This window comes from Rhodococcus sp. T2V, from assembly GCF_029269925.1.
Taxonomy (GTDB): domain Bacteria; phylum Actinomycetota; class Actinomycetes; order Mycobacteriales; family Mycobacteriaceae; genus Rhodococcus_F; species Rhodococcus_F koreensis.
The window spans coordinates 1-57,671 of the sequence record NZ_JARJBD010000055.1; the positions used below are offsets into that span (position 1 = coordinate 1).

A 57,671-nucleotide genomic window follows, 5' to 3' on the forward strand; every position below is an offset into this window, starting at 1 on the left:
AGCGACCGGAAGGTGTTCAGGTCCAGGCCCGCGGCGGGACCGGCGTCGGTGTCGCCGGGACGTCCGCCGCCGCCCTCCGCGAACAGGACGACCGGAACCTGTTTGCGGCCCGCGAGTTCGATCACCCGGTCCGTCTTGGCGTGGTTCCGCATGCCCTGGGTTCCGGCGAGCACCGTGTAGTCGTACGACAGCACCACCGCCTGCGACTTTTGCGGACCGAACACGTCCCCGTTGATTGCGGCGAGGCCGGCGATCAGGCCGTCGGCGGGGGTGTTCTCGATCAGGTCCTGCTCGGAGCGGCGACTAAGCTGCGCAGCGAGAACGAGAGGCCCGTACTCGACGAAGCTGCCGGGGTCGACCAGGTCCTCGATGTTGGCACGCGCGCTCCGCCGCCCGAGCTTCGCCCGCTTCGCGATCGCGGCGGGCCGGGCGGCGTCGAGGGTGTAGTCGTGCCGCTGCCGGATCTCCGCCAGATCGGTACGCTCACGATCGAGATCGGTTGCGCTGTCGGCCACGTCGCCGGCCTCCGATCCGGTGCGGCGGATCACGACCAATGGATCGCCGGCGTTGACCGTCTGCCCGGGCGACACCAGACTCCGCTCGACCACAGCGGCGGTGGGGGCGACGATCACGTGCTGCATCTTCATGGCCTCGAGCACCACGAGGTGCGCACCCGGTGTCACGGCGGCCCCCTCGGTGGCCGAGTCCACGACCGTCCCGGCCAGGTGCGCGCGCAGCACGTCCTCGCCTGCCCGCAACTCGAGCGTGTCCGCCGCGGCCTCCGCCGGATGATGCACGTGCGCGGCGTCGACGAGGGCACCCATCCGCTCCGCCAGGTAGTCGGTGCCGACGACGCCGTCGGCGAAGCCGGGATCCGTGAGAATCGCCCGGAGAAAGCCGATGTTGGTGGGGACGCCCTCGACGACGAACTCGGCGAGCGCCGCATTCGCCTTGCGTGCCGCCGCCGCGAACGACTGCCCTCGGGAATGAACGATCACCTTCGCGAGGAGCGAGTCGTACCGCGGGCTCGGCGACAGCCCCGGCCGCCCGTAGGTGTCGACGCGCACCCCCGGTCCCGTCGGCGGGGAGAACACGGACAGCGTGCCCGAGGCGGGAACGGCCTGACCGTCGGCGCGCATCGTTTCCGTGTTCACCCGGGACTGGACGGCGATGCCGCGCGCGACGGCCGGTGTGCCCGACGTGTCGAGCCCGACGGCACTGATCCCGTCCGGCAGCACCAGTTCCGCGAAATCCGCTCCCCGCGCGATGGCGATCTGCACGGCGACGAGGTCGATCCCCGTCACCTCCTCGGTGACCGTGTGTTCCACCTGGATTCGGGGATTGACCTCCAGGAACACGAATCCGTTCGGGGACACCAGGAATTCGACGGTGGCGAGGCCCCGGTAGCCGACACTGGCGCACAGCCGGGTCGCGGCCTCGTGCAGTTCGCTGCGCAGTCCGGGGTCGAGCCCCTGCGCGGGTGCGATCTCGACGAGTTTCTGGTGGCGGCGCTGCACGCTGCAGTCGCGGTCGCCGACGGCGAGTGCCCGCGTCACGCCCGCCTGCGGCGCCGCCACCACCTGCACCTCGATGTGCCGGGCGCCCTCGAGAAGCGCCTCGGCGAACACCGCGGGATTGCCGAACCCGAGTTCCGCCTCCGACGCGCACGACCGGTACGCCTCCTCGATCCGGTCCGCGCTGCGGACGGCACGGATGCCGCGGCCGCCGCCGCCCGCGAGTGCCTTGATCATGATGCCGCGCGGCTGCTCCGCGAAGAACGCGCGGACGCCGTCCAGGTCGGTGGGGCCGTTCGTCGCGGCGAGCACCGGAACCTTCGCGGCGACGGCGGCCTCGCGTGCCGACGACTTGTCGCCGAAGATGTCGAGCACCTCGGGGCTCGGGCCCACGAACGTGAGTCCGGCCTCGCCGCAGGCGCGGGCGAAATCGGCGTTCTCGCTGAGGAACCCGTAACCGGGATGCACCGCCGTCGCGCCGAACTCGGCGGCCGCGTCGAGGAGGGCGCGAGCGTCCAGGTACGCGGACGGTCCCGAGCCGCGCAGCGCGACCGCCTCGGTCGCCGCGCGCACGTGGGGGCTGTCCGCGTCGTCCTCCGCGTAGACGGCGACCGTGTCGACCGACATCTCCTCGGCCGAGCGGATGATGCGCAGCGCGATCTCGCCGCGATTGGCGACCAGCAGGGTCACTTGTACTCCTCGGCCAGGGCGAACAGGTCGGCCTTGCGGACCTTCCCCGTCGCCGTCATGGGTAGTGCATCGAGCACCTCGACGGTGGGCACCTTGTAGGTGGCCATGTTCTGGGCGGCCCACTCCCGCAGTTCCTCACCCGACACCTGACGGTCGGGCAGGAGCTGGACGAACGCGAACGGCACCTGCCCCTTGCCCGGATCGGGTTTCGGGACCACCGCGGCCGACTGAATCGCCGGATGCAGCATGAGCAGTGCCTCCACCTCCGAGGGGAACACGCTCATCCCGTTGGTCTTGATCATCTCCTTGTTGCGGGCCAGATAGTGCAGTGCGCCTTTGCTGTTCAGCTTTCCGACGTCACCGGTCCGGAGCCATCCGCCGCTAAGTGCGGCGGCGGTGGCGTCGGGTTTGCCGTAGTAGCCGGTGAGCAGCGACGGACTGCGGACGATGATCTGCCCGGGTTGCCCCACCGGCACCGGAACCCCGGCGTCGTCGACGATCAGCATGTCGGTACCCGGAACCGGCAGCCCGCAGAACACGGGTTCGCTGAGCAGATCCTCGTCGTCGGTCTGGAAACCGAGCGTGATGGTGTCGGCGGTGTGCGTCTCCGTCATGCCGTAGCTGGCCTCCCGGAGCACGTGCCCGGTGGCTGCGCGCCAGCGGCCGCGGATCTCGGGGTCGAGTTTGAGCACGAACGACACGGCCATCGCGTTGCCGAGGGTGGAGAAGTCCCGCTCGGCAAAGCCCGGCAGATCCATCAGTTCCACGTAGTTGTCGACGGTGCCGACCATCGCCGTCACACCACGGCGTTCGACGAGGGTCGCCGCGGCTTCCGGGTCCCAGCGGGTGAGCAGCACGACGGTGCCGCCGTTGATCAGCGGATACAGGATGCCGAAGTCCTCGCCGGCGATCCAGAAGATGGGCAGGAACCCGAGGACGACCAGGGGAGCCTCGCCCACCTGCCTGCCGGCGGCCAGGGTCGCGGTGGCGGCGGTGTACACCATGTGGGCCTGAGTGTGTTTGCAGCCCTTCGGCATCCCGGTGGTGCCGCCGGTGTAGTTCAGTGCCGCGAGCGCGTCGGGATCCATCGGGATCGGATCGGCGCGAGGGGATTCCATGATCGACGCCCAGTCGGTGGGCCCGGACTCGGTGGGGAACGGCGGTGCGACGCCGGGTTCGGCGGGCAGTAGGTCCGACAGGGCGGTGACCGCGACGTGCCGCAGCGCCGACTCGCCGCGCAGGGATTCGATCATGTCCGCGAAGGAATCCTGGGTCAGCAGGATCTCCACGCCGGCGTCACCGAGTTCGTACGCGAGTTCGTGCTCACGGAACAACGGGTTGATCGGGACGTGGACCGCACCGATCTTCAGGATCCCCAGCATGGCGATGTGGAATTGAGGGCAGTTGGCCAGGTGGACGCCGACGCGGTCGCCTGCCGAGGCTCCCCGCCGCAGCAGCCAGCCGGCGAAGCGGTCCGACAGGTCGTCGAGTTCGGCGTACGTGATCTCACGGCCGTAGAAGTCGATCGCGACCGTGTGCGGCCGCTGCGTTGCCCAGTGCCGCAGATAGTCGATCACGGTGCGGCCCTCGATCGGGTACTCGACGGACCGCGGAACCTCCGGTGGCCACGCGGCGTCCTGGAGTTCGCGTATCTCGGCGAGGGCAGATTCCAGTGCCGTGGGGTCACTCGAAGGCGAAGTGGGCATATCGAACTCCCGATTCTGTGCGGATTGTCCTTAGCTAGGCGAAGCCGATGAGTCTTTCGGAGATGGCGGTCAGGTCTGCGGTGTACCGGCGTTGTTCGCGGGCGCTCGCATCGACCAGCCGGGCCGCGCCCGCGAGTTGGGCGTCGGCGAGGGTCTGCGCGATGCGGGCGGGTGGTGCACACGGCGTGACGTCGCAGGTGGCGTTGATGCGCTCGATGAACCGGGTGTAGCGGCGGATGAGCCGCGTCTGCACGGTGGTCCAGCTTCGGCCGACCTCGGGGTCGAGCCCGGCACGGTGCCTGATCAGTTCGAGGACCCGTCCGTTGGTGTAGACGGCCTCGACGAAGGCTTTCGTGGTGGTGCGCAGCACCTCTCGCAGGTCCTCGCTCGCCGGTCCCTCGACGTGCTGCGACTCGAGGAACTCCTCGCAGACGCCGGCCGCGACGGCGTGGAACACCTCGTCCTTCGAGGAGAAGTACGCGTAGAACGTCGCCCGCGACACTTCCGCCCGGGTGGTGATCGCCTCGACGGTCGTCCGGTCGTACCCGAGTTCGGCGAAGCAGGCGCTCGCGGCGCGGAGGAGTTCGCGGCGGCGGGGACCGTCGTTGTCCTTACGCGCCGACCGTGCCCGCTCCTGAGCCTCGCTTGTGGTCACGGTCACAGTATGGGTTGATATTGACGTCAATGTCAATCGAGGCTCGATGACGACCTGATCCGCAGCGGGAGTGCACTGTGGCGGCGCACGAGAACGCTGGGAAGCCACCGTGTCTCGGCGTCGTCGGCGAGGGAGAACCGGTCGGTGCGCGCGAGCAGTGTGGTGGTGGCGGCGAGTGCCTCCATGCGGGCGAGTGCCGATCCGACGCAGAAGTGGACGCCCCTGCCGAACGCGAGATGGGAGCGGATGTGCGGCCGGTCGAGCACGATCTCGTCCGGCCTCTCGAACGCGGCCGGATCCCGGTTGGCCGCGCCCCACAGCAGGAGCAGGTGGCTACCCGCGGGCACGTCGACGCCGCCGAGTGTGGTGTCGGCGACCACGTGCCGGTGATGCCCGCGGAACGGGGATTCGAGTCGCAGCGCCTCGTCGAGGAACGCGTCGACGAGCGCGGGTTCCTGCCGGAGTCGAGTCTGTACTCCGGGATGGGTGGCCAGGAGGCGGGCGGCGTTCGCGATCAGGCCCGCGGTCGATTCGCCGCCGGCGCCGACCAGCTGGAGCAGGACGAGTGTCGCGACGTCCTCGGACAGTTCTCCGTCATTGCAGGCGTGTGCGAGGACGCCCAGCAGATCCTCCGACGGTTGCGATCGTGCCCGCACGAGTTCGGCCCGCAGGTACGCGGCCAGTTCGGTCACCGAGACCACCAGCCGGCCGAGGCGACCCGCGTCGACGATCCCGCCCAGCATCTCCGTGCTGTCGTACGCCCAGGCGAGCAGTCGGGGAACGTCCTGCTCCGGCAGCCCGAGGAGATGCGCGACCATCGTCAGCGGCAGGCGGTCGGCCATGTCGGCCGCCCAGTCGATCCGCCCGTCCCGCAGCCCCTCGTCCCACAGGGTGTCGACGAGCGACTGCACGGTGGGGGTCAGCGCGCGGATGCGGCGGCCGAGCGTGGGCAGCACGAGCTTTCGGTGGTGCAGGTGCGTCGGGTCGTCGGCGGTGGCCAGCACGTGAATCGCCTGACCGCCGCCGTCCATGTCGAACGTCGTGGGCGGTCCCTCCGGCTGCTGGACCAGTACGCCGGTGAGGTGCGAGGAGAAGTCGTCGGTGCGGCTCGCCGCCTCGGTCACGAGGTCCCACGTGGACACGAGGAAGAAGTCGGTGCCTGCGACGCGATGGACGGGGGAGTGCTCGCGGAGGATCCGGTACAGCTCGTTCGGGTCGTCGAGGTGGGCCGGATCGAAGATATCGATTCCGTGGGTCGGCGAGTGGGTCATCGAGGACTCCTTGTCGGCGAGAACGTGTTGCACATCATCACAGTTCGCGCCGGAGCCGAGTGCTGTCAAGTGCGGCGAGCAAGGTGAGAGTCTGCTGATCAGCGCGCTGTTCTTGCGGCGTCTCAGTGCGCGATGACCCGGCTTCGTCGATGCTGATCAGGACCGCAATAATGAGGAACGTGTTCTAGAATTTGGAGGGTAATCGTCTCACTGTGAGACAACATGGTGATCACGTTTCTGGAGGTGGCGTGGGCACGGAACAGTCGGACTGGTTGGCCGGAGGCAGCAGGCGGGTGCTTGCGGTCGAGAGGATTCGCGCCGCCGCTGCCGACCTCATTCGGGAACGTGGCATCGACGGGGTGAGCGTGGACGAGGTCGCGGCCCGTGCCGGGTGTTCACGCGCCACGCTCTACCGGTACGCCGGCGGCAAGCGCACGCTCGTCGCGGCCGTGATGTCGCGTGCCGCCGACTCCGTGGCCGACCACGTCGAGCAGGCGCTGGAACCGTTCGAGGACTCGGAGCGGATCGTGGAGGCGATCCTCGCGTCACTGGTGGCGATCCGTGCGGAGCCGGCCCTGGCGCGGTGGTTCACCGGGGCACATCCGAGGAGTACGGACGAGTATCTGGCCCGCGCACCCGAACTCGGCCGGGTGGCGATCTCGCTCACCCGCATCGCGCCCGACGAGGAGGCCGCGGGATGGATCGTGCGCGTCGTCCTGGCGCTGTTGACGTGGCCGCTGCCCGACGCGGCCGCCGAGCGGCGGACCGTCGAACGCTTCGTGGAGCCGATCTTCAGGATTCGCGCGACGTCGTAGCCGATCGGGTGGGCTCGAGCACGAAGAGCCGGAACTCGCGTCCCCCGGACCGCCGGTGCTCCATGCGGTAGCCGGGCCAGTAGTCGACGACGAATTTCCACAGGTTCTCGCGTTCGTCGCCGGTCACCATGCGGACGCGCATCCGGGACTCGCGTGCCCCGGCCTTCACGAGCGCCTCGTCGGCGGCGCGCAGATTCGCCGACCATACCGGGTGCTCGGGGCGACCCCAATTGGAACCGGTGACGACGTATCCGTCGCCGTACGGAATGCACAGCAGCGCCGTCGTCCGCGGGGTGCCGCTCTTGCGTCCCGGGACCGTCAGCTGCACGGACTGCAGGCCGGCGATGCCGATGAGGCTCACGCGGTTCCCGGTCCACGCGCGCAGGTGTGACTCCAGCCAGATGATCACCGGCGCCATCCGCATCACCCATTCCCGGGTGCCCAGCCACCGCGCAAGGATGCGGAGCGGGTTGCGGAGCGCGCGCGATCGGTCAGGGGGTGTGGGGACGGCGTTCATGGTCGCCATTTTCCCTCAGGTGGGCGGTTCGGGCCGATCGCGATGAGTTTTGCGCATCTCGCGGGTCTAATGGTCAGGTCCCACCGAAAAGACCTCGATTTCACGCCTTGACCCGAACAATGGTTGAGGTTGCAGGATCGGTCAGTAGCAATTCGAGCCACTCGACAGGGGAGTACAGATCATGTCCGACACCGGAGCCACGATTTCTGCAACCACGACCTCACGGATCAACCCGGCGACGCTCGAACTGAGCAGGCCCTGGGCGGTCGCCGCGACCGTCATCGGCGCGCTCGTCCCGAACCTGGCCATCTGGCTGCTCGGCCTCGCCGCCGGCGGGTCGTTCGAGATGACCGATGCGGGCACGACCAGCAGTGTCGCCCCCGGAGGCGTCGTCATCCTGACCGTGGTTCCGACGTTGATCGGGATGACGCTGGCCGCGCTCATCTCACTGAAATGGGTGGCCGTCATCCGGCCCGCGGAAGTGATCGGCGCGCTGCTGCCGCTGGCGACGATCGCGCTCACCGTTCAGGCGGACTTCGACACCGCCAGCACCATCGCACTGGCCGCCATGCACGTGGTGATCGCCGTGGTGATCGTCGTCGGCCTCGAGGCGATGCGGCGGCCCCTGGTCCGCGCGCAGGTCTAGGGGGTGCTGTTCACCGGCACGTGCGCCTCGATGGTGAGTGCGATGTGCTCGACGATCCGCTTCTGTGAGATCTTCGGGCTGCCGGTGAGCCAGCGCTGATACAGGAAGGCGATCGCCCCGAACAAGGCAATCGCGTTCAGCTGGGTGTTGACGGCGTCGCGGGGTGCGCCGTCGGCACCCAGCATTTTCAGTGCCGCGGCCATGGGGGTGGTGAACTCGGCAACGAGTTGTTCGCCGCGCTGCGCCAGTTCCGGCACGGACTGCGACTCGACGAACATGATCCGTCCCCGCCGCCGGTCCTCGGCGATGTAGCCGGTGAACGCCTTCACGACGTGGCGGACGAGTCGGCCCGGATCTTCCGGGGCCGTCTCGAGTGCCCCGAGCAGGGTGTCCCTCGCGCCCAGGACGACGTGGTCGAGGAGGGCGACGAGTAGCGCCTCCCGATTGTCGAAACTCTCGTAGAAGTAGCGCTCGGTGAGGCTCGCCTGACGGCAGGTCGCGCGCATCGTCGTGGCCGCTGTGCCCTCGGTTCCCATGATCTGGAGGCCGGCCTCGATCAGCGCCGCGCGCCTCGCCGCGCGGCGGTCGTCCGGCTCCTGGCCGCGCCATCTGCGCGGTGCTCCACGAGGGTTCTCGCTGTCGCTCATCCCGTCATCGTCTCACCGATCCCGGTGTCGATCGGGGTGCCCTCGCGCACCGACTGTTGACATCATGTGATGTCAACAGTCATCCTGAATGCAACACGTTCCACATCCAGCGGCATCAGGAGATCGCCATGACCACCACCGAGCTTCCGCCCCACCGTCGTTCGACTGCGCCTGCGCTCGGACCCGATTCGCTGACGTGGCACCGGTTCGGCGACTGGCGAACCGCGCTGCTCATCTCGTGGTCGGGCACGCTGCAGGTGATGCACCCCGTCATCGACACCGCCCTCGTGCAGCACTCGACCGTCTTCGACAACGAACTCGCCCGGCTCGCCCGTTCCGCGGGGCCGATCATCCGGGCGCTCTACGATCCGACGGGCGCGGAGGCCCAGAAGATCCGCGACATGCACACGGACATCAAGGGCACCACGGACGACGGCCGGCGGTACCACGCACTGAACCCGGGTCCGTACTTCTGGGCACACGCCACGTTCCTCGGCACCCAGTACGTGGTCGCCGAATACTTCGGTGAACCGCTCACCGCAGGCGAGAAGGAACAGCTCTATCAGGAGTCGAAGCAGTGGTACGCGCTCTACGGGGTGTCGGCCACCCACTTGCCCGAGACGTACGCCGATTTCGTGGACTACTGGAACGAGATGGTCGGCACCGTCCTGGAGAAAACCGAGACGGTGCGCAGGTCCCGGCTTCTGAATGGACTGTCGATGCCACGCCCCGACGATCGCATCCCCGAGGTCGTGTGGCGTCTCGTCGGTCCCGCGCTCGGACGGCTGCTCGTCTGGATCGCCCGGGGAACGTTGCCGCCCGTCGCCCGCGACAAGCTCGGCTGGGACTGGTCCGCCGCCGACGAGCGCAGGCTCCGCCGATTCGGAGCAGCCGTGCGGTTCGGTTTCCGGATCCTGCCCGAGCGGTGGAGGCTGACTCCCATCGCCCGAAGAGCGTGCGACGGAACGGCATCAGGGTTTCGGGGCGCCCGGGTCGGCTGACAGTTCCGTGACCCAGGCCGCGATCTGAGCCCGGGAGGAGAATCCGAGTTTCGAGAGGACGTGCTCGACGTGACCCTGCGCGGTGCGTTGAGAGATCACGAGGCGGGCGGCGATCGCCTTGTTGGTCAGGCCCTGCGCGACCAGGTCGGCGACCTGGCGTTCGCGTTTGGTCAGTGCCGCCGCGGGATCGCCGCGCCGGGGCGCTGCCGGGAGAGGTTCGCCCAGGGCATACGAGGCGGCGGCGGTGAAACCCAGTGCCTCGCCCTCGCGGGACGCAGTGTCGAACGCCCGTGCACCGAGCGAGCGCCGGGCGACGAGCTCGCATTCCTTGTGGGATTCGGTCAAGTCGGGGATCTGAACGATGGACGTGCCGACCCTCCGTCGAAGCATCTCGGCCGCTGCCAGCAGGACGGCGGCGCGGTGGAAATCGTTCTCGCGGCACGAGATCCAGGCGAGAATTTCGAGGCACCAGGTGGCTCCGAACGGATCGTCGACCACGCGGGCCAGCTCGAGTCCCCGCCGCAGAAGCAGCACCGCGCGATCGCGGTCGCCCTCCCGCCACATCACCAGCCCGAGGGTCAGGGACGAGCGGCCCAGATACACCGATTCACCGTGTGATTCGGTAATCCGGATCGCCTCGTCGAGACAGCGGGTGGCGGCCTCGGCGTGCCCGAGGATCTCATGAGCCAATCCGAGCGCATGCAACGACGCGACGTGTGCGAAAAGGTCGCCCTCGCCGCGTAACACCTGGAGAGCTTCGGTGAACGAGTTCACGGCGTGCTGCGGGTTGCCGGCGTGCACGGCGTGCGCTCCGTCGGCGTGAAGCATCAGTGCGCGATCCAATGCACTGCCCCGGGTCTCGGCGAGAACACGCCCTTCGTCGATCAGTTCGGCTGCCCGCTCGAGGTCTTCGTGCCGGCCGGCGAGGATGGCGGCCGAATGCAATGCCTTGACCCGGAGTGCGGTGTCGTGTTCGCCCTCCACCGCCAGTGCACGGTCGAGCCAGCGGCGTCCCTCTCGCAGCAGCCCTCGGGAAACCCAGAACGGATACAGTGCGGTCGCGATCTCCAGCCCCGCATCGGCCGAGTCGGCAGCCGTGGACAGGCCGTACTCCATCGCTTCGCGCAGGTTGGGTTGTTCACGCTCGAGCCGGGCGAGCCAGGCGACCTGCCGGGGGCCGATCCATTCGGATTCGGCCTGGAGGGCGAATTGCCGGTACCAGCTGTGATGCCGCCGCCGGAGGTCCGGGAGGGTGCCGTCCTGTTCGAGCTTCTCCCGGCCGTACTCGCGCAGCGTTTCGAGCATCCGGAATCGCACCACCGCCCCCGATCCCTCGCGGATGAGGATCGACTTGTCCACGAGCGACGCGACGAGATCGATGAGACCGGCCGGTTCGGCGTCGTACATGGACACCACCTCGGCGGCGTCCAGTTCGAAGCTGCCGGCGAAGACCGACAGCCGCGACCACAGCTGCTGCTCGGCGGGGAGACACAGGTCGTAGCTCCAGTCGATGCTCCACCGCAACGTCTGCTGCCTGGTCGGTGCACTCCGGCTTCCGCGGGTCAGCAGCTCGTACCGGTTGGTCAACCGCTGCAGGATCTGTTCCGGCGACATCGAACGCAGCCTCGCCGCCGCCAACTCGATGGCCAGGGGCAGGCCGTCCAGCCGGATGCAGATCCGGGCGACGGTGGCGGCATTGTCGTCGGCGACCTCGAAGCCGGGTACGGCCGTGGTGGCCCGTTCGGCGAACAACGTCACCGCGTCGTATCCGGGCAGATTCTTCGGCGACGGTTCCGCGTCCGAATCCGGGAGCGCCAGTGGGCGAACGCGCAGGGCGGCTTCCCCCGCGACGTCCAGGGTTTCGCGGCTGGTCGCGAGAATCCGCACGCCGGGGCAGGTACGCAGCACGGTCTCCGTCAGATCTGCCGCCGCCTCCACCACCTGCTCGCAGTTGTCGAGGACCAGCAGCATGTCGCGCGGCTCCAGGAACTCGACGAGGGTCTGCAGCGGTCTCGGCGACCGCTGCCGCAATCCCAGCCCGGCCGCCACGACTTCTCCCAGCAACGAACCGTCGCGCAGTTCGCCCAATTCGACCATCCGGACTCCGTCGTCGAAGGCCCGCCGGATGGTGGTCGCGACGCGCAGCGCCAGTCGGGTCTTGCCGACACCGCCGATTCCGGTCAACGTGACCAGCCGCGACGCCGAGAGCAGTTTCTTGGCCTCGGCGAGCTCTTTTCGCCGGCCGACGAAGCTCGTCAAGTCCAGGGGAAGGCTCCCGTCGGTCGGCGTTCCCGAGGAACCGGTGGACGATCGTGCTGTCGGCGGTCGTGCGGGGCGCCCCGCTGGTCGGGCCGCGTCGGGGTCCGGGCGCAACGCCATGTCGTCGACCGGGGCACCGCGGCGAAACTGGATGTCCTGCAGCGCTTCACCCAGTATGGCGGCGGACGGGCGCGCGTGCGCGTCTCGCGACATGGCTTGTTCCAGCGTGACGGCCACGTCGGCTTCGATACCGGACTCACGGAGGTCCGGTGCCGGTTGCGTGGTGATCCGCAGGAACTGCGCGACCACCTGTTCACCGCTGCGGCGCTCGAACGCCGCATGTCCGGTCAGCGCGGCGAACAGTGTCGCCCCGAGGCCGTACACGTCCGAGGACGGACTCGGGGTGTCGCCCTCGAGGACCTCCGGGGCGGTGAACGCGGGTGATCCGGTGATGGTTCCGGTCGCGGTCTGGAAACCGCCGGTGATGTGCGCGATGCCGAAGTCCGTCAGCGCCGGTTCGTCGTAGTCGGTGAGCAGGATGTTGCCGGGTTTGACGTCGCGGTGCACGATGCCGAACCGGTGCGCCGTCTCGAGCGCGCCGGCGATCTTCACTCCCAACCGCAACGCCTCGGTGACGGTGAGCGGGCCGTGCCTGCGGATCCGCGTGTCGAGGGAGTCCTGCGGATGGTAGGGCATCACCAGGAACGGACGCCCGCTCGGCGTGACGCCGACCTCGAGCACACTCACGACGTTCGGGTGCCCGGTCAGCCTGCCCATCGCTCGCTGCTCACGGAGGAACCTGGCCCGGCTCTCGTCGTCGAGGTCGCCGCTGAGAACCTTCACGGCCACGGCGCGCTCCAGAGCGGACTGAGTGCAGCGGTACACCACGCCGAAGCCCCCACGCCCGATCTCCCGGGCATCGTCGAACCCGGCCGCGCGCAGTTCATCCGTCGTCGCGGTGTCGGTATCGCGCTGTGTGCGGAGCGGATCGCCGTCGGTTGCCAACGCGCTATCCGCCCCTGTGCCGCCCCGGGAACCGTGGTGTCATCCGCCTACCTCTCGAAGACCCTTCCCAGACTATCGCCGCCGCCCGGGCCGCGGACCGAGACGATCCGGAATTCGGTCACGCGGCCGTCGAGCAGGCGACAGGTGGCGGTCCCGGCGGCGCCGCCTACCGGCGGATCGAACCTCCGTCGACGACGAGCGTCTGCCCGGTCACGAAGGAGGAACCGGGGGAGAGGAAGAATCGGGTCGGGCCGACGAAGTCCTCGACCGTTGCGGGTCGTTTGATCGCTCGCGTGTTGATGTTGGCCTCTTCACCTGCGGCGATTGCCGTCGAGAGTGGGGTCAGCACCAAACCGGGGGCGATCACGTTGACCGTGATGTTCCTGGCCCCGAGTTCCGCGGCGAGACTGCGGGCAAAGCCGATCACGCCGGCCTTGGAGGCCGCGTACGCCGCTGCGCTCGCCGGGGCCTTGAAGACCGTCCCGGACGAGAACAGGACGATTCTGCCGCCGTCCGCGACCATGCCGGCGACACCCTGGACGAAATTGAGTGTTCCGTGCAGGTTGACCAGAAGCACCCGTTCCCACTCGGACTTCGGCATCTCCATGAAGGGGCCGAATGCGCCGATGCCCGCGCAGTGGACGATGCCGTCGATCGTTGCCCGGCCGTTCTCGGTCAGGGACTTGCGAACCGTGTCGACCGCGTCGTCGGTGGTGATGTCGCCCTGGAGGTACGTCACACGAGGGGCAGGTGTTTCCGGCAGATCCCGATCGACGACGGTGATGTCCCACTCGCCTGCCAGATCGCCCGCCAGCCCGGCGCCGATTCCGGACGATCCGCCGGTGAGAACGAGCGAACCCACGGTGGATGCGGTCGCGGCAGTGCCGCCCGGGGTCGGCATCAGTTCGTACCGCCGGTGCAGCTGTCGAGGAACTCGCCGATCACGGCCCACGTCTCCTTCGGATGGGTGATGTTCGGGCAGTGCCGGTAGGGCAGGACCATGGCGCGGGAATTCTGGAGTTCGGCCTGGAGGTGTTTGCTCCACCCCGCCTCGAGCAGCACGTCCTCGGAGCACTCGAGAAGCAGCACGGGGGTCTGAACGCCGGCAAGTGTGGCGGGGTAGGGGTCGGCCGGGCGCTCCTTCCGCATCGCCTCGGGTACCGGCAGATGCGGAGCGCTCATGCACCCGAAGTGACCGGGCGCGACGGCCCACCTGTACCGGGCGTCCACCTGTCCGGCCCTGCCGGAGAAGTCGTCGCACAGCAGGTCGACGAACGCCTCGATACCGGCAACCGAACCGTCGAAGTCGCGCAGCTTGCCCATGTCCGGCGCTTTCCAGGGGCCACCGGTGCCACTGAGTGTGGTGACCGAGGCGATCCGGGATCGATAGTCACCGTCGGCCAGCGCCCGCAGAGCCACCGATCCACCGAACGAATTTCCGACCAGGTGTACCGGACCGTCGATGCCGAGATGGTCGAGCAAGGCGAAGACGTGCCGGATCCGGAACGCGAACGGTGAGACATCCAGGCGAACGGACTTGGCGGATCCGCCGTAACCGAGAAAGTCCGGGGCGATGACCCGGTACTTCTCCGCGGCCAGGGGCAGGACCTGCCCCCACGTCACGTCGGCGCTGCCGCCCCACGCGCCGTCGTGCAGGAACACGACGGGGACGCCGTCTTCCGGACCGCCCGTCAGGTAGCGGGTTTCGAGGTTGGCGACAACCGCCGTTGTCTCGGTGATCAAAGTAGCCTCCGGGGAAATGAAAAATGCGGATGATGACGTCGTGCGGGTCAGTGGATGTGGTAGTCCTCGTCGTGCACCGCGCTGGTGCGCTCGAAGTACTGCCGGGCCGGGAGTGGCCACATGATGGTGGACCGCCCGGCGGCGTTCTGATACCAGCTGTGGGTCTTCGACCAGCCCCAGGTGCGCTTGGCGCTCTCCTTGGTGACCTCGTCGGTGTACTCGGTGAACACGTCCGGTCGAAGGGCCATCGAACGGTGGCCGCCCTTGGCCAGCATCTGGACCGCGCTGATGATGTACGCGGCTTGGCACTCGAGGAAGAACACCAGGTTGCCGTGGATGACGGTGTTGGTGTTCGGGCCGTACATGCAGAAGAAGTTGGGGTAGCCGGGCAGCGTGATGCCGAGGTAGGCGCTGGCGTCGATACCCCAGGTCTGGTGCAGGTCCTGTCCGCCGATGCCCGTCACCGTCATGGGGACGAGGAATTCCGAAGCCTTGAAGCCGGTTCCGAACAGGATGATGTCGGCGGGGACGTGCTCGTCACCGATCCAGACACCGTCCTTGTCGATCCGTTGCACGGCCTGGCTGACCAGGCGCACGTTGTCCCGCTTGAGGGTGGCGACCCACGTGCCGTCGTCGCAGATGATTCTCTTCGCGGCGGGCGGGTAGTCGGGCATGATCTGCTCGAGCAGATCGAGTCGGTCGCCGGCCTGTTCGGTGAGGTAGTCGGTCAGCTCGACACGAAGGGCCTCGTTGGCCGCGGACACCGAGACCTCGGTCGGCGGAAAGTCCGGATCGACCGTTGCGGCCGGGAGGTTGCCGATGAGGCGGGGCAGGAAGATGGAGAAACGGTAGTAGGCGCGGTAGTGCTTCAGATTGGTGAGGAGCCAGCGTTCGCCGGGGTCGATCGCCTGCCGGAGCACCGGCGTCGACCGCAACCAGGGGGCACTCCTCTGGAAGATCGTGACGTGCTCCGCTTCCTTCGCGATCGCCGGAGCGAATTGCAGTGCGCTGGCGCCGGTCCCGATCACGACGACGCGTTTGCCGGCGAAATCGACGCCGTGGTCCCATTGTGCGGAGTGCATCACCGGGCCGGTGAAGGTGTCGAGGCCGTCGACGGCGGGGATCATCGGCCGGTTCAGTTGTCCCACAGCGCTGACGACGATCTGAGCCTCGGACGAGCCGGCGACGCCGTCGGACATGCGGGTGTCGATCGTCCAGGTGCTGGTGCTCTCGTCCCACCGGGTCGCGGTTACTTCGGTGCCGAACGAGATGTGCTCCAGGAGACCGTTCTTCGCCGCAAAGTTGTACAGGTACTCGTGGATGGCCTGCTGGCGGCCGAAGTGCGTGACCCAGTCGTGCGGAACGAACGAGTACGTGTAGATGTGGCTGCGGACGTCGGTCCGGCAATCCGGGTAGCTGTTCTCGTACCACGTGCCACCGACATTCGTGCTCTTCTCGAGGATCGTGAAGGGCACACCTGCTTGCTTCAGTCGAAGTCCGGCAAGGAGACCGGAGAATCCGGCGCCGATGACCACGGCACTCAGGCCGCTGTCGGGAGCGATCTCGTCGAGATTCCACTCCGGCCCGCGAGGATCGCTGTCGTCGGGTGTGAAGGCCACCGCGGCCAGAGCCTGGGCGTCCTCGATGTTCTCGTCCATCAACCAGGTGCACATCGACTCACGCAGGGAATCGTCGGGCAGTGCAGCCCAGTCCCGCTGCGCGGAGAGGTACGGTGCGAGGCGCTTCAGGCAGAAGGCTCTGATCTCCGCGTCGGTCTCGGGTGCGAGTCCACTGGCAGGCAACGTCGCCCGGGTGGGCTTCCATTCCGTACGCAGTACGCCGGCGTCACCCGTGACGTGGGCCGTCAACATCAGGAGCGCGGGCGTGAGGGCCGAATCGAGGTGTGCGCGAAGCTCATCCTCTGTCATCGCGCGATCGAGCGTGAAATCCATGTCGTCTCCGTAGCAGTATGGGGAACCAGTGTGCACGTGGGCCGAGTGGCTACCAGCAGTCGAGGCCCTCGAGGAAAGGTCGCACCGTGGCGGCGACTTCGCGGGGGTTGTCGAAGGCGGCGAGGTGTCCGCCCTTGGCGAAACGCAGTTCGGCACCCGTGATGGACGCTGCGAGCTGTTCGATCACGGCACGAGGGGTGCTTCGGTCGTCGTCGCCGCCGACCACGAGGGTCGGGGGCGGTGAATCGGTGTGAAACGTGCCGACCTCGGTCATGGCGTCGAAGTAGGCGCCGACGGTGTTGCCGCCGGCGTTCCGGAACTGTTCGCGAGCTTTCCGAACCAACGGGTCTGCCTCGTTTCGCGATGCGTCGCCGAACCAGCGATGCATGGTCATCTCCTCGGCTTGCTCGAGGCCGTTCGGTGCACGAACCTCGGCCGCGCGGGCCGAAGTTCCGCGAATGGCCTCCTCATCATAGGCGCCCCGGGTGGCCATCAGGATCTGCGCGTCGACCCGGTTCGGGAAGCTGCCCGACACCGCCTGAGCGACCATGCCTCCCAGGGAGATTCCCAACACCACCGAATTCTCGACGCTCTCGGTGTCCCACATCGCGGCGACGTCCCCGGCAATGAGACCGAGAGTGATGGCAGATCCTCCGCGCGCAGTCATGCCGTGCCCGCGGAAATCCGGCGCGAGCAGGCGGTAGTCGTCTCCGAGAGCCTCGGCCAAAGGCGCATACCAGGATCCGTCCAATGCCAGGGAGTGCAGGCACGTGATCAGGCGTGGCCCTCGGCCGAATTGCTGATAGGCGATGGTGGCGCCATCGGCGGCAGTCGCAGTCTGCAGAGTTTCAGTCATTCTGGTTCTCTTCCATCATCCGCTGTTCGGCGAGATCGACTTCGGCCCGGAGCCGGGCGGACATATCGTGGAAATAGGATTTGAAGAGATCGGAGGACCTGCGCATCTCCTGATGCCGCGGCCGCTCGAGTTCGATCTTCATGTCGACCACCATGCGGCCCGGCCTGCTGGCCATCAGGATGACGCGGTCGCTGAGCAGGATGGCCTCCTCGAGGTCGTGGGTGACGAAGATGACCGTCGGTCGCTCCGCCTCCCACAGCCGGAGGAACTCCTCCTGCTGGATCGCGCGGGTCTGGGCGTCCAACGCTGCGAACGGCTCGTCCATCAGAAGGACGCCGGGGCTCTGGACCAGAGTGCGGGCGATCGCAACGCGCTGGCGCATACCCTGCGACAGGTGGAGAACATCCGAGTCGGCGAACTCGTGCAGACGAACACGACGTAGCCATTCCTCGGCGCGCTCGCGTCGTTCTGCCTTGGGAACGCCCCGGACCTCCATGCCGAGTTCGACGTTGCTGCGGACCCGTCGCCAGGGAAGGAGCGCATCACGCGCAAAGAGGAAGGCCGCGTCATTGCTGCCGGGCCTCACCTCCGCTCCGTCGATGCGAACGGTTCCGCTGCGCGGCTTCAGGAGGTTGCCGACCATGCCGAGCGCCGTGGTCTTCCCGCAGCCCGACGGACCGACGATGCTGACGAACTCGGACGGTTCGATGCGGAGGTTGAAGTCGTCCAGCACGCGCACCGGTCGATTGCCGTGGAGGAACGCGTGGCGGACATTCTCGAACTCGACCGAGACCCCCTTGGCGGTAGTGGGCCTCGTCGGAGTTTCAGCTAGACCAGTCACAAGATTCTCACTCTCACTGTTTGACCGTAGGGATGAATCGGACACCGTCAATCCGATGATGTGTGTGCGGGGCCGACCGATCGCTGCCTCCCGTGCCGGACGATCTGCTGAATCGGCACAAAATCCGCGGTGGATCCGGACTGCATGACCCTGTGGTGAATATCACCCTATCGGCCCATGAATCGTTGAACACGTCGGCGACGGTGTCAAGGAAAAGAGGCGCGCCCGGGGGCTATCGCCTTGATAGCGATTCAGTCATTGTCCACGGCCTCGAATGGCACGACGCTAACTCGAACGCACCTTGCCGGGAACGGCTCCCAGTGCGTCACAAGCTGCCCACACAGGGTGCGAATCACGAGGAGGACGTCAGGTGACCAGAGAAGCCGCCACCATCAACAAGGTGGGTCAGACCACTTTCGACTTCACGGACCAGGTCGTCATAGTGACGGGCGCTTCCGGAGGCATCGGGTCGGCGCTCGCCGACAAGTTCGCGGAAGCGGGAGCAGATCTGATCCTGCACGGGCGCAACGCCGAAACGCTCCAGGCAAGAGTCGAGAGCGTCGAAGCGCTCGGGCGCAAGGCAGCCCTCGTCGCCGGCAACATCCGCGAGCCGAAGACCGCCGAAGATCTCGTCCGGACCGCTCTCGAACAGTTCGGGAGGATCGACGTCCTGATCAACAATGCCGGCGGCAACTTCGCGTCGCGCCTCGAGGACCTGTCGGTCAATGCCTGGAACGCGACGATCGACACCAATCTCAGCGGGGCCTTCCACACGGCCCGCGCATGCCTGCCGGTCTTCGAACGTCAGGGCGGCGGAAACGTCATCAACGTCGGATCCGGATCGGCCAACCACGCACACCCGCTCCGCGGCGCCTACGCGGCAGCCAAAGCGGGGCTCGCCTCGCTGACGAAGACGATGGCCTGGGAATGGGCGGATCGTGGCATTCGAGTCAACTGCGTCGAACCCGGCGCCACTCTGACGCCGGCGTCTCGTTTCGCGTCTCCCGAAACCGAGCAGAAGTTCGGCCGCTACCTCGCACTCGGACGCGTCGGAAGGCCGGAAGAAGTCGCCGATGCGTGCCTGTACCTGTGCTCCGACGCCGCAAGCTTCATCACGGGAACCGTCCTGCAGGTCACCGGCGGCCCCCACACCTCCTCGGCCGCCGACGTCGAGCTCGTCCGAGGACCGCTCGATGCCTGACCCACACAGCTGTCCAGAAGACTCGAAGGGAAGGTCCCGGCATGGAATCCATCACTGAAGCGCCCCGCACGGTCGCGTCGATCGGCGGAGTCGCGAACAACGACGAACCGGCGGATATCGACAACACGATCCTCGTGGAGCGGCGTCGCGCCCGGCGCAACGAGAAGATCCTCGTCTGGTCGCTTCGGGTGGGTGCACTCGCACTCTTCGTCGCCGTCTGGGCCTACGTCTCCGGAAACATGATCATCGACCCGATGATGATCTCCGCCCCTCTCGATGTCGCGCGAGCGTTCATCGACCAGCTGAGCGACGGCGTCTTCTGGACCGATGTGACGGCGACGTTCAGCGGGGCGATGGTCGGGCTGGTGACCGGTGCGATCGCCGGCATCCTCGCAGGTGTCGTCTTCGCCCGCGTCCAGGTGCTCCACACCGCGGCCTCACCTTTCCTGACCTTGATGAACAGCCTTCCGCGTCCCGCGCTGGCACCGATCTTCATCCTCTGGTTCGGCCTGGGTTTCGGACCGAAGGCCCTCGTCGCGTTCAGCGTCGTGTTCTTCGTCCTGATGACCAGCACGATGGGTGCGATGAAGAGCATCGACCACGACATCGCTCAGCTGACCAAGTCGCTGGGCATGACGCGGACCCAGCGCTTCTTCAAGATCGAGATCCCCGCGGCTCTGCCTGCCATCGTCGGCGGCCTGAGGCTCGGCGCGGTCTACTCGGTGCTCGGCGCCGTGGTGTCGGAAATGGTCGGCGCCTACACCGGCCTTGGGCAGCGCCTCGTCGTCGTGACCAACAATTTCCAGGTTGCGGAAACCTTCGCGATCCTGATCGCCATGGGATTGCTGTCCATGGTCCTGGACGTCTCGATCTCCGGTCTGCAGAAGCTGGTCACCAAGTGGACGAGGTGAGTCGGTGAAGATCGACGACCCCGATCAGCCGCTTCTCGCCGAGACGATCGATCACCACCGCCTGTTCCGGCTGGACGGCAATTCCTACGTCGTCCTCGGCGCAGGCGGCGGGATCGGTGAGCACGTCAGCAGGACGATCGTCGCCCTGGGCGGCCGCGTTCTGTGCGTCGACGTCAATGGTGACGACGTCGACGCCGTCGCCGGCTCGTTGCGGATGCCGTCGGTGGTCGCGGACGTGACCACCGAAGCGGGCATCGACATCGCGGCGGCCGGTGCCATCGCCGAGTTCGGACAGATCAACGGCTACGTGGACGTCATCGGCCGGATGCATCGCACGCAGATCGCCGACTACGGACTGGCGGAGTGGGATCAGGACTTCCGGGTGAACCTGGCCCACGCCTTTCTGGCTGCGCGCCGGCTGTCCCCGCTGATCGGCCACGGCGCGATCGTCCACGTCTCGAGTGTGATGGGTTCTCACGGCGGTCGAACGGCACCCGGCTACGGCCCCGCCAAGGCGGCACTCGAAGTGTGGTCCAAGGAGTTGGCCGCCGAGCACGGACCCCGCGGAGTTCGCGTCAACGTGGTCGCCCCTGGCCTCTTCCTCTCGCCACGCGTTGCCGCGACCCCGCGAAGCTCGAACGATTCCCGGATCCTGGCCGGACGGCCCATGCTCGGGAGGCTCGGTCAGCCCTTCGAGATCGCCGCCACCGTCGCGTTCCTTCTCTCGCCCGCCGCGGGATACATCACGGGTACAACGATTCCCGTCGAGGGCGGCTCCCTCTCGCGGGACTCGACGGGCCTCGACGACCTGTTGAACTGACCGGCCCCGGGTCGGTCCGCTCGGGTTTTCGTGTCGCGTGCTGCGAACAGCCCGACGCTGAGTTCGAAGTGCCCCCGGCGAGCTGTAATGTGGGCCACGTCGCAGAGCAGCACCGAGGGAGACCGATGAGATTCGAGCAGTTGCGATATCTGGAAGCAGCGCTTCGGACCGGATCGTTCCGTCAAGCCGCCAAGGAACTCGACATCTCTCAGCCGACGATCACCAACCAGGTGCAGCGGCTCGAGGAGGACCTCGGCGTCGTGCTCGTGGTTCGCGGTGCCAAGGGAGTTCGACCGACGTATGCGGCCGAACGGATCCTGCCGCACGTGGTCGCCGCCGTTCAGGCCGAACACCTGATGCGCGAGGAGGCCAGCGCCATCGGCGGCCTGAAACTCGGCACCGTCCGCCTGGGCACTGTGCCCGCGGGATCTCAGACGATCCTTCCCGGGGTGGTCAAGCGCCTGTTGAGCGACTTTCCCAACGTGCGTTTCGAGGTGGAGGAAGGTCCCTCGAGAATGGTGAGCCGCGGCGTCCTCAGCGGCCATTTCGACGTGGGCCTGGTGACGCGTCTGGCCGGAATCGATCTGATTCCGGCGGAGCAGGCTCTGCTGCACCACGTCGACTTGATCTCCGGCCGACTGGTGCTGGCGGTCCCGGAGAACCATCGCCTCGCCAGCAAGGACGGCTTCGAGGCCGCCGACCTGGAGGGCGAGCCGCTGATCTTCCCGGCGGAGACCAGCATCCTCCGTACCGCCTTCGAGCAGCTACTCGACGGAATCGAAGCCAGGATCGTCTACGCCACCAACAACGCCGAAGCGTCGCAGAACATGGTGCGCGCCGGCGTCGGGATCTGTATGGCGAACACACTTCTCAGCTCGACGGTGAGCGGCAACGGCGTCGCGCTCGTGCCCCTTCCCTTCGAGTGGGCCCATGCCCGCATCTCCGCGATCGTCAGGAATGACGAAGCGCGGACGTCTGCGGTGCAGGCATTCCTGGGCTTGTTGCGGGAATCTGCCAAGAATTACTGACGGCGCTGTCGACCGGGACACGGTCGCGACGGTCCGATAGCGCACCCGTATCACCCCGCCAACGCTGCGGACCTTCCCAAGCCCTGTGCGGCTGACCACACTGAATACGTGCCGAGCGAGCGAGATCGCCGCCGGATCCGACGTTCAGTGAGGAACTTCAGGTGTCAGTCGATACAGCACAGCCATGCACCCGGGACGCAGTCGCCGAACTCATTTCCGTTGCACGGGAGAGAGACTCGGCGATGTTCACGGAGGCGGAAGGTAAATCCCTGCTCTCCGCCTTCGGGATCGACACCCCCCGGGGCATCGAAATTGCTGTCGGCCAGATGATTTCCGACGACATTCGCGAGCCGTTGGTCGTCAAGGCCATCTCGTCCACACTCGTCCACAAGTCCGACGCCGGCGGCGTGCGGGTGGGGGTGCGCCGCGACGAGATCGACGAGGTCGCTGCACGGATGGGCGAGCAACTGGCCGCCGCCGGGCACCGCTTGGACGGCCTCCTCGTCGAGGAAATGGTCCCGTCCGGTCACGAAGTGATCGTGGGAGCAGTTCGGGCTCCGGGGCTGGGCTGGACCGTGATGGTGGGCCTCGGCGGCGTACTGGTCGAGGTCTTCGAGGATGTGGCGTTCGGTCTCGCACCGCTCGCGAACGAACAGATTCTCGACATGCTGCACGCACTGCGCGGCATGAAGGTGCTCGACGGAGCCCGCGGTGGGGAGAAGGCAGACATTCCTGCCTTGGTGACACTGATCTCGCGACTCGCCGGGCCGAACGGTCTGCTGCAGTCGCTGCCGGACGACGTGATCGAGATCGACCTGAACCCGGTCATCGTTTCCGGAACACGCGCAGTGGCCGTGGACGCACGTTTCGTCGTCGGTCCGGTGGAAGACACCGGATCCGCACCCGGGGACCGTGATGACGGCCGGGTCACCGATTTCACGCCGCTGTTCCATCCGCGCAGGATCGCGGTGCTCGGCGCGAGCGGTCAGCGGCCGAATCTCGCGAACCGGTTCATCCGGAACATTCTGAGCGGCGGGTTCGACGGCACCATCGTGCCGATCCATCCGACCGCGGACAGCATCGAAGGACTTCCCACGGTGCCGTCGCTGGCCGAGGTCGATCAACCGATCGACTACGCGTTCGTGGCGCTGCCTGCGACCCGTGTCAGCGAGGCGCTGAGCCGAGGCGCCGGCCGAGTTCGGTTTGCCCAGGTGATCTCCAGCGGATTCGGTGAGGTCGAGGAAGGAAAGGATCTCGAGGCGACCCTGGTCCAGACCGTGCGCGACGCGGGCATTCGGCTGCTCGGCCCGAACTGCCTGGGCACGCACGCCTCAGCCGGTCGGCTCTCGTTCGTGCCTGAAGCTCCCCTGACTCCGGGAACGACGGCGGTGGTCTCGCAGAGCGGCGGGCTGAGTGTCGACATCCTGCGTGTCGGATCGTTGCGCGGCATCGACTTTCACAGCGTGGTCAGCATCGGGAACGGCGCAGACGTCACCGCTGCCGAGCTCGTCGAATCCGCCCTGCGGAACGACGAGGTCCGTGTCATCGGCCTGTACCTCGAGTCGCTGGCGGCGGCACGCGAGGTCCTCGACGTGCTGACCCGGGCCGAAATGCGCAAGCCGGTAGTGCTTCTCGCCGGTGGCCGAACCAGCGAAGGCTCGCGGGCGGCGACCAGCCACACCGGTGCCCTCGCGGGAAATCACCGACTGTGGCCCGCGATCGCGCGGCAGGCCGGAATGACACTCGTCGATTCACTCGAGGACTTCGCGACGGCCCTGCACGCCCTGTCCACCCTCGACCTCACGGTCAAGCCGAACGGTCGCGATGCTGTTCTGTTCGGCAACGGCGGCGGCGCGAGCGTCCTCGGCGCCGACGCACTCGAGCGGCAGGGATTGGCCACACCGCCGCTCGCCGATTCCGTGGTCGAGGAACTGGACGGCCTGGGCCTGCCGCCGGGCAACGGACTGCGCAACCCGATCGACGTGCCCGCGGGGACGCTCGCCGTCAAGAACGGTGCGATCGCGAAGGACGTTCTCGCGGTGGTGCTCGCCGGCAGTGAGCCGGCAGTGCTGATCTCGCACCTCAATGTGGGCATCATCCAGCGCAACCTCGGTGAAACCCACGGCGACGTAACCGGCACCGTCATCGACTCGATCGCAGGCGCCCGCGACGAAGCCACGTCGAACACCCACCAACTTCTCGTCCTCAAGACCGACGGCAGCGCAGACACGGAGGCATTGATCACGACGTACGCGCACCGCGCCCGCACACGCGGAATCCCGGTCTTTCCGGCCTTCGAGGACGCGGCCCTCGCCGCACGGGCGGTTCTCGAGCAGGGACAGCGGACATACCAGGCGTCACGCGACGCAGACGGAAGGTAGTAGAGATGTCACAGGACACAGTGATGGCTGAACCCACGCTCAGCCGCGAGCAGGAGCACGAAGAACGCCGCGCAGCCGCGCTGGCGATGGGTGGCCCGAAGAAATTGGAGCAGCGGCGCGCCGAGGGCACACTCAACGCCCGCGAGAGGATTGCGTTGATGCTCGACCCCGGAACCTTCCGGGAAAGCGGGTTGTTCACGACCTCGGCCGTCGACGCCGATCGCGACAAGACACCCGCGGACGGCAAGGTGACCGGAACCGGTGAGGTCGACGGCCGGCGCGCAGCCGTCATCGCCTACGACTTCACCGTCAAGGGGTCGTCGAGCAGTCCGGTGAGCAACAAGAAGATGTCCCATTTCAAGGAACTCGTCGTTCAGGTCGGGATGCCGCTGGTCTACCTGTCGGAGTCCACCGGGGTCCGGATGCCGGACGCGATGGGCGGGACCGGAATGGGCGCCGCCAACAGCAAGAAGCGGTTCCTCCGGCAGCGCGAAAGTCCGTGGGCATCCGCCGCATTCGGATACTGCTTCGGATCGGCCGCGTGGCACACCGTGTCCGCCGACTTCGCGGTCTTCCGCAAGGGGAGTGTCCTGGCGGTGTCGAGCCCCGGACTGGTCAGCCGCGCCACCGGTCAGCAAGTCGACGCCCAGGAGCTCGGAGGCTGGAAGGTCCATGCCGAGGTCACCGGCTACGCCGATGCCGTCGCCGACACCGACGAGGAAGCGATCGAACTGATCCGCCGGTTCCTCTCGTACCTGCCTTCGCACAACGGTGAGACACCGCCGGTCGCGCCGATCCCGAGTGGATCGGGTGAGCGTGCCGCCGAACTCAACGACATCGTTCCCCAGGCTCGCACCCAGACCTACGACGTACGCAAGGTCATCGAGATCGTCGCCGACACCGGTTCGGTGTTCCCGATCAAGGCACGTTACGGCAAGAGCCTGGACACCTCGCTGGTCCGGATCGGTGGACAGAGCGTCGGCATCATCGCCAACAACCCGATGTTCAAGGGTGGGGCGCTCGACGGTCCGGCGTGTGACAAGGCGACCAGCTTCCTGGTTCTCTGCGACTCCTACAACATTCCCGTCGTGTTCCTCGTCGACCAGCCGGGATTCCTGATCGGATTGGAAGCCGAGCGGAACAAGATCGCAGGCAAGGTCATCAACTGGATGAACGCCTTGTCCTTGGTGACCGTGCCGAAGATCGCTGTCACGCTTCGCAAGAACTACGGCCAGGCCTACATCAACATGGGTGGCGGACTGACCGCCGACACGACTGCGGGCTGGTGGTCGACGGAGGTGAGCTTCATGGATCCCACGTCGGCGGTGTCGGTCGTCCACGGAGTCGACGCGGAATCCGACCCCGAGCTCTATGCGCAGCGCCTCGCCGAGATGGCGAAGGGGACTACCGCGTACGACGTGGCACGCGTCTTCGGCGTCGAACAGGTCATCGATCCCGCCGAGACCCGTGACTTCATCCTCGGCGCGCTGAAAGACCACTACCGAGCCCGGACCAACGGCATCGGCGAGCACCTGCTGCGCGCCTGGCCGACGAGTTACTGAGGACGATGTCATGAGCTCATTTCCCGATTGCCTGCTGGTCGCGAATCGCGGCGAGATCGCCCGGCGCATCATCGCGACCGCCAACAAGCTCGGTGTCCGCACAGTCGCGGTCTACCACAAGGTCGATGCGGACCTGCCCTACATCGGCGAGGCCGACCAGGCCGTTCAGCTCGAGGGCGACACGCCGGTGCAGGCGTACCTCGACGCCGCTCAGATCGTGCGAATAGCACAGCAAGCCGGTGCGACCGCCGTGCATCCGGGCTACGGATTCCTGGCCGAGAACGCCGACTTCGCCCGGTTGGTGGCCCAGTCCGGACTGACGTGGGTCGGCCCGAGCGCCGAGGTCATCGAGGTGATGGGTGACAAGGTCGAGTCGCGCCGCGTCGTGGCCACTGCCGGTGTGCCGATCAGCGGTGACGTCGGTGCAGCGCTCGAGACGGGCGACGAAGCCGTCGCGGAGGCCGGGCGTCTCGGATATCCGGTGATGGTCAAGGCATCCGCCGGCGGCGGCGGAATCGGCATGGCCGTCGCTCACGACGAAGAAGGCCTGCGCAAGGCGTTCGAGAACACCAAGTCGATGGCGGCGCGGAGCTTCGGTTCCGATCGGGTCTTCGTCGAACGGTATGTGTCGTCCGCGCGGCACGTCGAGATCCAGATCCTGGGTCTGGAGGACGGTTCGATCGTCGCTCTGGGAGAACGGGATTGCTCGACGCAACGGCGTCACCAGAAGCTGATCGAGGAGAGCCCGGCCCCGCACCTGGATCCGGCCCTGCGAGAGCGCCTCGTCGAGAGTTCGATTGCGGCCGCCCAGGCCGTGGGCTATCGGAATGCAGGTACGGTGGAATTCCTGCTCGACGCCGTCACCGGCGACTTCGTGTTCCTCGAGATGAACACCCGTATCCAGGTCGAGCACCCGATCACCGAACTCACTCACGGTGTCGATCTGGTCGAGCAGCAGCTGAGCATCGCGGAGTCGGGCACCACCACACCGGGTTTCGCCCCCGTTTCGCGCGGTCACGCGATCGAGTTGCGGATCTGCGCGGAAGACCCCAAGAGGTTCTTCCCGCGCCCGGGGCCGATCGACGTGTGGCAGGAGCCGACCGGGCCCGGTATCCGGGTCGACGCGGGCTATACGGCGGGCACCGAGGTGACGCCGCACTTCGACTCGTTGCTGGCCAAGGTCTGCGCGTTCGGCGCGACCCGTGAGGAGGCCCGCGCCCGCGCCCTCGCGGCATGCCGGGAGTTCGTGATCGAGGGGCTCGTCACCAACAAGCCTTTCCTCGAACACGTGCTCGGCTCGGAAGAGTTCACGAGCGGGCGATACGACACCGGTGTGGTCGAGAAGATCCAACAGAGACACAAGAACTTGGCCAGAAGGAGTGCGTGAGATGTCAGAGACGATCGAGTCGGATATGGGTGCCAACGTGTGGAAGATCCTCGTCGCACCGGGTGACCGAGTGGAGGAGGAGGCGACGTTGATGATCCTCGAAGCCATGAAGATGGAGATCCCGATCCTCGCCGAAGATGCAGGCACGATCGTGGCAGTCCACGTCGCCGAGGGCGACAGCGTCGCGTCCGGTCAGCCCCTCGTCGAATTCGAGACAGCATGAGCGCATCGATTCCGCGGCGCATGAAATCCTGGTCGGTCACCCAGCTCGGCGAGCCGATCGACGTCGTGCAACTCGTCGAAGGTGATGTTCCCGAACCTGGTGCAGGGCAGGTCCTCGTGCGTGTCCTGGCGGGCGCAGCCAATTTCCCGGACGTGCTGATGTGCCGAGGCAAGTACCAGGTGCGCCCCGACCTGCCCTTCACCCCCGGACGTGAAGTCTGCGGCGAGGTCGTCGCGGTCGGGCCGGACGTCGTACGGGCAGCGGTAGGCGACCGGGTTCTGGGCCTGACCACTCTTCCCTACGGCGGATTCGCCGAGTACGCCGTGATGGACCAGGGCACGACCCATCCGGCGCCGGCCTCACTCGACGACGCGCAGGCCTCCTGCCTGTTCATCGGATATCAGACCGGCTGGTTCGGACTCCATCGGCTGGCCAGGATCCGGGAGGGGGAGACCCTCCTGGTTCACGCGGCCGCCGGCGGTGTCGGCAGCGCGGCCATCCAGCTCGGCAAGGCCGCCGGTGCCCGGGTCGTCGGTGTCGTGGGCGGCGAGGAGAAGGCCGCCTACGCCAGGCAACTCGGTGCCGATGTCGTCGTCGACCGCAGGCAGGAGGACTTCGTCGGGGTCGTCAAGGAATTCACCGAAGGCAGAGGCGCCGACGTCGTCTACGACCCGGTGGGAGGCGACGTCTACCACCGTTCGACCAAATGCATTGCGTTCGAGGGTCGGATTCTGGTCGTCGGCTTCGCGGGCGGCGAGATCCAGACCGCGGCGCTCAACCACGCGCTGGTCAAGAACTACTCGATCCTGGGGATTCACTGGGGGCTCTACAACACGAAGAATCCCGGCGCTGTCGATCGATGCCACCAGGAACTGTGCACGCTGGCAGACTCCGGAGCCATCGATCCCTTCGTCAGCCAACGGGTCTCGATGGACGCAGTGCCTGCGGCCCTGCAGAGCCTGGGGGACGGAAAGACCGTCGGCCGAGTGGTGATGGAGCACACCGGGATCGGCCGGTAGCCAGTTTGCGGACACCGGGGGCAGCACATCGTCAGGCCACCAGGCATGCACTGATCACTAGGAGTACGAATGTTTGGGTCGAAGCAAGGTGACTCGCCCTTCGGAGAACTGCGGGCATTGGACAGCACCATCTCGAGAAGGTCGATGTTGAAGTATCTCGGTCTCGGCACGGCGGCGGTCGGCGCCACCTCGTTGCTGGCGGCCTGCGGGGGTGGGCCGGGCGCGGGCGCCTCGGGCCAGGCCGCCAAGTTCACCATCGGGTCGTTTCCGGGTGACACCTTCCTCCTCGACGCGGTGAATCTTGCCAACAACGACTTCGCCAGGAACAACCTCAACGTTCCGAAGTTCATCACCCCGCAGAGCGGTGTGCAGGCGCTACAGCTCGTCTCCGCAGGCGCTGTCAACGGCTACAGCTCCGACACCCTGCTGTTGATGGGTGCCCACGCCAACAGCACACAGGGCAAGCGACCGGTCATCATCGGTCTGAAGAACGTGTCCACCACCTACGGGATCGTCGTCGGCCCGAACGGCAACTGGCCCGGCGAAGACGCGACCTTCGAAGAGAAGATGCAGTCGCTGAAAGGCAAGTCGATCGGGGTGAGCGCCATCGGCGCGGGCGGTGATCTGCAACTGGACCTCGCTCTGGAGCTGGCCGGTATGCAATCCTCCGACGTCACCCATCTGGCGGTCGGCCCGTCTGCCTCGGCGATCCCGAACATGAAAGCCGGGCGACTCGACGGCTACGTCTCGGTCCAATGGAGCTCGGGGCTGTTCATCGCCCGGGAGACAGGCGGATCGGTGCTGCTCGACTTCGGCAGGCCGTCGATGCCCGAGACGTTGCGCAACCAGGCCGTCGTCTGCATTTCCACCAGCGAAAGTTTTGCCCAGGAGCACGAGGACGTGCTGAAGAACTGGCTTCGAGCACAGTCGGAGGGCAGCGAATGGATGCTCTCCCACAAGGACGAAGCAGCGGAAATCCTGAACTCCGGCACCTTCGACGGCAACGCTCCCGAAATCGCCAAGGCCTACATCGAGCACTACGCGCAGGATGTGGCGCCGAAATTGCAACCGATGTTCAAGGCACCCCGGGATCAGGTCGACCACATGATCGACCTTGCCGTCCGCTTCGGAAATGCGAAGGAAGGCGCTATCAGCTACGAGCAGATAGTCCCCGCCTTCGCACGGGCGTGAGGTCTCACATGGAGTACACACAGACAGGTGCCGCCCCGACGCGTCCCCAATCCCCGCCCGGGCTGGATCTCGATCGAATCACCGACTGGCTGGCCGGGGAGCGACCGGGCCTGGTGGCAGGGGAACTGTCGGCCCGGCTGATCGAGGGTGGGAAATCGAATCTGACCTACGACCTCACCGACGGTGAAAATCAGTGGATCGTGCGTCGTGCGCCACTGGGCGAGGTCATGGCGACGGCTCACGACATGCGCCGGGAGTACCGAATGGCCGGCGCACTTCGAACCACCGACGTCCCCGTGCCTGCGATGATCGCCTACTGCGACGACAAGGACGTTCTCGGCACCGACTTCTACCTCATGGAGCGGATCGAGGGCGTGCCGTACCGGTACGCCGATGAGCTCAGGCCACTCGGCGCGGCTCGAACCCGAGCCATCTCCGTCGAGCTGGTATGCACGCTGGCGAAGCTGCACCGGGTAGAGCCGCGAGAGGTGGGCCTGAACGACTTCGGTCGTCCCGAAGGCTTCCTGGGACGGCAGGTGAAACGCTGGAAGACCCAGCTGGACGCGTCCTACACCCGCGATCTCGCCGGCGCCGACGAGCTCTACACGGCACTCGTCGCGGCCGTCCCCACGAAGTCGGCCGCGGGCATCGTCCACGGTGATTTCCGCTTGGACAACGTGCTCGTCGGCGCCGACGACATGCCTGCCGCGGTCATCGACTGGGAGCTGGCGACGCTGGGTGATCCGCTTCTGGACCTGGCCTTGATGCTCACCTATCAGCGGCGAGCGAAGATCGTGTCCGAACGGGATTCGACGGAACCGGCCAAGTACGACGCGACGCTGGCACCCGGATACCTCACCGAGAAACAGATCATCGAACACTACGAAGCCGAGAGCGGTCGTGAACTGGAGGGATTCGGCTTCCACCTCGGTCTGGCCTGCTTCAAGCTCGCCGCGATCTCCGAGGGCGTCCGGTATCGGCACATCAATCGTCAAACCGTGGGTGCGGGTTTCGAAGACAGCGGCAGCACTGTGCCGTTGCTGCTCGAACTCGGGCTCGACTCACTGAAGGAGTACAAGTAGATGGAATTCTCGACAGACGCCCGGACCGACGGGTTGCGCAAGGAAATCGTCGATTTCATGTACGGGCACGTCTACCCGGCCGAGGCGGCGTACCTGGACGAGCTGGACGGCCTCGAGGACCGCTTCGCGTGGTCGGAGTCTCCCATCCTGCAGAAGCTGAGAGCGGAGGCACGCAGCCGTGGGCTGTGGAACCTCTTCCTCCCCGGGGCCGAGGGTGCCGGGCTGACGAACGTGCAGTACGCGCCGCTCGCCGAGATCACCGGCCGCAGCAAGCTCCTCGCTCCCGCCGCGCTGAACTGTTCGGCACCGGACACCGGCAACATGGAACTGCTGTCGATGTTCGGCACCGAGCAGCAGAAGAAGGAGTGGCTCACCCCGTTGCTCGAGGCCGAGATCCGTTCGGCCTTCGCCATGACCGAGCCCGACGTCGCGTCCTCGGACGCCACCAACATCTCCACGAGTATCGTTCGCGACGGCGGCGACTACGTGATCAACGGCCGCAAGTGGTACATCAGCGGGGCGATGAATCCCAACGCCAAGATCCTGATCGTGATGGGCAAGACGGATCCGTCGGCCGACAGGCATCGCCAGCAGAGCATGATCCTGGTACCGCGGGACACCCCCGGCGTCCACATCACGCGCGCGATGAAGGTCCTGGGTTACGACGACCATCACAGCGGTGGACACGCCGAGATCGAGTTCACCGACGTGCGGGTTCCGGTTGCCAATCTCATCGGCAACGAGGGCGACGGCTTCGGGATCGCCCAGGCCAGGCTGGGACCCGGCCGGATCCATCACTGCATGCGCGCCATCGGTATTGCGGAGCGGGCGATCAAGCTCATGTGTGAGCGGGCCGACGAACGCGTGGCGTTCGGCAAGCCGCTCAGCCAACAGGGCGTGATTCGCGACTGGATCGCCGAATCGCGGGTCCGCCTCGAGCAGTTGCGCCTGCTGGTCCTCAAGACGGCCTGGCTCATGGACACGGTGGGCAACAAGGGCGCACACACCGAGATCCAGGCAATCAAGATCGCCACTCCGTCGACCGTCGAATGGATCATCGACAAGGCAATCCAGGTCCACGGCGCCGGCGGACTCTCACAGGACTTCTTCCTCGCTCCGGCAGCCGCGTACGTCCGCACGCTGCGGTTCGCGGACGGACCCGACGAGGTGCACAAGAACGCGCTGGCGCGCAATGAACTTCGCCGCCAGGCCGCACGACGCAGTGCCTGACCCTTCGGTCGGCCTCTGCTGAGTTCGTTCGGCCCGCTCGCCCACGAAGCGAGCCGGTTTCGCCGTGACGTCGCACCCGTGTCCCCCTGACCCGTAACCCGGGTGAGGGGGACACTGTCGTGTGGAGGGCCGTTCGGCAGGCGACTGTGGCTATCGCCTTGATAGTGAGTGAGACATTGATCTCACCCGCAGGACCCGCGCATGATCATGACGTGCCAAATCATCTTGCTCAGCATGGTGCCGACTCGTCCTCGCCCGCATCGCCGGTCATGCGGCGACCCGGAAACCAGACGCTCGAGGTCGCGCGGAAGGACGTCGTGGCAGACGGCGTCGTGAAACTGCGGCTCGAGGAGCCGTCCGGTGGGCGGCTCCCGCATTGGACGCCCGGCGCGCACATCGACCTGGTCATGCCGACCGCGGACGGTGGTGGTTCCCAGGTGCGGCAATACTCGTTGTGCGGCGACCGGTGGGATGCCTCCGCCTATGAGGTCGCCGTGTTGCGGGAGCCGAACTCCCAGGGCGGATCGCAGTTCATCCACGAGAATCTGGCCGTCGGGGACATGCTCAGTGTCGGCACCCCTCGGAACAATTTCGGTCTCGCTCAGGCGAGCCGATACGAATTCATCGCCGGCGGCATCGGGATCACCCCGATCATGACGATGATCGCCGCAGCCGAGAAGCTGGGAATCGACTGGCACCTGCTCTACGGCGGTCGGTCGCGTCGCTCCATGGCCTTCCTCGGCGAACTGGCTCGATACGGAGACCGCGTCACGGTGTGGCCGCAGGACGAATCGGGTCATCTGAAGCTCGATTTCCTCGACGAGCCGACGGAGGGGGCCAAGGTCTACTGCTGCGGACCCGAGCCACTGCTGGCGGCGGTCGAATCCGCTTCCACGAACTGGCCCGGATGGGCCGTCCGGTTCGAGCGGTTCGTTGCGCCTTCCCAGCCGCCACCGGTCCGCACCGAACCCTTCACGATCGAACTGTCCCACTCGGGCAGGACCGTCACCGTCGGTACCGAACAGACCGTTCTCGAGGCCCTGGACGCCGCCGGCGTCCCGGTGTTGTCCTCGTGCAACGAGGGAGTCTGCGGCACATGTGAAGTCGGAGTCGTGGGCGGTGTCCCCGATCATCGGGATTCACTCCTGAGTGATGCGGAGCGCGCCAAGGGAGACCGGATGTTCGTCTGTGTGTCACGTTCGATCACCGAACGACTCGTGCTGGATCTATAGGAGGCTGACAGTGTCGATTACGGATACCACCGGACGGCAGGGCTCGACAGCCCCGTCCCTCGACGACGACCCCTTCTCGTCGGAGACCCTCGAGAACCCGCTGCCGTTCCAGGAGCGACTGCGTGAATCCGGGCCTGTCGTCTTCCTGCCCCGGTACAACGTCCACGCCGTCGGGCGTTACGACGAGGTCCACAGCGCGCTCTCGAACTGGCAGGGCATGACATCCGGCTCCGGAGTCGGCATGAACGAGCCGTGGCGGGCCCGGGGACTACTTCAGACCGATCCGCCCGAGCACGACGCACCCCGCGAGGTGCTGCAGTCGATTCTGTCCGCACGAGCATTGCGTGCGATGAAGGACGCCTGCACACGGCAGGCCGAGACGCTGATCGACACCCTGCTCGGTGGCACGGCTGCCGGGGACGCGATCGAGATCGACGGATACAACGACATCGCGGCCGTGTTTCCGGTGAACTTCTTTCCCGACGCGTCCGGCATCGACGAGGAGCAGCGGGAGAATCTCGTTCCCTACGCCGATCACATCTTCAATGCCCTGGGGCCGCGAAACGAACGGGTGCTGCAGGGGGAATGCCGGAGCGAGGCACTGGCGGAATGGGCCACGGCGAAGTGTGCCCGGGAGTCCCTGAAACCCGAAGGATTCGGCAGCGAGATCTGGGCGGCCGCCGACCGCGGCGACATCATGCACGAACTGGCGCCGCTCCTCACACGTTCGCTGTTGTCGGCAGGTGTCGACACGACCGTCTACGGTCTCTCCGCGATGCTCTATGGATTCGCCACACATCCCGATCAGTGGGCGGCTCTTCGACAGAACCCCAACCTCGCCCGAGTCGCCTTCGACGAGGCGCTGCGCTGGGAGTCGCCGGTCCAGATGTTGTTCCGCAAGACGTCGGCCGACGTCGAGATCTCCGGGACCGTCATACCGGCCGAGACGAGGGTGCTGCTGTGCTACGCCGCTGCGAATCGTGACCCGCGCCGGTGGGACAACCCTGATCGGTTCGACCTCTCGCGTGACCCCTCGGGGCACGTGGCCTTCGGAATGGGGATCCACCAGTGCGTGGGCCAGCACGCGGCGCGTCTGCAGGCCGAGTGCCTGCTCGAGGTTCTCGTGACCCGTGTGACGTGCATCGAACTTGCGGCACCCGTACGTCGCTATCACAACAACACGCTGCGAGGATGGAAGGCCATGCCTCTTCGGCTGAGCCTCGCCTAGACGATGTGAACGAGTTCGTGTTCGACTGCGCCCTAGAACGATTGAGTGCCGGTGCCGGTTCGACGTACCTGATTCACGGTGAGGCCGGCACCGGCAAGACCCACCTCGTGCGGAGCACGCTCGACGCGGCCCGCAAGCGTGGATGGACGTGCTTGTACGCCGCGGCGCACGAATACGACCGCGACATCCCGTATGCGACGGTGCGCACTCTCGTGGGGGTCCTCGGCTACAGCACGGTGTCGAGCGATCCGAGTGGTGTGACGGCGCTGTTGCAGTCGATGACGGATTCGTCGCCAGTGGTCGTGGTCGTGGACGACGCGCACCTCGCGGACGAGGACAGCCTCGTCGCCGTGACCCTCGCCGCTCGGCATCTGGCGGGCCGCCCGCTCCTCGTGATCTTCGCCTCGCGGACTCGGCCGTGGATGACCGGCGAACGTCTTCTCGCGACGATCGACCCCCTCGTGAGTGAACAGGCGCGGACGATCGTCGAGCTTCACCCGGTCGAGGGGCAGGCACTCGGCGACCTGGTCGAGTCGGTCCTCGGCGCCGCGCCCGACGAGCGACTGACCGGATATCTGGCCGAGCGGACGCGGGGGAACGCGCTGCTGGTCCGGGAAACGGTGAACGCGTTGCACATTGCGGGTGCACTCCGGATCGAACAGGGAATCGGCTACCTGGTCGATGATTCCCCGCCCCGGTTCTCGCGCCCTGCGGCGTTGCTTCACCGGCTGTTTCCCCGGGATCACGCCGTCCGCGCACTGGGTCGTCTGGTCGCGGTGTTCGGACGGGTGGATCTGGACTACCTTCCGCTCCTCGCCGAACTGGCCGAGAGGTCGCCGGGCGAGGTCCGGGCCGCCTTCGACTCATTGGTCTCGAGCGGTGCGCTGGTGGCTACGGGGTCCGGATGGTACGAATTCGGCCACCCACTGATCGGTGAGCTGCTCTATGACGAGATCGGTCCGGCCGAGCGCCGCCGCGTCCATGCTGCGATTGCTGCGCGGATCGAGGGCACCGACAGCGAGCTGGGCATGCCGGCCCTCGAGCGCGCCCGGCACGCCACCGAGGGCGCGGCGCGCGGCGACATGGTCGCGGTCACGGTGGCGTTGCGTGCCGCCGATCGAGTGCTGCGCACGTCGCCGCGCGCGGCTGCCCGCTGGTACGGCCGGGCGCTGGATCTGCTGCCACGCGCGGACGCCGCCGCCGGCGAGATACTCCGCAGGCAGTCCGCGGCGTACTGGAAGGGTGCGCGGCCGGCCCTGGCCATCGAAGCCGGCAGAAAGGCGCTCGGTGTCCTCGAGGCGGGCTCATCCCGCGACCGCACCGTGGCGACGATCGTGCACTGCCACAGCGCGATGGGCGATCCGCAGAGCGCTGCAGACCTACTGGTCGCCGAGGCGGGGCAGGCGAGAGACCCGACGCCCTACCTCGCGCAACGCGCGGCGATGGCGGCGCGCCTCGGTGACACGGATCGGGCGCGCGTCCTGGCCGCGACGGCGTGGTCGCAGGTGCGCGAGTCGACCCCGGCGGACCAGGTCATCGCCTACACGTACCTCGGTCAGGTCGAAGCCTACGTCGGGATGTTCCCGAACACACTCGAGGCCGTCGACCAACTGGAGATCCTCGGGACCGGCGAGCGGGAGCTCCCGGTGGGCACGCGCACCGGTGCGTTGGAGTCGGCAGCGCACCACGCCGCAACGGCAGGCGCGACCGGTCGCGCGAACGCGCTGCTGACGAAGGCGGGTGAAGCCGCCGGACTCGCCGGATTCGGAAACCTGGGCGGGCAAGCCGTACTCGCTCGCGCGCTCGCCGAGTTCACGGCCGGCGAATGGACCGCCGCGTCCGAGACGATTGCCCGGGAGGCAATCCAGCTCGAATTCTCGGGTATGCGCAGCACTCTGGCTCGCCTGCGTGGTGTGGAGGTGCAGATCCTCACGGGCCGAGGTGATTTCCGGCGTGCGGCGTCCGTGCTGGCAGCGACGGAGCCGCCGGCCTCCTGCCGGATCGACTTCGCGATCTGGCAGGCAGTGCAGGCCTCCGTCGAGGTGTCGAGGTCCCGGTTCGAGGATGCCATGCCGGTCCTGGAGCGACTGCGGTCGGAAGCGGGAGCCCGCGGCTGGAACGAGGTCGCGACCATCACCCACACGAGTCTGGTCGAGGGCTACCTGGCGTCGGGAGAGGTCGAGGCCGCTCGGCACGTCGCGGACGAGTTCTGCCGCCTTGCGGGGGACATCGGTTCGCCCAGGGCCCGGATGGCATCCGGCATCGGCCATGCCCGCAGCTTCGGTGACGTGGACCGCGCACGTGACGTCCTTCTCGAGGCCGAGGAGCAGGATATGCACTTCATCGCGGCGCAGGCCCACCATGCGCTGGGCGTTGCCGGCCGGGACGTCGCCGATCACCTCGAGGCGGCCTGGGCATTGTTCAAGAAGATGGACGCGACGCTGTGGCTGAAGCGGGTCGAGGCCGCCGGCAGGTCGCGCGGTCTCGTCCTCGACCGACGTGTCGACAAGTCGGGGGCACCCGGACCTCTCACCGATGTGGAGCGTCAACTCGTCACGCTGGTCCGAGACGGCCTCAGCAACCGGGAGATTGCCGAGGTTCTCCACTACAGCAGCAAGACCGTCGAGGCCTACCTCACCCGCCTCTACAAGAAAACCGGCTACAACTCGCGGGTCGAGCTGATCGTGGCCCACGAGCGGGCGGACAGTCTCACCGGTAGGTGACCCAGGGGTGCGGGAGATGACCGTGCTCGTTGAACGCCACGAGGGACGTCCCCGACGAGCCGATCACGATCTTGGTGACGCCGGAATTGACCGCGACTCTGTTCAGGGCGAGCCATTGCGGGAAGCCGCCCCCCAGCAGCCGGGCAGTCACCCAGGCGATCGCGCCGGCGCTGGAGAAGACGACACCGGTCTGCCCGCGTTCGAGCCCTTCGGCAACGCGGTCGAGGGACGCGTCGACCCGGGCCGTGAACGCACCGAACGTCTCGGCGTAGTCGGCGTCGTGGTCACCGGACGACCACCGTGTGGAGGCCCGCTCGAGCAGCCGCTGGAAGGCGCGCGAATCCGTCTTCGCCCGCGGATCGTGCTCACCGCTCGCAGCCAGCAGGTCGCTCGCGTCGAACTCGTCCCAACCCGGATCGATGTCGGGGTCCGTCGTGTGCCAGGCGGCGGCCGTGCTTGCCTCCTGAGCCGTCTCTCGTTGGCGTTTCATGTTTCCGGTGACTGTGCGGGCGGGAGCGATGCCGCGACGATTCAGTTCGGTGCCGAGGGCGCGACTCTGTTCCCGGCCGCGTGGCGACAGGCGGTCGTAGTCGTCGGTGCCGAAGGATGCTTGTCCGTGACGGACCAGAAGGACAACACTCATGCGGCGCACGGTAGTTCACCCGACCACCGGCGGCATACCCTTCTCGGCCGGTCGCCGCACACTCTCGGGAGATCCCTATCGGCCCTCCGCCGCGGTGCCGGTACCTCTAGATTCAGAGCATGGACATGCGGCAGATGGAGTACTTCCTCGCTGTGGTCGACTGCGGCGGGGTCACCCGCGCCGCAGCGCAGTTACGCGTGGCGCAGCCGTCGCTGTCGCAGGCGGTGCGCAAGCTCGAGAAGGACCTGGGCGTCGAGTTGTTCCATCGCGTCGGCCGTGGCCTCGTGCTCTCGCCTGCCGGTGAGGCGCTGGTCGGCCCGGCACGCAGCATCCTGCGGGAGGTGGAATCGGCCGAGAACGCCGTGCGCGACGTCGGGGCGATGCGCGGCGGCCGGATCGACATCGCCTCGCTCTCGGACCTGTCCTCGGATCCGCTGTCGGTGTGGGTCGCCAAGTTCCGCCGGCAGTACCCCGACGTGCGGTTCCACATCGAGGAACGGGACGAGACCGCCGATATCGTGTCGCTGGTCCGGTCGGGGGCGTGCGAGCTGGGCATTCTCGCGCTGCCCCTCCCGACCGAGGACCTCGTCGGGGAGGAGCTCATCGATCAGCAGCTCGTCCTGGTGTGTCCGCCCGGCACCGACGCCCGGTGGCCGGACCCGGTGCCGATCGAGGCGTTGACCCGTGTTCCGTTCGTCATGGGCGAAAAAGGCACGGCGACGCGGGATTTCATCGACCGCTCGCTACGGCGGCGCGGCGTCGAACCCGACGTCGCGGTGGAGGTGCGTCAGCGTGGTGCCGTGCTGCCGATCGTTCTCGCGGGCGGCGGGGTGTCGATCGTGGCCCTGCGCAGCGGACTCGACGCGATGCTGCGCGGCGGGGTGGTGCGTGAACTCTCGCCCCGGCTCACCCGGCGGATGGGCGTGGTCCGCCGTCCCGGCCGGATGACCCACGCGTCCACGGAGTTCCTGGCCTGCGCCCGCGCGTCGTTCGAGGAGTTCGCCACGTCCATCGCCGCGCTCATGTCCTCCGGTGTTTCCCTCGTGGAGGCCGCGAAGCTGACGCGGGCCGAGTTCGACCGCCGGATTCGCGACGACAACGCGCGCGCCACGAACCCATAGGCAATTGCAGTATTTCTCCTACTTTTCTGGTCTTTGACCCGATCGATACTCGGGACTTCAATGGTGTGCACCTGATCACACCGTAGCGACGGGATCCGGATCGATCGAAGGTCGACTTCGAGATCCGTCCGGACTGGTTCACGCCATGCAGACACGTCGCGACGGTTCGTTCCCGAAGAGGCCCTATGACTCAAGTATCGACGCCGACCACCGCAGCGTCCCGGCGTACCAGATCGGCGCTGACCCGGCGCGCCTGGATGATCACCGGACTGCTCGTCGTGTTCATGCTCATCAATTTCGCGGACAAGTCCGTCATTGCGTTCGCCGGCGTCCAGATCCAGAAGGACCTGGGCTTGACGCCGCAACAGTTCGGCCTGATCCAGAGCAGCTTCTTCTGGCTGTTCGCCGCCGGCGCACTGTTCTTCGGCTGGCTGTCGTCCAAGGTGAGCATCCGATGGCTGCTGGCCGGACTGATGCTGCTGTGGGTAGCCACCATGGTGCCCCTGACCGGCACCGTGACCTTCGGCGTCCTGGTGGCCTGCCGGCTCGTCCTCGGGTTCGCCGAGGGCCCGGCCTTCGCCCTCGCCAACCACGCCGTCCATTCCTGGTTCCCGCCGGAGAAGCGTGCCCTGCCGAGCAGCTTCGTCACCGCCGGATCCTCCCTCGGCGTCCTCATCGCTGCCCCCGTGCTGACCTGGATCATCGTCCGCTGGGACTGGCACGCCGCGTTCTACCTCCTGATCACGGTCGGTCTGGTCTGGGTGGTCGCCTGGATCCTCCTCGGACGCGGCGCACCCGGCGAGACCGCCGAGCCGGCCCAGGCAACCGACACCGTCGTCGACACCGTCGACGCCCCGTACCGGACGATCCTGCGCACCGGGACCGTGATCGGGATCGCGCTGTTGATGTTCTGCTCGTACTGGTCCACCACGCTCAAGGTGTCCTGGCTCCCCGTCTACCTGGAAGACGGTCTCGGCTACGACACCCTGACCACCGGTCGGCTGGTCATGCTTCCCTACGGACTCGCGGCGGTCGGTGCGATCGGCGCCGGATGGTTCTCGAACCGCCTCGTCTCCCGCGGCGTCTCCCGGAAGGTTGCGCGCGGCTACCTGTCGGCAGGCCTGATCGCCGGCGCCGGCATCACCATGGTCGGGTTCACCATCGTGTCGGCCGGACTGCTGCAGATCGTGCTCGTGTCCCTGGCCTTCTCGCTCAACACCGCGGCGTACGGCGTGGCGTTGACGGCAATCGCCGACGTCGTGCAGTCCCGTAAACGCGGCATGGTCCTCGGTGGCCTCGGCGCTGTGTCGAGTATCTCCGGCATGGTCGCACCACTCGTACTCGGTTTCTCGGTCGGCCGGGCGGCCGACAAGATCTCCGGCTACGGCACCGGCTTCCTGATCAGCGGGGTTCTGATGATCGTCGGTAGCGCGATCGCGGTGTTCCTGGTCAACCCCGAACGAGACATCACCCTCATCCGCCGGCGCGCCGAGGAGACAGCATGATCGACAAGCCCCTGGATGGTGTCCGAGTCATCGACTTCGGCCAGTTCATCGCCGCCCCCGCCGCCACCCAGGTCCTGGTGGACCTCGGTGCCGACGTGATCAAGGTCGAACCGGTGCACGGCGAGTCCGCACGTGGAATCGGCGCGCACGGTAAAGCCATGGTGGAGAACTACAACCGCGGCAAGCGGGCAATCGCACTCGACCTCAAGGACCCGCGCGGTCAGGAGATCGCCCGCCGGCTGATCGCCGGCGCCGACATCGTGGTGCAGAATCTGCGCCCCGGGGTGATGGACAAGCTCGGTCTGGGCGCGGAGGAGATGCGCGCCGCGCATCCGCACCTCGTGTACGCGACGGTGAGCGGGTTCGGCTTGCACGGACCGTCCCGGAATCGTGCCGGCCTCGACATCGCCGCGCAGGCGGAAAGCGGCCTGATGTGGGTGACCGGCGAGCACGACGGTGAGCCGCAGAAGGTCGGTGCCCAGATCGTCGACGCCGCCACCGGCTACGTCTGTGCCCAGGCAATCCTCGGCGCGTACATCAGGCGCCTGCGCACCGGCGAGGGCGACACCGTCGAGGTGTCGCTGCTCGAGGTCGCCATTCATCTGCAGACCCCGAACTGGGGCGCCTACCTCGACACCGGCAGCGAACCACGGCGCATGGGCAACGGTCAGCCGACGGTCGCTCCGGCCGCCGACATCATGCCCACCAGCGACGGCAGCGTCGTGGTCTCCGCCTACTCCGAGGTCCACTTCCGGCGGCTGTGCCGACTGCTGGGCCGGGCGGAACTCGCCGACGACGCCCGGTTCGCCGACAACGAGAGCCGGGTCCGCAACCGCCCCGCGCTGCTCACCGAGTTGCGCGCCGCGTTCGCGACCATGACGAGCGACGAGGCGATGGACGTACTCGCCGCCAACGGTGTCGTCGCCGGGCGGATCAACACCTACCCCGAGGCGATGCGCAGCCCCGACGTCCAGGCATCCGGGCTCTTCATCGAGGTCAGCCGCCCCGACGGCGTGCCTGCGACCGCTCTCGGCACGCCGTGGCACCTCGAGAGTGTCCCGAAGCTGCCGACGGCGGGTGCGCCCGACCTGGGGCAGCACACCGCCGAACTGATCGCCGAACTCGGCTACCCGACCGACGCGCTCGATGCGCTGGCCGCCGACGGCGTCGTCGCGCTCGGCCGCTGAATCCGTCGTCGATCCCCAACCTGTACCGATAAATATCTGAGGAATCTTCATGCAACGCACCATCTTCACCGACGACCACCACGCGTTCCGGGACGTGGTCCGCCAGTTCATCGCCAAGGAGATCACCCCGAACCTGCCCGACTGGGAGGCCGCCGGTTCCATCCCCCGCGACTTCTACAAGAAGACGGCAGAGATCGGGATCAACGGGCTGCAGGTGCCCGAGCAGTACGGCGGCGGTGGTATCGACAGCTTCCTGTTCAACACCGTCGTCTACGAGGAGATCGGTTACGCCGCAGCCTCTCTCGGGGGCTTCCAGGTGCATTTGAACACCGTGCTCCCATACTTTCTCGAGTACGCCAATGAGGAGCAGCGCGACCGCTGGTTCCCCGGCTTCGCCGACGGCGGCCTGGTCAGCGCGATCGCGATGACCGAACCCGGCATCGGTTCCGACCTGGCCGGTGTCACCACCACCGCCGTCCGCGACGGCGACGACTACGTCCTCAACGGGAACAAGACGTTCATCACCGGCGGCATCAACGCCGACCTGGTGATCGTGGTGGCGCGCACCTCGAAGGATCCCGAGAATCGCCGCAAGGGCCTGTCGCTGCTGGTCGTCGAGGGTGACATGCCCGGCTTCATCCGCGGTCGCAACCTGCACAAGATCGGCATGAAGTCGTCCGACACCGCCGAGTTGACGTTCGACAACGTCCGCGTTCCGGCCCGGAACCTGCTCGGTGAGGAGGGCCAGGCGTTCGGCATGCTCGCCCACAACCTGCCCCAGGAGCGGCTGTCGATCGCGATCACCGGTCTGGCCACCGCGACCGCCGCCGTGAACCTCGCCATCGACTATGCCAAGGAACGCCGCGTCTTCGGCAAGCCGCTGGCCGACTTCCAGAACACCAAGTTCGTACTCGCCGAGTGCGCGACCGAGCTGCAGGCCGGGCAGGCGCTGGTCGACCAGGCGCTGATCGCCCTGGACGGCGGCACTCTCACCCCCGCCGACGCGGCCAAGGTGAAGCTGTTCTGCACCGAGGTGCAGGCCCGCGTCATCGACAAGTGCCTGCAGGTGCACGGCGGCTACGGCTACATGACCGAGTATCCGATCGCGCGACTGTACGCCGATGCCCGCGTCACCCGGATCTTCGGCGGCACCAGCGAAGTCATGAAGAGCGTCATCTCGAAGTCCATGGGGCTCTAGGCATCTCGCACTCCACACCATTCCGGGCACCACGGGGGCCCGGCCACATCGAAGGTTCATCCATGCAGATCAAGGACATCAACGCCGTCGTCACGGGCGGAGCATCCGGACTCGGACTCGCCACCGCCACCCGGCTGGTCGAGTCCGGCGCCACCGTCACCCTGCTCGATCTGCCCGGTTCGCCGGGGGCAGAGCAGGCCGCGACGCTCGGACCCGCCGCACGGTTCGTACCGACCGACGTGACCGACGGCGACGCGGTGGCCGCGGCCTTTGCCGCCGCGGCCGAGCGCGGCCCGGTGCGGGCCGTCGTGCACTGCGCAGGCCGCGGACGGCCGATGCGCGTGCTCACCAAGGACCGCAAGGCCGCCGACCCCGAGCCTTTCGAGTCGGTGATCCGGCTCAATGTGATCGGGACGTTCAACGTGCTGCGGTTCGCGGCAGAGGCGATGGCTGCGAACGAGTTGCGGGGCGGTGACCGCGGCGTGTGTGTGCTGACCGCGTCCGTCGCCGCGTATGAGGGCCAGATCGGGCAGATCAACTACGCGACGTCCAAGGCGGGAATCGTGGGGATGACACTGCCCGCCGCCCGCGACCTCGCCGGCGTCGGGATCCGGGTGTGCACCATCGCGCCCGGCGTGTTCGCGACACCCCTCCTGCTCAATGCACGCGACGACATCCGGGACGCGCTGGCGGCCTCGGTTCCGCATCCGCAGCGGCTCGGCGAGCCGTCCGAGTTCGCCGCGCTGGCCGAGCACATCATCGAGAACGGCATGCTCAACGGTGAGACGATCCGCCTCGACGGTGCGATCCGGATGGCACCGAGGTGACCGCAGAGGCGCCCACACCGGTCGTGCTGACGGAACGGGTGGGGCCGGTGCTGGTCATCACATTGAACCGGCCGCAGGCCCGCAACGCGGTGGACCGTGCGGTCGCGGAGGCCGTCGCCGAGGCGGTTCAACTGCTGGACTCCGATCCGCAGCTGAGGGTGGGTGTGCTCACCGGAGCCGGCGGATACTTCTGCGCAGGAATGGATCTCAAGGCCTTCCTGCGGGGTGAGAGCCCACGCGTCGAGGGTCGCGGATTCGCCGGGCTGGTGGAGGCGCCGCCCGCCAAGCCCCTGATCGCCGCCGTCGACGGTCCCGCGCTCGCGGGCGGTTTCGAGATCGTCCTGGCGGCGGATCTCGTCGTCGCCGCGCCGACCGCGACGTTCGGCCTGCCCGAGGTTCGCCGCGGCCTGGTCGCCGCCGCGGGCGGGTTGACCCGGTTGCCCGCGCGGCTGCCGCGAGCGGTGGCGCTGGAGATGGTGCTCACCGGCAAGACTGTGACCGCCGCGCAACTGCACCCGCTGGGGCTGGTCAACCGGCTGGCCCCCGAGGGCGAGGTGTTGGCGGCGGCACTCGAACTCGCCGACGAGATCGCCGGCAACGGGCCGCTCGCAGTCCGGGCCAGCAAGCGGGTCATCGACGAGTCCCCCGGCTGGCCGCACGCGGAGATGTTCGAGCGGACCCGGCAGATCGTGATGCCGGTCTTCGACTCCGACGACGCCCGTGAGGGCGCCGCCGCCTTCACCGAACGCCGCGCCCCGGTTTGGACCGCGACGTGATCACCGAGAACGAGAGAACAGGAACACACCATGCGTGATGCAGTCATCGTCGAGGCCGTACGGAGCCCCATCGGCCGCCGCAAGGGCGGCCTCGCCGAGGTCCACCCCGTCGACCTGTCCGCGACCGTCCTGACCGCGCTGCTCGACCGGGCCGGGGTCGACGCCGCGTCGGTCGACGACGTCGTGTGGGGATGCGTCGGACAGGTCGGTGAGCAGGCCGGCAACATTGCCCGCAACGCGGTGCTGGCCGCCGGATGGCCCGAGTCGGTTCCCGGCACCACGATCGAGCGGCAGTGCGGATCGAGCCAGCAGGCACTGCATTTCGCCGCGGCGGGAGTGATCGCGGGCCAGTACGACATCGTCGTCGCGGGTGGTGTCGAGTCGATGACCCGCATCCCGATGGGATCGGCTCGGCGCGTCGGCCTCGGTGATCCGAACAGCGACGCGATTCGGCGACGCTACGACGGCATCGAGTTCAACCAGGGCCGCGGCGCCGAGATCCTCGCCGACCGGTACGAACTGAGCCGCGGCTGGCTCGACGAGTACAGCCTGCGCTCACATCAGCGCGCCGCAGCGGCGGTCGACGAAGGCCGTTTCGCCGGCGAGATCGTGCCGGTGACCCTGCCGGACGGAACGAAACTCGACGCCGACGAGGGGATCCGCCGAACCACGACCCTCGAGAAGCTCGCCCAGTTGGAGCCGGCTTTCGGCGAGGACGGCCGCATCACCGCGGGCAACGCCTCACAGATCTCCGACGGCGCCGCAGCGCTGCTGGTGATGTCCGGCGACCGGGCCCGCGACCTCGGACTGACCCCGCTGGCCCGGGTGCACACCGCAACCGTCGTCGGCGACGACCCGGTCGCGATGCTGGCCGGACCCATCCCCGCCACCGCGCGGGTGCTCGAACGCGCAGGCCTGACCCTCGACGACATCGGAGCCTTCGAAGTCAACGAGGCCTTCGCCAGCGTCGTCGGCGCCTGGCTGCGGGCGACCGGGGCACCGGAAGAGCGGGTCAACGCGCTCGGCGGAGCGATCGCTGTCGGGCATCCACTCGGCGGATCCGGGGCCCGGCTCGCCACCACCCTCGTGCATCACCTGCGCGCCGAGGGCGTCCGCTACGGACTGCAGACGATGTGCGAAGGCGGCGGCATGGCCAATGCCACCATCTTCGAAAACCTCGCCGCCGCGGTCTGACCCGTGGCTACCGGAGTGGACAGGGTGGACGCAGCCATCCTCGAGTTCGCGTGCCGGTGGCTGCCCTACGGTGGTCCACCTCCCGACGAGATCTGGGTCGGGTTCGGTATGACGACACCCGGATTCGACCGGAGACTGTCGAAGATCCTGGAGAGTGCCACGGCACGGGAAGTGCCTGCCGAAGTCCGAGCGCGGCTGCGCACCCAACTGTCCGAGCGGGCACGACGGTGGACGATTCGATCGAGACCCACCATGTCGTCGTAGGGCGCACCGGTGACGTCTCGCTCAGGCGCGGCGCAGCCCGTCGAACGTCAGCTCGACGACGGCGTCGGCGAGGTCGGCGACCGTCCCGCCGGTGCGGGGGCGGTACCACTCGATCAGCGAGTTGACCGTGCCGAACACGAGCCGGCTGGTGAGTGCGGGATCGATTCCGGGCCGCAGATCGCCCTCTTCCGCCGCCGCGACCACGAGGTCGCTGACGAAGGCGTCGAACTCGCGGCGGCGGGCGAGCGCGCGACGCTCCACCGCGGTGTTGCCCCGGACGCGCAGCAGGAGCGTGACGTAGGGGAGCTCGGCGGCGAGGACCTCGACACTGCGACGGACCAGGTACTCGAGGCGGTCGATGTACCGGCCGCTGGTCGCCTTCTCCTCGGTGGTGACCGCGAACAGAGCGTTGAGCGCGCGCGACAGCGCCAGTTCGAGGAGCTCCGACTTCCCGGACACATGGTGATAGATCGACGACTTCGTGATGCCCAGGCGCTGGGCGAGCACCTCCATGCTGGTGCCGTCGTAGCCCTTGTCGTTGAAGACCTTGACCGCCACAGCGAGCAGCGAGTCGAGGTCGTAGCCGGGGCGTCCGGGGGATCCGGTCTTCCGTGCGGGGCGTGCCGTAGTCATGCGCGCAATCCTTCCAGGTGCAGAACTCCACCGCATCGGTGCGCCGTCGTCCACAGGAGCCGACCGAAGGTTCGGTTCAGCTGAGAATACCGTGGCCGACCCGGCGGCGGTGAACCACGTGAACGGACCGAGTCGCTATGCGAACCGCGGCGCCGTCGGGCTCATCGGCCCAGGGCCTGCGTTCGGCCTTCCTTCCGGGCCTTCGCGAGGCCGCGGCGGGCCATGAATCCGTTGGCCAGGAGCAGGATCGTCTTGTTCGGCGGCGCAGTGAACCCGGCCTGCGTGTGCGGTGCGTACACCGCCTCGGTGCCGGTGACCTCGATCCAGCCGGTGTTCTGACGCGACTCGAGGCCGACGAGCTGGGGCCGGTACGCGTGGGCGAGCAGGCCGGCGCGGCGGCCGCCCTGCGGCACCCCGGCGGGGACCGTCAGACGCACGCCCTCGCTGCTCGCCGAGTTCACGTCGACCGGTACGACGGTCGGATAGCCGTCCGCCTCGCGGTAGGCGAGCAGCACGTGCGGCAGCTTCCGGGCGCGCTCACCGGTCTTCACCGCATCCACCCGTGGCGCAGTGCCCTTCTTCGGCGGCGCCTGCGGCGCCACGTCGCCGTCGGGGAGCGGTGCGCCGTAGACCTCGGGCTCGCCGGTCGCGCGCAGGTCGGGCCAGGCGGTCACCCGTGTCACCGCGACCGTCACCAGCACCCGGTCGGTGTAATACGCGCTGAGCCAGCGGTCCCAGAATCGGCCACGCCGCGGCGCTCCCACATAGGGGGCCGAGCGCTCGCCGAGTGCGTCGAGGAGATCCCGGTCGGGGCTGGGATCGAACGTCGCGTCACCCTGCACGAGCACGTAGCGCCGGCTGGTGCCGTCGCCGATTCCGTGTTCGCGCGCGTGGAAGGCGAGCGCGACCCGCGGTTCCGCCTTGATGCGCTCGAGCTTGCGGCCGAATCCCAGCGAGGTGGTGAATCCGACGGTGCCCCGTTCGCGGTCCCGCAGCCCGAACGGCGCCACCGCGGCCACCACCGCGCCTCCCGCGGGCGTGACGTACGCGAACCCGCTTGTGAGGTCGTCGCGGATGACCTCGTCGACGTCGTCCGACCAGGTGACCGGCATGTCCCGAGCCTACCCAGGCGACATGGCGCCGGGCCAGCGCTTCCAGGCCGCCGAGGGTTGACGCCCCCACCAAAATGAATAATGCTTCACTCGTTGTGAGCAGTCGCTCAAATCTAATGATCGTGCATTCATCACGGCATCGAGGAGCATTCCATGGACCTGACACTGACCGAGGAGCAGAAGGAGTTCCGGCAGCTGGCCCGCGACTTCCTGAACAAGGAGGTCGTCCCGCACCGCGCCGAATGGGATCGCGTCGAATCGGTAGACACCGCGATCGTCGGGAAACTCGCCGACATCGGCTTCTTCGGCATGACCATTCCCGAGGAGTACGGCGGGCTGGGCGGCGACTACATCACGTACTGCCTCGGGATGGAGGAACTCGGCCGGGCGGACTCCGCGGTCCGGGGCATCGTGTCGGTATCGATGGGGCTGGTGGGGAAGGTGATCCTCTCGCACGGCACCGAGGAGCAGAAACATGAATGGCTGCCCCGCATTGCGTCCGGTGAGGCGCTCGCCTGTTTCGGTCTCACCGAGCCCGACAACGGGTCGGACCCCGGACATCTGAAGACCAAGGCGGTGCGCAGCGGCGACGAGTACGTCATCAACGGTTCCAAGATCTTCATCACCAACGGCACGTGGGCCAAGGTGTGTCTGGTGTTCGCGCGCACCGGAGGGCCGGGGCCCAAGGGTGTTTCGGCTTTCCTGGTCCCGACGGACACCCCCGGTTTCGAATCCCGCGAGATCCACGGAAAGCTCGGTCTCCGCGGGCAGGCGACCGCCGAGTTGTCGTTCACCGACGTGCGGGTGCCGGCGAGTTGCCTCCTCGGATCGGAGGGGCAGGGCTTCTCGATCGCGATGCACTCGCTGGACAAGGGGCGCGTCTCGGTGGGCGCCGGATGTGTGGGGATCATCCAGGGCTGCCTCGATGCGGCCGTCGACTACGCCCGTGAGCGCACGCAGTTCGACCGTCCGCTCGCGTCGTTCCAACTCGTGCAGGACCTGATCGCCGACATGTCCGTCGACGCCGACGCCGGGAGGCTGCTCACCTGGCGGGCGGCCGACCTGATCGAGCGTGGGGAGCCGTTCGGGACAGCCGCGTCGAAGGCGAAGTACTTCTGCAGTGAGGCTGCGGTTCGTGCCGCCAACAACGCGATCCAGCTGTTCGGTGGGTACGGCTACGTCGACGAGTACCCCGTCGCCAAGTACATGCGCGATGCGCGGGTGATGACGCTGTACGAGGGCACGAGCCAGATCCAGAAGTTGCTGATCGGCCGGGCGGAGACCGGGGTCAGCGCCTTCCTCTAGCGGTCGCGGGGCTGCGTGACCCTTGACACACTCCGTGCAGTGAATGTACGTTCATTTTTGCCGAACAATGGTTCACAATATTTGAACCAACTCTCATTACCGGCTTCCCGGAAAGGAATCACCGTGACCGACTACGAAGACATCACCTACGAGGTCGACGGCCCGGCGGCGGTCGTCACGATCAACCGCCCCGCGCGCTACAACGCATTCCGCGGCAAGACCGTCGAGGAACTGATCAAGGCGTTCCGCTCGGCATGGGCCGACGACACGGTGCAGGCGATCATCCTCACCGGTGCGGGGGAGAAGGCGTTCTGCACGGGCGGCGACGTCAAGCAGCGAGCGGAGACCGGCGACTACGGCCCCACCGAGAGCGGCATGTTCGAGATCGGCAACCTGCACAAACTCATCCGCGACGTCCCCAAGCCCGTCATCGCGGCAGTCAACGGCATCGCCGTCGGCGGCGGCCACGTGCTGCACGTTCTCTGCGACCTCACCATCGCGTCCGAGACCGCGAAGTTCGGCCAGGCGGGACCACGTGTGGGCTCGTTCGACGCGGGCTTCGGATCGGCGTTCCTGGCGCGAGTCGTCGGTGAGAAGCGGGCCCGCGAGATCTGGTACCTCTGCCGTCAGTACGACGCCGTCACCGCCGAACGCTGGGGACTGGTCAACTGGGTCGTCCCCGCGGACCGGTTGCTCGACGAAGCGAAGGCCGTCGCCGCGGAGATCGCCGAGAAGAGCCCCACCACCCTGCGTTTCCTGAAGCAGTCGTTCAACGCCGACACCGACCACCAGGCCGGACTGAGCAACCTCGCGATGTCTGCGCTCGACCTGTTCACGCATTCACCCGAGGGTCTCGAGGGGGCGACGGCGTTCGCGGAGAAGCGCAAGCCCGAGTTCGCCAAGTACGTGAACGCCTGAGTCCGACACACACGGGAAGGGGAAACACCATGAGCAACAACATCGCAGTGGTCACCGGCGCGGGATCCGGCATCGGCCGCGCCATCGCGCTCGCACTCGCCGAGCAGGGCGACCGGGTGGTCGTCGCCGACCTCGACCCGCAGGCCGCGGAGAAGACCGCGGCGGAACGGCCCGACCTGCTTTTTCCGATGACCGTCGACGTCGCCGACCGGACGCAGGTCGACGCCCTGCGGGACCGGGTGACGGCCGAGGTGGGGGTCGCGAACATCCTCGTCAACGCGGCGGGATGGGATCGCACCGACCAGTTCCTCAACGCCACCACCGCATTCGCCGAGAAGGTCGTCGCCATCAACTACCTCGGCCCCGTGCACATGTGCAGCGCCTTCCTCCCCGGCATGGTGGACGCGGGTAACGGTGGGCGAGTCGTCAACCTCGCGAGCGATGCCGGCCGTGTCGGCAGTGCGGGGGAGAGCATCTACGCGGGCGCGAAGGGCGGTGTGATCGCCCTGTCGAAGTCGCTGGCACGGGAGATGGCCCGGCACGCGATCAACGTCAACTGCGTGTGCCCCGGCCCGACCGACACGCCGCTGTTCCAGGCGCAGGCGGAGAAGCTGAAAGAGGCTCTGGTCAAGGCTATTCCGTTCCGCAGGCTCGCACGCCCGGAAGAGGTTGCGGCGCCGGTCGTGTTCCTCGCGTCCGAATCCGCATCGTTCATCACCGGCCAGGTGATCAGCGTCAGCGGTGGCCTCACCATGGCCGGCTGACCGGCGCCGGGACGGAGGACTCATCATGACGTACACATACGATGCCCACGCCTATCGTCAGTACTTCGAGCACGACTTCACCTATCTGAACGGCTTCCGGCGCAACACGCACCGGTACGCCGATCGACTCGCGATGCAGTCCCCGTCGACCGGCGAGAGCTGGACGTACGCCGAACTCGGCGACCGGGTCGACCGGCTCGCCACCGGCCTCGCCCGCGCCGGTGTGGGTCCCGGCGACGTCGTGGCCTACCAGTTGTTCAACGGCCCCGAGTTCGCCCAGCTGTACCTGGCCGGGCAGGCCTGCGGGGCAGTCGGATCGCCGATGAACTTCCGCCTCGCGTCCGGCGAGACGGCGTTCATCCTCGACGCGAACCGTCCCACGGTGTTCGTCTACGACACCGAGATCGGCGAGATGGTGCGGGACGCGCTGGCGCGCTCCACGCACAAGCCCGCGCTCGTCGTGGCCGTCGGTCCGGGAGAGCCACTGCCGGGGAACGGCTTCGAGGTGATCCGGTTCGACGACCTCGTCGCCGAGTCGGCGTCGCCGCCGGACGTGACTCGCACGGTGTGGGACGAGACCACCCGGCTGTTCACGTCGGGAACGACCGGCATGCCGAAGGGCGTCCCGCTCAACAGCATGATCGAGATCTTCAGCGCCCACGACGTGATCATGCACTTCCCGCTGACGGCGGAAGACAAGACGCTGAACATGACGCCGTGGTTCCACCGCGGTGGGTTGTACTGTGCCGGGCCGAATCCCACGTTCTATCTCGGTGCGTCGCTGGTGGCGCTGCGCAGCTTCGACGCCGACGTCACGCTCGACCACGTCGAGGAGTACGGGCTGACGTTCCTGATCGGCGCCCCGACCAACCTGGCGATGCTCGCGCGTGCCCAGGAGAACAGGCCCCGCGACCTGTCCACCCTGAAAGGCATCGTCACGATGGGTGCGCCCCTCGAGCGGGAGGCGGCGCTGCACTACCAGAAGGTGCTGAATCCGCGCATTTTCAACGGCTACGGCAGCACCGAAGGTTTCTGGAACACCTTCCTGCGTCCCACCGATCTGCCGGACATGGCCGGGTCCGCGGGGCGGGCCTGCATCGACGACGACGTCGCCGTGGTCAAGTTGTTCGACGACCGCCTCGCCGACGCGCACGAGACGGTCGCGAAGGACGGAACCGAGATCGGTGAGGTCATCGTCCGCTCCCCGAAAGGTGCCAACGCCTATTTCGATGCCCCGGAGCAGGAGAAGCAGAAGTTCCGGAACGGCTGGCTGCACATCGGCGACCTCGCCACCTGGGACGAGAAGGAGTTCGTGACGATCGTCGGACGCAAGGACGACATGCTCCTGTCCGGCGGCGAGAACGTCCACCCGGTGCAGATCGAGGAAGCACTGAACGAGCACGCGTCGGTGACGGATTCGCTCGTCGTCGGTGTTCCGGACGACAAGTGGGGGCAGGTCGTCGTCGCGTACGTCGTCGCCACCGCACCGGTCCCGTCCGCCGAAGAACTGGACGACTTCTGTCGCAGACACCCGATGCTGTCGCAGTTCAAACGCCCCCGTGCGTACCGCTTCGTGGAGTCGCTTCCCGTGTCGGCGACGGGAAAGAAGCTGCACTACAAGGCAACCGACACCGCGCGCAGGGAGTTCGAGAGCGGGGCATTCGTCACGCCGGCCGCCCGCGGATCCCAGACCATCGGCTCGTAAAGGACACCGTCATGACCACCCATTCCCATCCGCGGCCCTTCAGTGCCGTCGACCCACTCGACATCGACTCGCTGTACTCGGACGACGAACTCGCCGTGCGCGACACCGTCCGGAAATTCTGCGCCGAGCACGTCACACCGCACGTCGCCGACTGGTTCGAGGCCGGCGAACTGCCGGGAGCCCGCGAACTGGCGAAGGAATTCGGGAAACTCGGCGTCCTCGGGATGCACCTCGAGGGCTACGGGTGCGGCGGATCGTCGGCCGTCCACTACGGCCTCGCCTGCCTCGAACTCGAGGCCTGCGACTCCGGCATCCGCTCCCTCGTGTCGGTGCAGGGCTCCCTCGCGATGTTCTCGATCTGGAACAACGGTTCCGAGGAGCAGAAGAATCAGTGGCTGCCCGGCATGGCGGCGGGCGAGATCATCGGCTGCTTCGGTCTCACCGAACCGGACGCCGGCTCCGACCCCGCGTCGATGTCGACGCGTGCCAAGCGGGACGGCTCGGACTGGATCCTCAGCGGCCGCAAGATGTGGATCACCAACGGCAGCATCGCCGACGTCGCGGTGGTGTGGGCGGCCACCGACGACGGGATCCGCGGATTCATCGTTCCGACCGACGCCCCGGGTTTCAGCGCGCCCCTGATCAAGCACAAGATGTCGTTGCGCGCCTCGGTCACCAGCGAACTGGTGCTGGACGACGTGCGACTGCCCGAATCGGCGATGCTCCCCGGCGCCCGCGGGGTGCGCGCCCCGCTCAGCAGCCTGTCCGAGGCGCGCTACGGCATCGTGTGGGGTGCGATGGGTGCGGCGCGGTCCGCGTGGGAGGCCGCCCTGCAGTACTCGAAGGACCGTGCCCAGTTCGGACGGCCCATCGGCGGATTCCAGCTCACGCAGGCCAAGCTGGCCGACATGGCGGTGGAACTGCACAAGGGGCAGCTGTTGTCGCTGCACCTCGGCAGGCTGAAGGACACGGCCGGCCTGCGACCGGACCAGGTCAGCTTCGGCAAACTCAACAACACGCGTGAGGCCATCGAGATCTGCCGCACGGCGCGCACCATCCTGGGCGGCAACGGAATCTCCTTGGAGTTCCCCGCCATCCGGCACATGGTCAACCTCGAATCGGTCCTGACCTACGAGGGGACACCCGAGATGCATCAGCTGGTTCTCGGGCAGGCCTTCACCGGCGAGAACGCGTTCCGCGGATAGGAGACGAACACCATGACCATCGAATACGAATCCGAGCACCAGCAGTTCCGGGACAGCGTCCGCAGCTTCGTTCGCGAGCGGATCGTCCCGCGGCACGAGCAGTGGGAGAGCGAAAGCTGTCTCGACCCGGCACTGTTCACCGAAGCGGGTAAGCAGGGGCTGCTCGGCTTCCCGGTCCCCGAGGCGTACGGAGGTCCCGGCGTCGAGGACTTCCGCTACAACGCGATCGTCGTCGACGAGGTCAACCGGGCGGGCGCCGCCGCCGCGGGTATCGCGTTCTCCCTGCAGAACGACGTCGTGCTGCCGTACCTGACGGACATGACGACGGAGGAACAGAAGGCCCGCTGGCTTCCGGGAACCGTCACCGGGGAGACCGTCCTCGGGATCGCGATGACTGAGCCCGGCACCGGCAGCGACCTCACCGGCATCCGCACCACGGCGGTCCGCGACGGCGACCACTACGTGGTGAACGGCAGCAAGACGTTCATCTCCAACGGCCAGAACGGCACGCTCTTCGTCGTCGCCGTGCGCACGTCGCCGGACAAGCACAAGGGGCTGTCGCTGCTCGTCGTCGAGTCGGACACGCCCGGGTTCTCCCGTGGCCGCAACCTGGAGAAGATCGGGCTGCACGCTCAGGACACCAGCGAGCTCACGTTCACCGACATGCGCGTTCCGGTGGCCAACCTGCTCGGGGAGGAGGGGCAGGGCTTCTATCAGCTCGTCCACAACCTGCCGCAGGAGCGGCTGTCCCTGTCCGTCGGCGCCGTCGCGGCCGCCGAAGGAGTCCTCGAACAGACCCTGGCGTACGTGAAGGAGCGCAGCGCCTTCGGGCAGCCGATCGCCGGATTCCAGAACACCCAATTCGTTCTCGCGGAACTGGCCACGGAACTCGACCTGGCCCGCACCTACCTCGACGACTGCATCCGTCAGCACGTCCGCGGAGACCTGACCGCGGCCCGTGCGGCGCGGCTCAAGTGGTGGACCACCGAACTGCAGGTCCGCGTCGCCGACCGGTGCCTGCAACTCCACGGCGGATACGGCTACATGCGCGAATATGCAGTGGCGCGCGCGTTCGTCGACGCGCGGATCCAGACCATCTACGGCGGCACCACCGAGATCATGAAGACGATCGTCGCGAAGGATCTCGGTATCTGACCCGGACCGGACTGTGGTTCCGGTCCCGCGCGGGATACTGTGAATACCCATTCACCGCAGGTTCTGCCACCAAGGAGAGGTCATCTGTCATGGCGAAGGACACGTCCGCCCTTCCACTCGACGAGGCGGTCCGTGCCGTCCGCGTCAGCTCGCGTCGACGTCAGGTGCTCGACGCCGCCGTCACGGTGATGCAGCGGACCGGGTTCCATCAGATGTCCATGCAGGCGCTCGCCGACGAGGCGCAGGTGAGCGTGGGACTGATCTACAAGTACTTCGGCGGCAAGGAAGACATCCTCCTCGCCACGATCGTCGACATCCTCGACGCGTTCCGTGATCAGCTCGAGCCCGCGATGGATGCCGCGGGAACCGACCCCATCGAGCGGCTGGCCGCCGGGTTCCGGCGGTTCGTCGAGATCGTCGACGAGAACCTGGACGCCGTCGTGCTCACCTACCGGGAGAGCCGGACCCTCGACCAGGACGGGCGCGAGCGGATCAAGGAACTCGAGGTGGCGACGTCCACACCGCTCCACGATGCCCTCGAAGCCGCGATCGCATCCGGAATCGCCGGCGACCTCGACGTCGACCTGACGACGTTCGACATGATGATGCTCGCGCACGGGTGGGCGCTCAAGCACTGGCATTTCGCGTCCCGCTACACCGTCGACCAATACATCACGGCGCAAACACGATTCATTCTCCGCACCGTCCTGTCGGATCGGAGCGCCGCAGCGTACCGGCACCTGACCGAATGACCCGATGGCGTTTCGACGGTGAGATCACCGGCCTGGGCACCGGGTCGGGAGTCCGCATCGTCGTCGGCCACTGGTCCCGGTCGCCGCTCGGTGAGTTCACCGACGTGATGGTCGAACACGCTGACGGTCATCGCGTGCTCCTCGCACCGTCGGACGCGGTCCGCGATTTCGTCACCGCGACGTACACCTTCGACCGGACGGTGATCACGCCCGTCCGCTACACGCGATACGGCGACAGTCGGACGGTCCGGGCCGGCGACCTGCACGTGCGGTTCGAAGTCGGGGCCCGCACCCCGCTCGGACACCTGCTGAATCGGGTGCCGCGGACCGTCGCGGGTGCGCCGTGGTTCTGCTCGGTCACTGACCCGATCGCCCGCGTCGTTCTCCGCGGTGTGCGCACCCGTGGCACCGCGGGCAACGGGCGTCGCGAGTTCTACGGCGCCGTCGACCAGCGGCGGCTGGCCGGAATGTCCGCCACCTGGTGCGGCGAGAACCTCGGCGTTCTGACACCGGTCGATCCGCCGGTGCGATTCGGGTTCGGCTCCACCCCGCGGACCCCGGCGGTCACGTCGATCGTCACCACGATCGTCGACGAGCCTCATTGACTCAAACGAGGTGTTCGGTCTTGGTTTCGGGGGCCCAGAGGAGTGTTCCGAACATGCCGAGCAGGAGCACACCTGCCAGCCAGTACATGGTGATCGGAATTCCCCAGCTGGTGAGGCTGAGCGGAAGGGCGAATGTTCCAATTGCGGATGCTATTCGGCTCAGCCCGTTGAGTAGCCCGACACCGGATGCGCGCAGTTGTGTTGGAAAGAGTTCCGGAGGATAGACCTGGGTGATATTGGAGGCGGCGGACATCACGAAGGTGTAAATGACAAACGGGATCATCATGACCATCGCGGATGCCGTGCTCGAAGCGCCAAGTGCGATCAGCGACACTGCGAGTATGAAGAACGACCAAATAGTGAATGAGCGCCGGGGCATCTTGGCGACGAACCAAATACCAGCGATTCCGCCGGCCAGAAGGAACAAGTTGAGTACGAGGTACTGAAGATCGGCATCCTGAACCTTCAGATCCGACAGGATGGTGGGAACGAAGGTGTAAATCGCAAAGTACGGCAGGACCAGCGCGCTGAAGAACAGAACGCCGAACCAGGTGCGCGTCCTATTGCCCGCTGTGAACAATTCGCTGAAGCGCGCTGACGTCGACTCCGCCTTGAAATCCTGAGGATCGAGTTCGACGTTGAAATAGCGGCGAACGATGCTGCGTGCTTCGTCCGTCCGGCCCTGGCTGATCAGCCAACCCGGAGACTCCGGCGTTCCAATGCGAACGATCAGTACGATTACGGCCGGAATGGTGCCGCTTGCCAGCAGCCACCGCCATGAATCCGGTCCGGAGTTGAGGTACGTTCCCAGAACATTCGCGGCGACGTACCCGACGGTCCACGCCACTGTGAGCGAGGCAAGCATTGCGCCGCGCTGTTTGCGTGGCGCGAATTCGGACATCAGCGTCGGGCCCACTGCGTAATCGGCGCCGAGGCCGAATCCGATGAGTACGCGAAGAATGAAGAGAGCTACGACCCCTGGTGACCACAGTTGCAGGACTGACACGACTGCGATGAGTGCGAAATTCAGAACGTACAGGCGCTGGCGACCGATGATGTCTCCGACGCGCCCTAGGATCAAACTGCCGAAGAACAGCCCAATGAGCGCCGAACTCGCGATCATCCCCTCCCAGAACGAGGTGAGACCGAGTCCTGCGCTGACGCTCGGCAGGACAGCGCCGATCATTCCCAAGGCGTAACCGTCGGAGAAGTTCGCCCCAAAAGTCATTGCGGTGATCTTGGCATGAAACCGGTTGAAGGGAATCTGATCCAAAGGTGTTGTTGCGAGAGGCTCTTGGCCCAATCCAGCCGTCGCTGCAGAGTTAGACATCAGTGTTGCCTTTCAGGCCGGCGGGCTGCCGCAAGAACGTAACAGCAGCTGCGTGATCGTCTCCCAGCGGCCGGTCGACCATGCTGGAGTTCAGGTGATGGCGTGCGCGCAGGAAATAGGAGCCAAGTGGCGTGCT

General features: G+C 67.2%; 51 protein-coding genes (1 of these 51 running past the window's edge). 34 read left to right on the plus strand and 17 right to left on the minus strand.

All coding sequences use genetic code 11. The features are described 5' to 3' along the window. From P3H15_RS34280 to P3H15_RS34295, 4 genes are all read right to left on the minus strand, one after another. On the minus strand, positions 1-2,204 hold a 2,204-nt coding region (locus P3H15_RS34280; protein WP_276141322.1), incomplete at its 3' end, for a biotin carboxylase N-terminal domain-containing protein. Continuing rightward, positions 2,201-3,910, minus strand: a complete 1,710-nt coding sequence (locus P3H15_RS34285; protein ID WP_276141323.1) for an AMP-binding protein — start codon at positions 3,908-3,910, stop codon at positions 2,201-2,203. The genes P3H15_RS34285 and P3H15_RS34280, both read right to left, overlap by 4 nt. 34 nt (positions 3,911-3,944) lie before the next feature. Next, positions 3,945-4,571, minus strand: coding sequence for a TetR/AcrR family transcriptional regulator (locus P3H15_RS34290; protein ID WP_276141324.1), 627 nt, complete (start codon positions 4,569-4,571; stop codon positions 3,945-3,947). 26 nt (positions 4,572-4,597) lie between these two features. Continuing rightward, positions 4,598-5,836 (minus strand): cytochrome P450, encoded by a 1,239-nt coding sequence (locus P3H15_RS34295; RefSeq protein ID WP_276141325.1) that lies wholly within the window; start codon positions 5,834-5,836, stop codon positions 4,598-4,600. Between the two features lie 248 nt (positions 5,837-6,084). Here P3H15_RS34295 and P3H15_RS34300 point away from each other — a divergent pair, with 248 nt between their 5' ends. Next, the gene (locus P3H15_RS34300) at positions 6,085-6,651 is read left to right on the plus strand and encodes a TetR/AcrR family transcriptional regulator (RefSeq protein WP_276141326.1); all 567 of its coding nucleotides are present in this window, start codon (positions 6,085-6,087) and stop codon (positions 6,649-6,651) included. Here the strand turns inward: P3H15_RS34300 and P3H15_RS34305 are convergent. After that, the gene (locus P3H15_RS34305) at positions 6,629-7,177 is read right to left on the minus strand and encodes a nitroreductase family deazaflavin-dependent oxidoreductase (RefSeq protein ID WP_276141327.1); all 549 of its coding nucleotides are present in this window, start codon (positions 7,175-7,177) and stop codon (positions 6,629-6,631) included. The genes P3H15_RS34300 and P3H15_RS34305 overlap by 23 nt on opposite strands. Positions 7,178-7,349: 172 nt before the next feature. Here P3H15_RS34305 and P3H15_RS34310 point away from each other — a divergent pair, with 172 nt between their 5' ends. Then, positions 7,350-7,814, plus strand: a complete 465-nt coding sequence (locus P3H15_RS34310) for a DUF6069 family protein (protein ID WP_276141328.1) — start codon at positions 7,350-7,352, stop codon at positions 7,812-7,814. Here P3H15_RS34310 and P3H15_RS34315 read toward each other — a convergent pair. Continuing rightward, positions 7,811-8,461, minus strand: a complete 651-nt coding sequence (locus P3H15_RS34315) for a TetR/AcrR family transcriptional regulator (protein WP_276141329.1) — start codon at positions 8,459-8,461, stop codon at positions 7,811-7,813. The two genes, P3H15_RS34310 and P3H15_RS34315, sit on opposite strands and share 4 nt — an antisense overlap. A gap of 128 nt (positions 8,462-8,589) precedes the next feature. Here P3H15_RS34315 and P3H15_RS34320 point away from each other — a divergent pair, with 128 nt between their 5' ends. Beyond that, positions 8,590-9,462: an oxygenase MpaB family protein gene (locus P3H15_RS34320; RefSeq protein WP_276141330.1), complete on the plus strand. Its 873-nt coding sequence runs from the start codon at positions 8,590-8,592 to the stop codon at positions 9,460-9,462. On the opposite strand, the gene P3H15_RS34325 is transcribed toward P3H15_RS34320, so the two are convergent. The 6 genes from P3H15_RS34325 to P3H15_RS34350 form a co-directional block, all read right to left on the minus strand. Next, the gene (locus tag P3H15_RS34325) at positions 9,433-12,726 is read right to left on the minus strand and encodes a protein kinase (protein ID WP_276141331.1); all 3,294 of its coding nucleotides are present in this window, start codon (positions 12,724-12,726) and stop codon (positions 9,433-9,435) included. The two genes, P3H15_RS34320 and P3H15_RS34325, sit on opposite strands and share 30 nt — an antisense overlap. A 166-nt stretch (positions 12,727-12,892) precedes the next feature. Further along, positions 12,893-13,627 (minus strand): SDR family NAD(P)-dependent oxidoreductase, encoded by a 735-nt coding sequence (locus tag P3H15_RS34330; RefSeq protein WP_276141332.1) that lies wholly within the window; start codon positions 13,625-13,627, stop codon positions 12,893-12,895. Next, positions 13,627-14,469, minus strand: a complete 843-nt coding sequence (locus P3H15_RS34335) for an alpha/beta fold hydrolase (protein WP_276141333.1) — start codon at positions 14,467-14,469, stop codon at positions 13,627-13,629. Before P3H15_RS34335 ends, P3H15_RS34330 begins: the two co-directional genes overlap by 1 nt. 47 nt (positions 14,470-14,516) lie before the next feature. Continuing rightward, positions 14,517-16,421, minus strand: coding sequence for an NAD(P)/FAD-dependent oxidoreductase (locus P3H15_RS34340; RefSeq protein ID WP_276141334.1), 1,905 nt, complete (start codon positions 16,419-16,421; stop codon positions 14,517-14,519). 49 nt (positions 16,422-16,470) lie between these two features. After that, positions 16,471-17,277 (minus strand): alpha/beta fold hydrolase, encoded by an 807-nt coding sequence (locus P3H15_RS34345; RefSeq protein ID WP_276141335.1) that lies wholly within the window; start codon positions 17,275-17,277, stop codon positions 16,471-16,473. Further along, a complete protein-coding gene (locus P3H15_RS34350) occupies positions 17,270-18,163 on the minus strand; it encodes an ABC transporter ATP-binding protein (protein WP_276141374.1) in 894 nt (297 codons plus the stop codon). The genes P3H15_RS34345 and P3H15_RS34350 overlap by 8 nt, the downstream gene beginning before the upstream one ends. Before the next feature lie 325 nt (positions 18,164-18,488). Between P3H15_RS34350 and P3H15_RS34355 the strand changes: the two genes are divergently transcribed. From P3H15_RS34355 to P3H15_RS34425, 15 genes are all read left to right on the plus strand, one after another. Continuing rightward, complete coding sequence (locus tag P3H15_RS34355; RefSeq protein ID WP_167372202.1) at positions 18,489-19,319, plus strand: SDR family NAD(P)-dependent oxidoreductase; 831 nt, start codon at positions 18,489-18,491, stop codon at positions 19,317-19,319. Between the two features lie 41 nt (positions 19,320-19,360). Continuing rightward, complete coding sequence (locus P3H15_RS34360) at positions 19,361-20,230, plus strand: ABC transporter permease (protein ID WP_276141336.1); 870 nt, start codon at positions 19,361-19,363, stop codon at positions 20,228-20,230. Positions 20,231-20,234: 4 nt separating this feature from the next. Continuing rightward, on the plus strand, positions 20,235-21,050 hold the full coding sequence (locus tag P3H15_RS34365) for an SDR family NAD(P)-dependent oxidoreductase (protein ID WP_276141337.1): 816 nt from the start codon (positions 20,235-20,237) through the stop codon (positions 21,048-21,050). A 125-nt stretch (positions 21,051-21,175) separates the two neighbouring features. Then, entirely contained in the window at positions 21,176-22,078 is a 903-nt protein-coding gene (locus P3H15_RS34370) for a LysR family transcriptional regulator (protein ID WP_072937215.1), read from the plus strand. Positions 22,079-22,239: 161 nt separating this feature from the next. Next, a complete protein-coding gene (locus tag P3H15_RS34375; protein WP_276141338.1) occupies positions 22,240-24,459 on the plus strand; it encodes an acetate--CoA ligase family protein in 2,220 nt (739 codons plus the stop codon). A 23-nt stretch (positions 24,460-24,482) separates the two neighbouring features. Further along, positions 24,483-26,021: an acyl-CoA carboxylase subunit beta gene (locus P3H15_RS34380; RefSeq protein ID WP_276141339.1), complete on the plus strand. Its 1,539-nt coding sequence runs from the start codon at positions 24,483-24,485 to the stop codon at positions 26,019-26,021. 10 nt (positions 26,022-26,031) lie between these two features. After that, positions 26,032-27,408 carry an acetyl/propionyl/methylcrotonyl-CoA carboxylase subunit alpha gene (locus P3H15_RS34385; protein WP_276141340.1) on the plus strand — a complete coding sequence of 459 codons (1,377 nt, stop codon included), beginning with the start codon at positions 26,032-26,034 and terminating at the stop codon, positions 27,406-27,408. Position 27,409: 1 nt separating this feature from the next. Then, on the plus strand, positions 27,410-27,631 hold the full coding sequence (locus P3H15_RS34390; RefSeq protein WP_072937218.1) for a biotin/lipoyl-binding carrier protein: 222 nt from the start codon (positions 27,410-27,412) through the stop codon (positions 27,629-27,631). Between the two features lie 20 nt (positions 27,632-27,651). After that, positions 27,652-28,650 (plus strand): NADPH:quinone oxidoreductase family protein, encoded by a 999-nt coding sequence (locus tag P3H15_RS34395; protein ID WP_276141375.1) that lies wholly within the window; start codon positions 27,652-27,654, stop codon positions 28,648-28,650. A 144-nt stretch (positions 28,651-28,794) separates the two neighbouring features. Next, complete coding sequence (locus tag P3H15_RS34400) at positions 28,795-29,841, plus strand: ABC transporter substrate-binding protein (RefSeq protein WP_276141341.1); 1,047 nt, start codon at positions 28,795-28,797, stop codon at positions 29,839-29,841. An 8-nt stretch (positions 29,842-29,849) separates the two neighbouring features. Then, positions 29,850-30,923 (plus strand): phosphotransferase family protein, encoded by a 1,074-nt coding sequence (locus tag P3H15_RS34405; protein WP_276141342.1) that lies wholly within the window; start codon positions 29,850-29,852, stop codon positions 30,921-30,923. Then, positions 30,924-32,153 carry an acyl-CoA dehydrogenase family protein gene (locus P3H15_RS34410; protein WP_276141343.1) on the plus strand — a complete coding sequence of 410 codons (1,230 nt, stop codon included), beginning with the start codon at positions 30,924-30,926 and terminating at the stop codon, positions 32,151-32,153. It begins immediately after the preceding gene. Positions 32,154-32,422: 269 nt separating this feature from the next. Continuing rightward, positions 32,423-33,385, plus strand: coding sequence for a PDR/VanB family oxidoreductase (locus P3H15_RS34415; RefSeq protein WP_276141344.1), 963 nt, complete (start codon positions 32,423-32,425; stop codon positions 33,383-33,385). A gap of 10 nt (positions 33,386-33,395) precedes the next feature. Beyond that, the gene (locus tag P3H15_RS34420) at positions 33,396-34,613 is read left to right on the plus strand and encodes a cytochrome P450 (protein ID WP_276141345.1); all 1,218 of its coding nucleotides are present in this window, start codon (positions 33,396-33,398) and stop codon (positions 34,611-34,613) included. Positions 34,614-34,618: 5 nt separating this feature from the next. Then, positions 34,619-37,336 (plus strand): LuxR family transcriptional regulator, encoded by a 2,718-nt coding sequence (locus tag P3H15_RS34425; protein WP_276141346.1) that lies wholly within the window; start codon positions 34,619-34,621, stop codon positions 37,334-37,336. Here P3H15_RS34425 and P3H15_RS34430 read toward each other — a convergent pair. Then, positions 37,323-37,979 carry a histidine phosphatase family protein gene (locus P3H15_RS34430; protein ID WP_276141347.1) on the minus strand — a complete coding sequence of 219 codons (657 nt, stop codon included), beginning with the start codon at positions 37,977-37,979 and terminating at the stop codon, positions 37,323-37,325. The genes P3H15_RS34425 and P3H15_RS34430 overlap by 14 nt on opposite strands. A gap of 119 nt (positions 37,980-38,098) precedes the next feature. On the opposite strand from P3H15_RS34430, the gene P3H15_RS34435 reads away from it, so the two are divergent. The 8 genes from P3H15_RS34435 to P3H15_RS34470 all read left to right on the plus strand — a co-directional run bounded on the left by P3H15_RS34435 (position 38,099) and on the right by P3H15_RS34470 (position 46,051). Next, positions 38,099-39,100 carry a LysR family transcriptional regulator gene (locus P3H15_RS34435; protein WP_276141348.1) on the plus strand — a complete coding sequence of 334 codons (1,002 nt, stop codon included), beginning with the start codon at positions 38,099-38,101 and terminating at the stop codon, positions 39,098-39,100. A gap of 185 nt (positions 39,101-39,285) precedes the next feature. Beyond that, positions 39,286-40,605 (plus strand): MFS transporter, encoded by a 1,320-nt coding sequence (locus P3H15_RS34440; protein WP_276141349.1) that lies wholly within the window; start codon positions 39,286-39,288, stop codon positions 40,603-40,605. Then, positions 40,602-41,792, plus strand: coding sequence for a CaiB/BaiF CoA-transferase family protein (locus P3H15_RS34445; RefSeq protein ID WP_276141350.1), 1,191 nt, complete (start codon positions 40,602-40,604; stop codon positions 41,790-41,792). Before P3H15_RS34440 ends, P3H15_RS34445 begins: the two co-directional genes overlap by 4 nt. Positions 41,793-41,841: 49 nt before the next feature. Beyond that, the gene (locus P3H15_RS34450; protein ID WP_276141351.1) at positions 41,842-42,990 is read left to right on the plus strand and encodes an acyl-CoA dehydrogenase family protein; all 1,149 of its coding nucleotides are present in this window, start codon (positions 41,842-41,844) and stop codon (positions 42,988-42,990) included. Between the two features lie 62 nt (positions 42,991-43,052). After that, positions 43,053-43,817 (plus strand): SDR family NAD(P)-dependent oxidoreductase, encoded by a 765-nt coding sequence (locus P3H15_RS34455; RefSeq protein ID WP_276141352.1) that lies wholly within the window; start codon positions 43,053-43,055, stop codon positions 43,815-43,817. Next, positions 43,814-44,593 carry a crotonase/enoyl-CoA hydratase family protein gene (locus P3H15_RS34460; RefSeq protein ID WP_276141353.1) on the plus strand — a complete coding sequence of 260 codons (780 nt, stop codon included), beginning with the start codon at positions 43,814-43,816 and terminating at the stop codon, positions 44,591-44,593. Before P3H15_RS34455 ends, P3H15_RS34460 begins: the two co-directional genes overlap by 4 nt. A 30-nt stretch (positions 44,594-44,623) precedes the next feature. Beyond that, a complete protein-coding gene (locus P3H15_RS34465) occupies positions 44,624-45,787 on the plus strand; it encodes a thiolase family protein (RefSeq protein WP_276141354.1) in 1,164 nt (387 codons plus the stop codon). Positions 45,788-45,811: 24 nt separating this feature from the next. Next, positions 45,812-46,051 (plus strand): hypothetical protein, encoded by a 240-nt coding sequence (locus P3H15_RS34470; RefSeq protein ID WP_276141355.1) that lies wholly within the window; start codon positions 45,812-45,814, stop codon positions 46,049-46,051. A 21-nt stretch (positions 46,052-46,072) separates the two neighbouring features. Here the strand turns inward: P3H15_RS34470 and P3H15_RS34475 are convergent, their stop codons facing one another. Together P3H15_RS34475 and P3H15_RS34480 are read right to left on the minus strand one after the other, a co-directional pair. Beyond that, positions 46,073-46,684 carry a TetR/AcrR family transcriptional regulator gene (locus P3H15_RS34475; protein WP_012689589.1) on the minus strand — a complete coding sequence of 204 codons (612 nt, stop codon included), beginning with the start codon at positions 46,682-46,684 and terminating at the stop codon, positions 46,073-46,075. 161 nt (positions 46,685-46,845) lie between these two features. Further along, on the minus strand, positions 46,846-47,796 hold the full coding sequence (locus P3H15_RS34480) for a hypothetical protein (protein ID WP_276141356.1): 951 nt from the start codon (positions 47,794-47,796) through the stop codon (positions 46,846-46,848). 153 nt (positions 47,797-47,949) lie between these two features. On the opposite strand from P3H15_RS34480, the gene P3H15_RS34485 reads away from it, so the two are divergent. The 8 genes from P3H15_RS34485 to P3H15_RS34520 all read left to right on the plus strand — a co-directional run bounded on the left by P3H15_RS34485 (position 47,950) and on the right by P3H15_RS34520 (position 56,205). After that, positions 47,950-49,101, plus strand: coding sequence for an acyl-CoA dehydrogenase family protein (locus P3H15_RS34485; RefSeq protein ID WP_276141357.1), 1,152 nt, complete (start codon positions 47,950-47,952; stop codon positions 49,099-49,101). A gap of 123 nt (positions 49,102-49,224) precedes the next feature. Further along, complete coding sequence (locus P3H15_RS34490) at positions 49,225-50,019, plus strand: enoyl-CoA hydratase-related protein (protein ID WP_276141358.1); 795 nt, start codon at positions 49,225-49,227, stop codon at positions 50,017-50,019. A 29-nt stretch (positions 50,020-50,048) separates the two neighbouring features. Then, a complete protein-coding gene (locus P3H15_RS34495; RefSeq protein ID WP_276141359.1) occupies positions 50,049-50,783 on the plus strand; it encodes an SDR family NAD(P)-dependent oxidoreductase in 735 nt (244 codons plus the stop codon). Between the two features lie 25 nt (positions 50,784-50,808). Further along, the gene (locus P3H15_RS34500; protein WP_276141360.1) at positions 50,809-52,488 is read left to right on the plus strand and encodes a class I adenylate-forming enzyme family protein; all 1,680 of its coding nucleotides are present in this window, start codon (positions 50,809-50,811) and stop codon (positions 52,486-52,488) included. 11 nt (positions 52,489-52,499) lie between these two features. Continuing rightward, entirely contained in the window at positions 52,500-53,693 is a 1,194-nt protein-coding gene (locus P3H15_RS34505) for an acyl-CoA dehydrogenase family protein (protein ID WP_276141361.1), read from the plus strand. Positions 53,694-53,705: 12 nt separating this feature from the next. Then, positions 53,706-54,848 (plus strand): acyl-CoA dehydrogenase family protein, encoded by a 1,143-nt coding sequence (locus tag P3H15_RS34510; RefSeq protein WP_276141362.1) that lies wholly within the window; start codon positions 53,706-53,708, stop codon positions 54,846-54,848. Between the two features lie 89 nt (positions 54,849-54,937). Next, positions 54,938-55,600: a TetR/AcrR family transcriptional regulator gene (locus P3H15_RS34515; RefSeq protein ID WP_276141363.1), complete on the plus strand. Its 663-nt coding sequence runs from the start codon at positions 54,938-54,940 to the stop codon at positions 55,598-55,600. Then, positions 55,597-56,205 carry a hypothetical protein gene (locus tag P3H15_RS34520; RefSeq protein ID WP_276141364.1) on the plus strand — a complete coding sequence of 203 codons (609 nt, stop codon included), beginning with the start codon at positions 55,597-55,599 and terminating at the stop codon, positions 56,203-56,205. The genes P3H15_RS34515 and P3H15_RS34520 overlap by 4 nt, the downstream gene beginning before the upstream one ends. A gap of 1 nt (position 56,206) precedes the next feature. Here P3H15_RS34520 and P3H15_RS34525 read toward each other — a convergent pair whose 3' ends face one another. Beyond that, positions 56,207-57,535 carry an MFS transporter gene (locus P3H15_RS34525; RefSeq protein WP_276141365.1) on the minus strand — a complete coding sequence of 443 codons (1,329 nt, stop codon included), beginning with the start codon at positions 57,533-57,535 and terminating at the stop codon, positions 56,207-56,209. Continuing rightward, positions 57,528-57,671: the end of an aromatic amino acid ammonia-lyase gene (locus tag P3H15_RS34530; protein ID WP_276141366.1), read on the minus strand. 1,326 nt of this gene lie beyond the right edge of the window; 144 of the gene's 1,470 nt are visible here — the last part of the coding sequence; its start codon lies beyond the right edge, outside the window; its stop codon occupies positions 57,528-57,530. The genes P3H15_RS34525 and P3H15_RS34530 overlap by 8 nt, the downstream gene beginning before the upstream one ends.

What these genes read in the sequence shown, in the direction of transcription:
- P3H15_RS34480 (WP_276141356.1), bottom strand. Translation starts at nt 47,796, where the DNA reads ATGCCGGTCACCTGGTCGGACGACGTCGACGAGGTCATCCGCGACGAC.
- P3H15_RS34525 (WP_276141365.1), bottom strand. Translation starts at nt 57,535, where the DNA reads ATGTCTAACTCTGCAGCGACGGCTGGATTGGGCCAAGAGCCTCTCGCA.
- P3H15_RS34305 (WP_276141327.1), bottom strand. Translation starts at nt 7,177, where the DNA reads ATGGCGACCATGAACGCCGTCCCCACACCCCCTGACCGATCGCGCGCG.
- P3H15_RS34445 (WP_276141350.1), top strand. Translation starts at nt 40,602, where the DNA reads ATGATCGACAAGCCCCTGGATGGTGTCCGAGTCATCGACTTCGGCCAG.
- P3H15_RS34415 (WP_276141344.1), top strand. Translation starts at nt 32,423, where the DNA reads ATGCGGCGACCCGGAAACCAGACGCTCGAGGTCGCGCGGAAGGACGTC.
- P3H15_RS34310 (WP_276141328.1), top strand. Translation starts at nt 7,350, where the DNA reads ATGTCCGACACCGGAGCCACGATTTCTGCAACCACGACCTCACGGATC.
- P3H15_RS34475 (WP_012689589.1), bottom strand. Translation starts at nt 46,684, where the DNA reads ATGACTACGGCACGCCCCGCACGGAAGACCGGATCCCCCGGACGCCCC.
- P3H15_RS34520 (WP_276141364.1), top strand. Translation starts at nt 55,597, where the DNA reads ATGACCCGATGGCGTTTCGACGGTGAGATCACCGGCCTGGGCACCGGG.
- P3H15_RS34405 (WP_276141342.1), top strand. Translation starts at nt 29,850, where the DNA reads ATGGAGTACACACAGACAGGTGCCGCCCCGACGCGTCCCCAATCCCCG.
- P3H15_RS34295 (WP_276141325.1), bottom strand. Translation starts at nt 5,836, where the DNA reads ATGACCCACTCGCCGACCCACGGAATCGATATCTTCGATCCGGCCCAC.
- P3H15_RS34285 (WP_276141323.1), bottom strand. Translation starts at nt 3,910, where the DNA reads ATGCCCACTTCGCCTTCGAGTGACCCCACGGCACTGGAATCTGCCCTC.
- P3H15_RS34485 (WP_276141357.1), top strand. Translation starts at nt 47,950, where the DNA reads ATGGACCTGACACTGACCGAGGAGCAGAAGGAGTTCCGGCAGCTGGCC.
- P3H15_RS34430 (WP_276141347.1), bottom strand. Translation starts at nt 37,979, where the DNA reads ATGAGTGTTGTCCTTCTGGTCCGTCACGGACAAGCATCCTTCGGCACC.
- P3H15_RS34435 (WP_276141348.1), top strand. Translation starts at nt 38,099, where the DNA reads ATGGACATGCGGCAGATGGAGTACTTCCTCGCTGTGGTCGACTGCGGC.
- P3H15_RS34380 (WP_276141339.1), top strand. Translation starts at nt 24,483, where the DNA reads ATGGCTGAACCCACGCTCAGCCGCGAGCAGGAGCACGAAGAACGCCGC.
- P3H15_RS34455 (WP_276141352.1), top strand. Translation starts at nt 43,053, where the DNA reads ATGCAGATCAAGGACATCAACGCCGTCGTCACGGGCGGAGCATCCGGA.
- P3H15_RS34315 (WP_276141329.1), bottom strand. Translation starts at nt 8,461, where the DNA reads ATGAGCGACAGCGAGAACCCTCGTGGAGCACCGCGCAGATGGCGCGGC.
- P3H15_RS34400 (WP_276141341.1), top strand. Translation starts at nt 28,795, where the DNA reads ATGTTGAAGTATCTCGGTCTCGGCACGGCGGCGGTCGGCGCCACCTCG.
- P3H15_RS34410 (WP_276141343.1), top strand. Translation starts at nt 30,924, where the DNA reads ATGGAATTCTCGACAGACGCCCGGACCGACGGGTTGCGCAAGGAAATC.
- P3H15_RS34465 (WP_276141354.1), top strand. Translation starts at nt 44,624, where the DNA reads ATGCGTGATGCAGTCATCGTCGAGGCCGTACGGAGCCCCATCGGCCGC.
- P3H15_RS34505 (WP_276141361.1), top strand. Translation starts at nt 52,500, where the DNA reads ATGACCACCCATTCCCATCCGCGGCCCTTCAGTGCCGTCGACCCACTC.
- P3H15_RS34450 (WP_276141351.1), top strand. Translation starts at nt 41,842, where the DNA reads ATGCAACGCACCATCTTCACCGACGACCACCACGCGTTCCGGGACGTG.
- P3H15_RS34395 (WP_276141375.1), top strand. Translation starts at nt 27,652, where the DNA reads ATGAAATCCTGGTCGGTCACCCAGCTCGGCGAGCCGATCGACGTCGTG.
- P3H15_RS34500 (WP_276141360.1), top strand. Translation starts at nt 50,809, where the DNA reads ATGACGTACACATACGATGCCCACGCCTATCGTCAGTACTTCGAGCAC.
- P3H15_RS34330 (WP_276141332.1), bottom strand. Translation starts at nt 13,627, where the DNA reads ATGCCGACCCCGGGCGGCACTGCCGCGACCGCATCCACCGTGGGTTCG.
- P3H15_RS34370 (WP_072937215.1), top strand. Translation starts at nt 21,176, where the DNA reads ATGAGATTCGAGCAGTTGCGATATCTGGAAGCAGCGCTTCGGACCGGA.
- P3H15_RS34385 (WP_276141340.1), top strand. Translation starts at nt 26,032, where the DNA reads ATGAGCTCATTTCCCGATTGCCTGCTGGTCGCGAATCGCGGCGAGATC.
- P3H15_RS34360 (WP_276141336.1), top strand. Translation starts at nt 19,361, where the DNA reads ATGGAATCCATCACTGAAGCGCCCCGCACGGTCGCGTCGATCGGCGGA.
- P3H15_RS34390 (WP_072937218.1), top strand. Translation starts at nt 27,410, where the DNA reads ATGTCAGAGACGATCGAGTCGGATATGGGTGCCAACGTGTGGAAGATC.
- P3H15_RS34345 (WP_276141335.1), bottom strand. Translation starts at nt 17,277, where the DNA reads ATGACTGAAACTCTGCAGACTGCGACTGCCGCCGATGGCGCCACCATC.
- P3H15_RS34495 (WP_276141359.1), top strand. Translation starts at nt 50,049, where the DNA reads ATGAGCAACAACATCGCAGTGGTCACCGGCGCGGGATCCGGCATCGGC.
- P3H15_RS34510 (WP_276141362.1), top strand. Translation starts at nt 53,706, where the DNA reads ATGACCATCGAATACGAATCCGAGCACCAGCAGTTCCGGGACAGCGTC.
- P3H15_RS34515 (WP_276141363.1), top strand. Translation starts at nt 54,938, where the DNA reads ATGGCGAAGGACACGTCCGCCCTTCCACTCGACGAGGCGGTCCGTGCC.
- P3H15_RS34340 (WP_276141334.1), bottom strand. Translation starts at nt 16,421, where the DNA reads ATGGATTTCACGCTCGATCGCGCGATGACAGAGGATGAGCTTCGCGCA.
- P3H15_RS34440 (WP_276141349.1), top strand. Translation starts at nt 39,286, where the DNA reads ATGACTCAAGTATCGACGCCGACCACCGCAGCGTCCCGGCGTACCAGA.
- P3H15_RS34320 (WP_276141330.1), top strand. Translation starts at nt 8,590, where the DNA reads ATGACCACCACCGAGCTTCCGCCCCACCGTCGTTCGACTGCGCCTGCG.